Origin of the sequence: Egicoccus halophilus (genome assembly GCF_004300825.1) — a bacterium.
In the GTDB taxonomy this organism is placed as follows: Bacteria; Actinomycetota; Nitriliruptoria; order Nitriliruptorales; family Nitriliruptoraceae; genus Egicoccus; species Egicoccus halophilus.
The window spans coordinates 114,267-171,937 of sequence record NZ_CP036250.1 but is presented as its reverse complement, the minus strand read 5'-3'; the positions used below and the strand labels follow the sequence as shown (position 1 = coordinate 171,937).

The 57,671-nt window shown below is 73.7% G+C and carries 47 protein-coding genes and 1 pseudogene (2 of these 48 cut by a window edge); 20 read left to right on the top strand and 28 right to left on the bottom strand.

All coding sequences use genetic code 11. From position 1 onward, the window contains the following. Positions 1-536 carry the start of an adenylyl-sulfate kinase gene (cysC, locus tag ELR47_RS00805; protein WP_205745373.1) on the bottom strand. It extends 919 nt beyond the left edge of the window, so only the first 536 of its 1,455 coding nucleotides appear in the window; it begins with the start codon at positions 534-536; its stop codon lies beyond the left edge, outside the window. 122 nt (positions 537-658) lie between these two features. Between cysC and ELR47_RS00800 the strand changes: the two genes are divergently transcribed. Next, positions 659-1,615: a UDP-glucuronic acid decarboxylase family protein gene (locus tag ELR47_RS00800; RefSeq protein WP_130648160.1), complete on the top strand. Its 957-nt coding sequence runs from the start codon at positions 659-661 to the stop codon at positions 1,613-1,615. 9 nt (positions 1,616-1,624) lie between these two features. Here ELR47_RS00800 and ELR47_RS00795 read toward each other — a convergent pair whose 3' ends face one another. Both ELR47_RS00795 and ELR47_RS00790 read right to left on the bottom strand, forming a co-directional pair. After that, entirely contained in the window at positions 1,625-2,491 is an 867-nt protein-coding gene (locus tag ELR47_RS00795) for a methylenetetrahydrofolate reductase (RefSeq protein ID WP_229730424.1), read from the bottom strand. Between the two features lie 173 nt (positions 2,492-2,664). Then, positions 2,665-5,343 carry a bifunctional acetate--CoA ligase family protein/GNAT family N-acetyltransferase gene (locus tag ELR47_RS00790; protein ID WP_130648159.1) on the bottom strand — a complete coding sequence of 893 codons (2,679 nt, stop codon included), beginning with the start codon at positions 5,341-5,343 and terminating at the stop codon, positions 2,665-2,667. 358 nt (positions 5,344-5,701) lie between these two features. On the opposite strand from ELR47_RS00790, the gene ELR47_RS00785 reads away from it, so the two are divergent. Then, positions 5,702-6,310, top strand: coding sequence for a hypothetical protein (locus ELR47_RS00785; RefSeq protein ID WP_130648158.1), 609 nt, complete (start codon positions 5,702-5,704; stop codon positions 6,308-6,310). 22 nt (positions 6,311-6,332) lie between these two features. On the opposite strand, the gene ELR47_RS00780 is transcribed toward ELR47_RS00785, so the two are convergent. Next, positions 6,333-7,013, bottom strand: a complete 681-nt coding sequence (locus ELR47_RS00780; RefSeq protein WP_130648157.1) for a flavin reductase family protein — start codon at positions 7,011-7,013, stop codon at positions 6,333-6,335. 346 nt (positions 7,014-7,359) lie between these two features. Between ELR47_RS00780 and ELR47_RS00775 the strand changes: the two genes are divergently transcribed. After that, on the top strand, positions 7,360-7,572 hold the full coding sequence (locus ELR47_RS00775; RefSeq protein WP_130648156.1) for a CsbD family protein: 213 nt from the start codon (positions 7,360-7,362) through the stop codon (positions 7,570-7,572). A gap of 163 nt (positions 7,573-7,735) precedes the next feature. Here the strand turns inward: ELR47_RS00775 and ELR47_RS00770 are convergent, their stop codons facing one another. Then, positions 7,736-7,948, bottom strand: a complete 213-nt coding sequence (locus tag ELR47_RS00770) for a hypothetical protein (RefSeq protein ID WP_130648155.1) — start codon at positions 7,946-7,948, stop codon at positions 7,736-7,738. A gap of 245 nt (positions 7,949-8,193) precedes the next feature. After that, positions 8,194-12,075 carry a homocysteine S-methyltransferase family protein gene (locus tag ELR47_RS00765; protein ID WP_130648154.1) on the bottom strand — a complete coding sequence of 1,294 codons (3,882 nt, stop codon included), beginning with the start codon at positions 12,073-12,075 and terminating at the stop codon, positions 8,194-8,196. A gap of 164 nt (positions 12,076-12,239) precedes the next feature. Between ELR47_RS00765 and ELR47_RS00760 the strand changes: the two genes are divergently transcribed. Continuing rightward, positions 12,240-12,659, top strand: a complete 420-nt coding sequence (locus tag ELR47_RS00760) for a hypothetical protein (protein WP_130648153.1) — start codon at positions 12,240-12,242, stop codon at positions 12,657-12,659. Positions 12,660-12,832: 173 nt separating this feature from the next. Beyond that, positions 12,833-13,507: a DsbA family protein gene (locus ELR47_RS00755; protein ID WP_130648152.1), complete on the top strand. Its 675-nt coding sequence runs from the start codon at positions 12,833-12,835 to the stop codon at positions 13,505-13,507. 56 nt (positions 13,508-13,563) lie between these two features. Here ELR47_RS00755 and ELR47_RS00750 read toward each other — a convergent pair whose 3' ends face one another. Then, positions 13,564-14,511: an alpha/beta fold hydrolase gene (locus ELR47_RS00750; RefSeq protein ID WP_130648151.1), complete on the bottom strand. Its 948-nt coding sequence runs from the start codon at positions 14,509-14,511 to the stop codon at positions 13,564-13,566. Positions 14,512-14,726: 215 nt separating this feature from the next. On the opposite strand from ELR47_RS00750, the gene purM reads away from it, so the two are divergent. Continuing rightward, complete coding sequence (gene purM, locus ELR47_RS00745; RefSeq protein WP_130648150.1) at positions 14,727-15,770, top strand: phosphoribosylformylglycinamidine cyclo-ligase; 1,044 nt, start codon at positions 14,727-14,729, stop codon at positions 15,768-15,770. Positions 15,771-16,019: 249 nt separating this feature from the next. Further along, positions 16,020-18,878 (top strand): S8 family serine peptidase, encoded by a 2,859-nt coding sequence (locus ELR47_RS00740; protein ID WP_165403754.1) that lies wholly within the window; start codon positions 16,020-16,022, stop codon positions 18,876-18,878. Between the two features lie 83 nt (positions 18,879-18,961). On the opposite strand, the gene ELR47_RS00735 is transcribed toward ELR47_RS00740, so the two are convergent. Beyond that, positions 18,962-20,032 carry a Glu/Leu/Phe/Val family dehydrogenase gene (locus tag ELR47_RS00735; protein ID WP_229730422.1) on the bottom strand — a complete coding sequence of 357 codons (1,071 nt, stop codon included), beginning with the start codon at positions 20,030-20,032 and terminating at the stop codon, positions 18,962-18,964. 175 nt (positions 20,033-20,207) lie between these two features. Between ELR47_RS00735 and ELR47_RS00730 the strand changes: the two genes are divergently transcribed. From ELR47_RS00730 to ELR47_RS00720, 3 genes are all read left to right on the top strand, one after another. After that, positions 20,208-21,059 (top strand): DUF8083 family protein, encoded by an 852-nt coding sequence (locus tag ELR47_RS00730; protein WP_130648148.1) that lies wholly within the window; start codon positions 20,208-20,210, stop codon positions 21,057-21,059. Positions 21,060-21,158: 99 nt separating this feature from the next. Beyond that, positions 21,159-21,362: a BldC family transcriptional regulator gene (locus ELR47_RS00725; protein ID WP_130648147.1), complete on the top strand. Its 204-nt coding sequence runs from the start codon at positions 21,159-21,161 to the stop codon at positions 21,360-21,362. A gap of 224 nt (positions 21,363-21,586) precedes the next feature. Then, positions 21,587-23,830, top strand: coding sequence for an S-layer homology domain-containing protein (locus ELR47_RS00720; RefSeq protein ID WP_165403753.1), 2,244 nt, complete (start codon positions 21,587-21,589; stop codon positions 23,828-23,830). A gap of 423 nt (positions 23,831-24,253) precedes the next feature. Here ELR47_RS00720 and ELR47_RS00715 read toward each other — a convergent pair whose 3' ends face one another. The 4 genes from ELR47_RS00715 to ELR47_RS00700 form a co-directional block, all read right to left on the bottom strand. Continuing rightward, the gene (locus ELR47_RS00715) at positions 24,254-25,222 is read right to left on the bottom strand and encodes a pyridoxal-phosphate dependent enzyme (protein ID WP_130651145.1); all 969 of its coding nucleotides are present in this window, start codon (positions 25,220-25,222) and stop codon (positions 24,254-24,256) included. Between the two features lie 62 nt (positions 25,223-25,284). Continuing rightward, the gene (locus tag ELR47_RS00710; protein WP_130648145.1) at positions 25,285-25,752 is read right to left on the bottom strand and encodes a hypothetical protein; all 468 of its coding nucleotides are present in this window, start codon (positions 25,750-25,752) and stop codon (positions 25,285-25,287) included. Positions 25,753-25,871: 119 nt separating this feature from the next. Further along, on the bottom strand, positions 25,872-26,450 hold the full coding sequence (locus ELR47_RS00705; protein ID WP_205745370.1) for a DUF1990 family protein: 579 nt from the start codon (positions 26,448-26,450) through the stop codon (positions 25,872-25,874). A gap of 4 nt (positions 26,451-26,454) precedes the next feature. Then, a complete protein-coding gene (locus ELR47_RS00700) occupies positions 26,455-26,826 on the bottom strand; it encodes a hypothetical protein (protein WP_130648144.1) in 372 nt (123 codons plus the stop codon). A gap of 276 nt (positions 26,827-27,102) precedes the next feature. Between ELR47_RS00700 and aceE the strand changes: the two genes are divergently transcribed. After that, a complete protein-coding gene (aceE, locus tag ELR47_RS00695; protein WP_130651143.1) occupies positions 27,103-29,868 on the top strand; it encodes a pyruvate dehydrogenase (acetyl-transferring), homodimeric type in 2,766 nt (921 codons plus the stop codon). Positions 29,869-30,280: 412 nt separating this feature from the next. Here the strand turns inward: aceE and ELR47_RS00690 are convergent, their stop codons facing one another. From ELR47_RS00690 to ELR47_RS00675, 3 genes are all read right to left on the bottom strand, one after another. Continuing rightward, the gene (locus tag ELR47_RS00690) at positions 30,281-31,570 is read right to left on the bottom strand and encodes an MFS transporter (RefSeq protein ID WP_205745369.1); all 1,290 of its coding nucleotides are present in this window, start codon (positions 31,568-31,570) and stop codon (positions 30,281-30,283) included. Positions 31,571-32,107: 537 nt separating this feature from the next. Next, positions 32,108-32,527, bottom strand: coding sequence for a YciI family protein (locus ELR47_RS00680; RefSeq protein WP_130648142.1), 420 nt, complete (start codon positions 32,525-32,527; stop codon positions 32,108-32,110). A gap of 363 nt (positions 32,528-32,890) precedes the next feature. Next, positions 32,891-33,163 carry a GlsB/YeaQ/YmgE family stress response membrane protein gene (locus tag ELR47_RS00675; RefSeq protein ID WP_130648141.1) on the bottom strand — a complete coding sequence of 91 codons (273 nt, stop codon included), beginning with the start codon at positions 33,161-33,163 and terminating at the stop codon, positions 32,891-32,893. Between the two features lie 320 nt (positions 33,164-33,483). On the opposite strand from ELR47_RS00675, the gene ELR47_RS00670 reads away from it, so the two are divergent. After that, a complete protein-coding gene (locus tag ELR47_RS00670) occupies positions 33,484-34,341 on the top strand; it encodes an alpha/beta hydrolase (protein WP_205745368.1) in 858 nt (285 codons plus the stop codon). Between the two features lie 82 nt (positions 34,342-34,423). On the opposite strand, the gene ELR47_RS00665 is transcribed toward ELR47_RS00670, so the two are convergent. Continuing rightward, positions 34,424-35,185 carry a nucleotidyltransferase domain-containing protein gene (locus ELR47_RS00665; protein ID WP_130648139.1) on the bottom strand — a complete coding sequence of 254 codons (762 nt, stop codon included), beginning with the start codon at positions 35,183-35,185 and terminating at the stop codon, positions 34,424-34,426. A 205-nt stretch (positions 35,186-35,390) separates the two neighbouring features. Between ELR47_RS00665 and ELR47_RS00660 the strand changes: the two genes are divergently transcribed. Next, positions 35,391-35,831, top strand: coding sequence for an OsmC family protein (locus tag ELR47_RS00660; protein ID WP_130648138.1), 441 nt, complete (start codon positions 35,391-35,393; stop codon positions 35,829-35,831). A gap of 22 nt (positions 35,832-35,853) precedes the next feature. On the opposite strand, the gene larC is transcribed toward ELR47_RS00660, so the two are convergent. The 7 genes from larC to ELR47_RS00625 all read right to left on the bottom strand — a co-directional run bounded on the left by larC (position 35,854) and on the right by ELR47_RS00625 (position 44,463). After that, on the bottom strand, positions 35,854-36,624 hold the full coding sequence (gene larC / locus ELR47_RS00655; RefSeq protein ID WP_130648137.1) for a nickel pincer cofactor biosynthesis protein LarC: 771 nt from the start codon (positions 36,622-36,624) through the stop codon (positions 35,854-35,856). Beyond that, positions 36,621-37,406, bottom strand: coding sequence for a nickel pincer cofactor biosynthesis protein LarB (gene larB / locus ELR47_RS00650; protein ID WP_130648136.1), 786 nt, complete (start codon positions 37,404-37,406; stop codon positions 36,621-36,623). The genes larC and larB overlap by 4 nt, the downstream gene beginning before the upstream one ends. Next, positions 37,403-38,308, bottom strand: coding sequence for an ATP-dependent sacrificial sulfur transferase LarE (gene larE / locus ELR47_RS00645; protein ID WP_130648135.1), 906 nt, complete (start codon positions 38,306-38,308; stop codon positions 37,403-37,405). The genes larB and larE overlap by 4 nt, the downstream gene beginning before the upstream one ends. Continuing rightward, a complete protein-coding gene (locus ELR47_RS00640; protein WP_130648134.1) occupies positions 38,305-39,237 on the bottom strand; it encodes a lysophospholipid acyltransferase family protein in 933 nt (310 codons plus the stop codon). The genes larE and ELR47_RS00640 overlap by 4 nt, the downstream gene beginning before the upstream one ends. Further along, complete coding sequence (gene larAH, locus ELR47_RS00635; RefSeq protein WP_130648133.1) at positions 39,237-40,814, bottom strand: NPN-dependent hydroxyacid isomerase, LarAH14/15/16 family; 1,578 nt, start codon at positions 40,812-40,814, stop codon at positions 39,237-39,239. Before larAH ends, ELR47_RS00640 begins: the two co-directional genes overlap by 1 nt. A 65-nt stretch (positions 40,815-40,879) precedes the next feature. Next, positions 40,880-42,088, bottom strand: coding sequence for a zinc-dependent alcohol dehydrogenase (locus ELR47_RS00630; RefSeq protein WP_130648132.1), 1,209 nt, complete (start codon positions 42,086-42,088; stop codon positions 40,880-40,882). After that, positions 42,088-44,463 carry an HAD-IB family phosphatase gene (locus ELR47_RS00625; protein WP_130648131.1) on the bottom strand — a complete coding sequence of 792 codons (2,376 nt, stop codon included), beginning with the start codon at positions 44,461-44,463 and terminating at the stop codon, positions 42,088-42,090. Before ELR47_RS00625 ends, ELR47_RS00630 begins: the two co-directional genes overlap by 1 nt. A gap of 83 nt (positions 44,464-44,546) precedes the next feature. Between ELR47_RS00625 and ELR47_RS00620 the strand changes: the two genes are divergently transcribed. The 4 genes from ELR47_RS00620 (at position 44,547) to ELR47_RS00605 (ending at position 50,048) form a co-directional block, all read left to right on the top strand. Beyond that, a complete protein-coding gene (locus tag ELR47_RS00620; RefSeq protein ID WP_229730420.1) occupies positions 44,547-45,305 on the top strand; it encodes a thymidine kinase in 759 nt (252 codons plus the stop codon). A 108-nt stretch (positions 45,306-45,413) separates the two neighbouring features. Next, the gene (locus tag ELR47_RS00615) at positions 45,414-45,617 is read left to right on the top strand and encodes a cold-shock protein (RefSeq protein WP_130648130.1); all 204 of its coding nucleotides are present in this window, start codon (positions 45,414-45,416) and stop codon (positions 45,615-45,617) included. Positions 45,618-45,789: 172 nt separating this feature from the next. Beyond that, complete coding sequence (locus ELR47_RS00610; RefSeq protein ID WP_130648129.1) at positions 45,790-48,390, top strand: bifunctional FO biosynthesis protein CofGH; 2,601 nt, start codon at positions 45,790-45,792, stop codon at positions 48,388-48,390. A 122-nt stretch (positions 48,391-48,512) separates the two neighbouring features. Next, positions 48,513-50,048: a pyridoxal phosphate-dependent decarboxylase family protein gene (locus ELR47_RS00605; protein ID WP_130648128.1), complete on the top strand. Its 1,536-nt coding sequence runs from the start codon at positions 48,513-48,515 to the stop codon at positions 50,046-50,048. Positions 50,049-50,097: 49 nt separating this feature from the next. Here the strand turns inward: ELR47_RS00605 and ELR47_RS00600 are convergent, their stop codons facing one another. Continuing rightward, complete coding sequence (locus tag ELR47_RS00600; protein ID WP_165403752.1) at positions 50,098-51,720, bottom strand: S-layer homology domain-containing protein; 1,623 nt, start codon at positions 51,718-51,720, stop codon at positions 50,098-50,100. A 47-nt stretch (positions 51,721-51,767) separates the two neighbouring features. Between ELR47_RS00600 and ELR47_RS19045 the strand changes: the two genes are divergently transcribed. Both ELR47_RS19045 and ELR47_RS00595 read left to right on the top strand, forming a co-directional pair. Further along, entirely contained in the window at positions 51,768-51,893 is a 126-nt protein-coding gene (locus ELR47_RS19045; protein ID WP_268234428.1) for a hypothetical protein, read from the top strand. A gap of 169 nt (positions 51,894-52,062) precedes the next feature. Further along, positions 52,063-52,863 (top strand): NAD kinase, encoded by an 801-nt coding sequence (locus ELR47_RS00595; RefSeq protein WP_130648126.1) that lies wholly within the window; start codon positions 52,063-52,065, stop codon positions 52,861-52,863. Positions 52,864-52,891: 28 nt separating this feature from the next. Here the strand turns inward: ELR47_RS00595 and pgm are convergent, their stop codons facing one another. Then, a complete protein-coding gene (gene pgm, locus ELR47_RS00590; RefSeq protein ID WP_130648125.1) occupies positions 52,892-54,508 on the bottom strand; it encodes a phosphoglucomutase (alpha-D-glucose-1,6-bisphosphate-dependent) in 1,617 nt (538 codons plus the stop codon). Positions 54,509-54,599: 91 nt separating this feature from the next. Continuing rightward, positions 54,600-55,250 (bottom strand): sensor histidine kinase, encoded by a 651-nt coding sequence (locus ELR47_RS00585; protein ID WP_165403751.1) that lies wholly within the window; start codon positions 55,248-55,250, stop codon positions 54,600-54,602. Between the two features lie 296 nt (positions 55,251-55,546). Here ELR47_RS00585 and lhgO point away from each other — a divergent pair, with 296 nt between their 5' ends. Next, entirely contained in the window at positions 55,547-56,752 is a 1,206-nt protein-coding gene (gene lhgO / locus ELR47_RS00580; protein WP_205745367.1) for an L-2-hydroxyglutarate oxidase, read from the top strand. A 62-nt stretch (positions 56,753-56,814) separates the two neighbouring features. On the opposite strand, the gene ELR47_RS00575 is transcribed toward lhgO, so the two are convergent. After that, on the bottom strand, positions 56,815-57,357 hold the full coding sequence (locus tag ELR47_RS00575; protein ID WP_130648123.1) for a dihydrofolate reductase family protein: 543 nt from the start codon (positions 57,355-57,357) through the stop codon (positions 56,815-56,817). Next, a pseudogene (locus ELR47_RS19295) lies at positions 57,354-57,671 on the bottom strand (helix-turn-helix domain-containing protein); it runs 656 nt beyond the window's last position. The gene ELR47_RS00575 and the pseudogene ELR47_RS19295 overlap by 4 nt, the downstream one beginning before the upstream one ends.

Genomic DNA, 57,671 nt, shown 5'->3' with positions numbered 1-57,671 from the left:
TGCAGGGCGCGGTCGGTCAGGACCGCCACGACCTGGTCGTGCACCGCGAGCCGGGTCCGCAGCTCGCTCGGCGTCGCCCGCAACCGACTGAAGCTCCACCGCACGGGCCGGGTCACGCCGACCAGCTCGCCCGCGACGCGTACGGCGTCCGCGTCGCCTCCCGCGCCGTCGTCCCCCGCCCGGTCGCCTCCCGTTGCGTCGGAGGCGGGGACCGGGTCGAGGACCCGTGCCACGCGCAGGACGGCCACCATCGTGCCTTCCGGGTCACGCAGGGCGAGCGGCGTGCCCCGGTCGAGCGCCGTCGACGCCTCGCGGGGGACGGACAGCGGGTGCGGTTCGAGCAGCCCGTCGAGCACCAGTTCGAGGTCGTCGAGGTCGCGGTCGGTGAGGTCCGACGACGGCCAGTCGGTCGACGCGGCGCGCAGTGCCTCGGCCCGCTCCTCGTCGGCCCAGCCGGCGGTGGGACCGGGCGCGTCCGCCGCGTGGTGGTCACCGCCCGTGGGCGGCGGGGTGTCCCCGGGACGGACGTCGGACACGCGGCTTCCTGGTCGTCGACGGACGGGCCGGCGTGCGAGCCTACTGTTCGCCAGACGGTTGCCGGTCGGACGGGCGCGTCGGACCGATTAGCGTGTACGCCTCAGCCGGTGAGGGGAACCCCGTGGAGTTCACAAGCGTCGAGGGCCGCCACGTCGTGGTCACCGGAGGTGCCGGCTTCCTCGGCTCCCACCTGTGCACGGCGCTGCTCGAACGCGGCGCACGGGTGACGGCGGTCGACAACCTCGTCACCGGGCGCGTCGACAACCTCCACCACCTCATCGGCGACGACCGGTTCACGTTCCTGCGCTACGACGTGACCAACTTCCTGCACGTCTCCGGCCAGGTCGACGCGATCCTGCACTTCGCGTCGCCGGCCTCGCCGGTCGACTACCTGCAGTTGCCCATCCAGACGCTCAAGGTCGGCTCGCTCGGCACCCACAACGCGCTGGGCCTGGCCAAGGAGAAGGGCGCGCGGATCCTGCTCGCCTCCACCTCGGAGGTCTACGGCGACCCGCAGGTGCACCCGCAGCCGGAGACCTACTGGGGGCACGTCAACCCGGTCGGTCCGCGTGGCGTCTACGACGAGGCCAAGCGGTTCGCGGAGGCGATGACCTACGCCTACCACCGCACGCACGGGGTCGACGTCCGGGTCGTGCGAATCTTCAACACCTACGGCGAACGCATGCGGCTGGAGGACGGGCGGGCCGTGCCCACCTTCATCGGCCAGGCCTTCCGGGGCGAGCCGATCACGCTGCACGGTGGCGGTGACCAGACCCGTTCGCTCTGCTACGTCGACGACCTGGTCGAGGGCATCCTGCAACTGCTGGTGACCGACTACACCGAACCGGTCAACATCGGCAACCCGTACGAGGTCTCGATCCGCGAACTGGCCGAGCTGGTGCTCGAGATCGCCGGTGCCAGTGACGTCGAGCTGATCGACACCCCGCGCCCGGTCGACGACCCGCAGGTGCGCCGACCCGACATCACCGTCGCCCAGCGCGAGCTCGGTTGGGAGCCGAAGGTCGATCTGCGCGAGGGGCTCCAGCGCACGATCGCCTGGTTCCGCACGCAGGAGTGAGTCCGGTCCTCAGCCCGCGACGGGCAGGCCGAGGTTGGCGTAGATCTCGCGCGTGGCCGTGGAGCTGTTGAGCGTGTAGAAGTGCAGACCGGGCGCGCCGGCGTCCAACAGCCGCTGGCACAGCTCGGTCGCGACCTCGGTCCCGATGCGGGCGACCTCGTCGGGACGGTCCTCGACGGCGTGCAGGCGTCGGGCCAGGTCGGCGGGGAACACCGCGCCCGACAGCTCGGCGAAGCGTTCGATCTGCCGCAGGTTGGTGACCGGCATGACGCCGGGGACCACCGGGGTGTCGCAGCCGAGGCCGGCGAGCTGCTCGACCATGTCGAGGTAGTCCTCGACGGTGAAGAAGAACTGCGTCACGCCGAAGTCGGCTGCGGCGAGCTTGGTCGCCAGGTGCCGACGGTCGTCGGTCAGGTCGTGCGAGGCCGGATGCCCCTCGGGGTGGGCCGCGACCCCGACGGCGAACTGTCCACCGCCGACCTCACGGGCCAGTTCGACGAGGTCGACCGCCCGCTCGAGCTCCCAGAAGGGCGCGACGTCCCGCGGCGCGTCGCCGCGCAGGGCGAGGAGGTTCTGCACGCCGGCGTCGCGGTAGCGCGCCAGGATGGCCGCCAGCTCGTCACGGGTGTGGCAGACCGCGGTCAGGTGCGCCATCGGCGTCATCGTGGTCCGCTCGAGCATGTCGACCACGATCTGGTGGGTGCGCTCGCGGGTCGAGCCTCCCGCGCCGTAGGTGACCGACACGAACGACGGGCCGAGCGGTTCGAGCTCGTTGAGCGTGTCACGCAGTTTGCGTTCGCCCGCGTCGGTCTGCGGCGGGAAGAACTCGAACGAGAAGGTCGTGCCCGCGGCGAGCAGCTCGTCGATCCGTGGCACGCACGACCTCCAGCTCACCGGGCAGCGCCGAGCGGGCGAGCCTAGGGCGTCGCGCCGGCCGCACGGCCGGGCGGCCGGGCAAAGGGTGGCAACCGCAGGCGTACGCCCGCGTGGTGGTGGGACGCGGCGTCACGGCGTGCCGGCGCGGTGGCCGGCACGCCGTGGCGACGACGTCAGCTGCGGGCGAGCTTGAGCCGGACGTCGACCCCGACCACGCCCTGCCCGTCGGGACGGACGAAGATCGGGTTGAGGTCGAGCTCGGCCACCTCCGGCAGGTCCTCCACCATGGCGTTGATGCGGAACAGCAGGTCCTTGAGCGCGGTGACGTCAGCCGGCGGCGCGCCGCGGTAGCCGGTCAGCAGCGGCGCCATGCGCAGGTCGGCCAGCATGTCCTCGACGTCCTGGTCGGTCAGCGGGGTGATGCGGATGCTGACGTCGCGCAACAGCTCGACCAGCGTCCCGCCCATGCCGGCCATCACGATCGGGCCGAACGACGGGTCGTGGGTGACCCCGACGACCATCTCGAGCCCGTCGCCGACCATCTCCTGGATCAGGAAGGCGTCGGCGTGCTCGGCCAGGTCGGCCTCGATCAGCGCCGTGCGGATGCGCTCGATCGCCTCCGAGACCGCCTCCGGCGAGTCCAGGCCGAGCTCGATGCCGCCGACGTCGGTCTTGTGGATCGGCGCGGCGACCTTGACCGCGACCGGTGTGCCGAACTCCTCCTGGGTGCGGGCACCCGCCTCGGCGCCGGCGACCACGCGGGAGCGGGCCAGCGGTACGCCGTAGGTCCGCAGCAGCTCCTCGGCCGTCTCGGAGCTCATCCACAGGGTGCCGTCCTCGCCGGCGTCGGCGAGCGCGCGGTCGACGATCCGGCGCGCCCCGTCACGGTCCAGCCCGTCGGGCTCGACCACGTCGCCCAGCGGCCGGCGGCGCCACGACGAGTAGGTCGCGACCCGGCCCATCGCGCGGGCGGCCGCCTCGGGGAAGGCGAACGAGGGGATCTGCGCCTCGGCGAGGTCGGTCGGGATGCCGGTCGCCGACATGAACACGCTGACGACCGGGACCGACTCCGGCAGCTTCGCCTTCGCCTCGATCAGCGAGCTCGCGACGTCCTCGGTGGCGGTCGTGCCGGTCGGAATGAAGATGACGAAGACCATGTCGATCTCGTCGGCGTTGCCCAGCACCTCCATCGCCCGGGCGTAGGACGCCGGGGAGGCGGAGGCGATCATGTCGACCGGGTTGCCCACCCCGGCCTCCGCGGGCAGGAACTCGCGCAGCTGCTCGATGGTGCGGTCGGACAGCGGCGGCACCTCGAGCCCGTTCGCCTCCAGGGCGTCGGCCGCCAGGATGCCGGGTCCGCCGGCGTTGGTGAGGATCGCGACCTTGTTGCCGCTGGGCAGCCCCTGGCTGGACAGCAGCGTCGCGACGTCGAACATCTCCTCGAGCGTGTCCGTGCGGATCACGCCCGTCTGGCGGAACAGCGCCTCGACCGCGGTGTCACCCGACGAGATCGCCGCGGTGTGGCTCGATGCCGCCCGTACGCCGGCCGAGGTGCGGCCCGACTTCACCGCCACGATCGGCTTCTGCCGCGACACGCGGCGGGCCACCCGCGAGAACGTGCGCGGGTTGCCGAACGACTCCAGGTACATCAGGATCACGTCGGTGTCGGTGTCCTGCTCCCAGTACATGAGCAGGTCGTTGCCGGAGATGTCGGCCTTGTTGCCCACGGAGACGAACGTCGAGATGCCGAGGCCGAGGTTGTTGACGTGCTCGAGCACGGCCAGGCCCAGCGCGCCCGACTGCGACGACATCGACACCCGGCCGGGCTGCGGGAAGGTCTGGCTGAACGTGCCGTTCATGCGCACGTCGGCGTTGCCGTTGAGCAGCCCCATGCAGTTGGGGCCCACGATGCGCAGCCCGTGGCCGCGGGCGCGCTCCATCAGGTCGTCCTGGAGCGCCTCGCCCTCCTCGCCGACCTCGGAGAAGCCGGCCGAGATCACGCACACCGCCTTGACGCCCAGTTCGCCGGCCTCGTCGACCACGTCGTTGACGAACCGCGAGGGCACGCACACGTAGACCAGGTCGGGGACGTCGGGGCAGTCCGACAGCGACGGGTAGGCCGCCACGCCCTGCACGTAGGGGGCGTTGGGGTTGACCGGGTAGACCACGCCCGTGAAGCCGCCCTCGAGGATGTTGTCGAAGACGAGCCCGCCGATCGACAGCCGGTTGCGCGACGCGCCGACGACGGCGACCTTCTCGGGGCGGAAGAACCGCTTCAGGGCCGCCTCGGCCGCCGCCCGTTCCTGGGTGGCGACGACGTCGAGGAAGCGCTCGGTGATCGAGACCTCGAGGTCGCTGCGCACGACGCCGCCGAAGTCCCGGTCGGAGCGGTACTCCAGGCCGAGCTCACGCACGAGGTTGAGCATGCGGGTGTTGTCGGACAGGATGTCGCCCGACAGGTGGGTGATGCCGGCGTCCGCGGCGGCCTGCGCCAGTCCACGCACCAGCGCCGTCCCCACGCCGCGCCCCTGGTGTGCGTCCTCGACCAGCGCGGCGAACTCGGCGGAGGTCATGCGGTCCGGGTCGCGCTCGTAGCGGGCGACGGCGATCATCTGCTGGCCCTCGCCGCGGCCCCGCAGGGCGACGAGCGCGAACTGCATCGTCGGGTCGAGGTCGGTGAACCGGGCGACGTTGGACTCGTCGAGGTTGAACGGCCCGAGGAAGCGCGCGCGCCGGGACTCGGTCGACGTGCGGGCCCACATCGCGAGCAGCAGCGGCTTGTCGTCCGGGGTGATGGGGCGGATCCGGACGGTGGTGCCGTCGGGGAGGACGTGGTCGTGCTCGTGATCCATCGGGGAGCCTCGTTGGCAGGGCTGGCGTCGGTCGGGTCGGCGAGCGTTGTACGCGGCCGGACGGAGGGGCCGCCGGAGGCGTCGGTCACGCTGGGGGAGGCCGTTGGGCCCCTAGCCAAGCGGGCCAGGCGGCACCCGTCGAGTCGTCCACGGGATCGGTCGGGCACGGACGTCGGTCGGTGCCCGCGGCGCGTGCCTCGTCGCTGGCGCCGGGTGGCTGCGGCGCCGGGCGTCGAGTGGCCGCTTGTGGGATCGCCGCCCGACCGGCAGCATGGCGGCGGGAGTTCGAGCACCCGTCACCGCGACACCGACACCGACGGAGCGAGGCGGGACCACGCGAGTGGGAGGAGACGCGACCGTGTCCGACCTCGACCGCCACGCGGCCGGAGCCGAGGCCCGGCTCGACCGACTCGACGCCGAGGCGGCGGGCGCGCCTCCCGACGACGAGCGCGGCACCGTGGCGGAGGACGAGTTCGGGTTCCACGTCGACGACCCGGACGGGGAGCTGTTCGAGGACGAACTGCGGCCGGGCGTGCCCGACGACAGCGCCCTGGAGGCCCTCGAACAGCTCGCGGAGGCCTTCAACGCCCGCGACCTCGACGGGGTGCTCGAGGTGGTCGCCCGCGACGGGGAGGCCCCCGGCCTGTTGGGCTGGGACCGCGACAACCTGCCCGACGCCGTCGAGGACCTGTGGACGCGGCGGCCGAGCGCGCTGTTGACCCGCGGCAGCACCACCGAGGGCGACGTCGGGGTGCTGTGGGAGCACGACGGTGCGCAGTGGTGGCGGCTGGCCGTCGTGCACGTCGCCGACGTGCAGGAGGGCTGCGTCGGCGTGCTCGAGTTCAGCGAGGACACCGCCCTGCTCGAACAGGTCGAGTGCGAAGTGCCCGACGGCGAGTTCGAGGAGGGCGCCCGTTGGTCGGAGTGGTCCGAGGGCGCCGATGCCGACGACCCGACGTCGACGTGAGTCCGTACGGCCGCTCCGTCGCTCAGCGCCGGGGGACCGCCTCGTCGCGCGCGGTGTCGCGCACCTGCGACCAGCTCGGACGCGGCAGCTCGAACACCTCGCCCAGGGTGGCGTAGCGGCTGCCGGCCAGGCGGGCGACCGGGTGGAGCAGTTCCGCGTCGACCTGCCCGTCGCGCCACACCGACGCGTCGACGTGGACGTGCACCACCTCGCCGATCACCAGGTGGCCGTTGCCGGCCCGGACCTCCTCGACCAGGCGGCACTCGAGGTGCGCCCGCGCCTCGACGACCCGGGGCGCGTCGACCGCGACGGCCGGCCCCGCGGTCAGCTGCGCCCAGGTGAACTCGTCCTCGTCGGGGGGGAAGTCGGCCGCGGTGAGGTTCATGGCCTCGACGACGTCGGTGGTGACGAGGTTGACGACGAACGCGCCGTTGGCGCGGACGTTGCGCAGGGTGTCCTTCTCGCCGGACGAGCTGAACACCACGTGCGGCGGTTCGTGGGCGACCACGTTGAAGTAGCTGTGCGGCGCCACGTTCCGCACACCGTTCGGAGCGAAGGTCGACACCCAGGCGATCGGGCGCGGCACGACCAGTCCGGTCATCAGGGCGTACACCTGTCGCGGGTCCCAGTCGCCCGGCACGAGCTCCAGGTCCCGTTCGAGCTGGTCGGGCGGCGCGGGATGACTGCTGGACGCGGGGGACATGACGGCTCCGGTGTCGTCTCGTCAGGGCAGGTGTCGCGGTGCCGTGCCGGGTGGCTGAGCGGGTGCAGGCTGCCACGGCGCACCGGTCGTGACCGGCCGGACGGTCGGGTCCGACGCGCCGGACTCGCCCCCGCCCGTCGGGTCAGGACCGCCGTCCGTGGCGCACCAACGGCCGTGCAGCAGCCGTGCGAACCGTGGGCGGAGCCGGTTGTGTGGGGGACGTTCCACCTCACGGCCCGGCGGGGGGCGACCCGAACCGCCTCGAGGAAGACCGACGAGCGATTCGGGTCGGGCCGTGTCCGGTGACGCCCCCGCAGCAGCCGCTGCCGACCAAGGAGCCAGTCCGATGAGCGATAGCGATTCCCTCGGCGACAAGATCAAGGGCGTTGGCAAGGAAGCCGCCGGCCGCGCGACCGGTGACGAGGAGAAGGAACGCGAGGGCGAGGCGCAGCAGCAGAGCGCCCAGAAGCAGGACGAAGCCGAGCGCCTCGAGCAGGAGGCCGCCGACAAGCGCGCCGACGCGGCCGACGCCAAGTCCGAGCAGGTCAAGCGCGACTGACGTTCGTGCTCGACGGGGCCCGCTCCGTGACGGGGCGAGCCAGCCGACCGTCGGGTGCGCCGCGGGAGACTCCTCCGCGTACCCCGACACGACGAAGGGCCACCGGTGCGGTGGCCCTTCTCGTACGTCTCGTCGCGCCGGCCGTCCCGGGTGTCGGCGGTCGTCAGGCCGGCTGGTCGCGCTGGTCGATCGGGGCGCCGCCGAGGCCTTCGCGCGCCTCCTGGATGGCGTGCTTGAGCTCCTCGCGACCCGTGATCGCGTAGTAGATCCCACCGGCGGCGGCGAGGAGCATGACCGGCAGCCGCAGCGACGGCGGCAGCATCCGCCAGGCGCGCCGGATCCACGGGATGGCGGACATGAGCATGCGGGGGTCCATCGGGCCTCCTGACGGTGGGGTGTCGATGCCGTACCGATGCGGGACGGCGCCCACGCTCGCGGTCGACGATGTGCCTGCGACCGTAGCGTGCCCCCGTTCGCCCGAGGGCGGCCATCGGACCGGGACGTCGCCCACCCTGCGGCTCGGGTGGTGGGTGTTGTCAGCGGGCGTTGAAGTACTTCGCCTGCGGGTGGTGCACGATCCGATCGACGTCGCCCACCCTGCGGCTCGGGTGGTGGGCGTTGTCAGCGGGCGTTGAAGTACTTCGCCTGCGGGTGGTGCACGATGATCGCGGAGGTGGACTGCTCGGGGTGGAGCATGAACTCCTCGGTGAGCTCGACCTCGATCAGGCCCGGGTCGATCAGCTGGAACAGCTTGGCCTGGTCCTCGAGGTCCGGGCAGGCGGCGTAGCCGAACGAGTAGCGCGAGCCGCGGTAGCCCTGACGGAACCAGTCCTCCTTGGTCGCCCCGTCCTCGCCGGCGATGCCGAGCTCCTCGCGCACCCGCCGGTGCCACAGCTCCGCGAGCGCCTCGGCCATCTCGACCCCGAAGCCGTGGGCGAACAGGTAGTCCTGGTAGCGGTCGGCGGCGAACAGCTCCTGCGCCACCTCGCTGATCCGCCGGCCCATCGTCACGACCTGGACGCCGAGCACGTCCACCTCGCCCGAGTCCAGCGGCCGGAAGAAGTCGGCGATGTCGAGGAACCGCCCCCGGTCCTGGCGTGGGAAGGTGAAGCGGACCAGTTCCTTCTCCAGCGGCGCGGCCGGGTCCCACACGACCAGGTCGTCGCCGTCGCCGTTGGCCGGGTAGTAGCCGTAGACGACCTCGGGCGTGACGACCTTCTCCGCCTTGGCGCGGTCGAGCCACTCACGCACGACCGGCCGGGCCCTGGCGTCGAGCATCGCCTGGTACGCGTCGGGGGACAGCTCGCCCGGCGTGAACCCCCACTGGTTGCGGAACAGCGCGATCTCGTTGAGCAGCGGCCACACCTCGTCGACGCCGATGCCGCGCACGACCCGCTGCCCCCAGAACGGCGGGGTCGGGACCGCGACGTCGGTGGCCACCGCGGAACGCGGACGGCCGTGGGCGTCGACGACCGGCGGCTGCTCGACCTTGCGGGTGCGCGTCGGGGTGCGGCGCTCACGGCGGGCGGTGAGCTCCTCGGGTGCCTCGAGGCCCTGCCTGCGGGCGCTCAGCACCGCGTCGAGCACCCGCAGCCCCTCGAAGGCGTCCTTGCAGTAGAAGACGTCGCCCTCGTACAGCGCCCGCAGGTCGTCCTCGACGTAGCCACGGGTCAACGCCGCTCCGCCGAGCAGCACCGGCAGGTGCGCGACGCGACGGACGTTCATCTCCTCGAGGTTGTCGCGCATGACCACGGTCGACTTCACCAGCAAGCCGGACATGCCGACCGCGTCGACCCCGCGTTCCTCCGCGGCGGCGAGGATCGCGTCGATCGGCTGCTTGATGCCGAGGTTGTGGACCTCGTAGCCGTTGTTGCGCAGGATGATGTCGACGAGGTTCTTGCCGATGTCGTGCACGTCACCGCGCACGGTCGCCAGCACGATCGAGCCCTTCGACGACGACCCACCGCCGGCCGCCTCGATGTGCGGTTCGAGGTGGCCGACCGCCGCCTTCATCGCCTCGGCCGACTGCAGCACGAACGGCAGCTGCATCTGTCCGGACCCGAACAGCTCGCCGACGACCTTCATCCCGGCCAACAGGTGCTCGTTGATGATCGCCAGTGGGGCGTGCCCCGCGGCCAGCGCCTCGTCGAGGTCGGCCTCCATGCCGTCGCGGTCGCCGTCGACGATGCGTCGCTGCAGGCGCTCCTCGACCGGAAGCGCGGCCAGGTCCTCCGCGGAGGTCCTCGTCTCGGTGGCGCCCTCGAACATCGCCATGAAGCGGTGCAGCGGGTCGTAGTCGTCGGGGGCGGTGCCGTCCAGGCCGGCGCGGCCACGGCGGTCGTGGATCAGGTCGAGCGCGACCGTGACCTGCTCGTCGGGGATGCGGTGCAGCGGCAGGATCTTGCCCGGGTGCACGATCGCGGAGTCGAGACCGCGGTCCATGGCCGCCTTGAGGAACACCGAGTTCAACACCTGCCGGGCGGCCGGGGACAACCCGAAGGAGATGTTGGACACGCCCAACGTGGTGAAACAGCCCGGCACGGCCTGCTTGACGCGTTCGATGGCCTCGATGGTCGCCAGCGCGTCACCGCGCAGATCCTCCTGCCCGGACCCGAGCGGGAACGTCAGGCAGTCGAAGACCAGATCGTGGGCTTCGAGGCCGTACTCGTCGATGGCGATGCGGGCGACGCGTTCACACACCTCGACCTTCCAGTCGGCGGTGCGGGCCTGGCCCTCCTCGTCGATCGCGAGCACCACGACCGCCGCGCCGTAGCGCTTGGCCAGCGGCAACAGCCGGTCGGCCTTGTTGCGGCCGTCCTCGAGGTTCACCGAGTTGATGACGGCCCGGCCACCGAGCCGCACCAGCGCGGCCTCGATCACCTCGATCTCGGTCGAGTCGATGACCAGCGGCAGGGTCGACTGGGTCGCGTAGCGGTCGACGATCGCGACCACGTCCGGGACGCCGTCGCGGCCGACGTAGTCGACGCAGACGTCGAGCACGTGCGCGCCCTCGCGCGTCTGGGACTTGGCGAGCTGCACCGCGGCGTCCCAGTCCTGGGCCAACAGCAGCTGGCGGAACGCCTTGGAGCCGTTGGCGTTCGCGCGCTCGCCGATGGCCAGGAACGCGTTGTCCTGCTCGAGGGTCGCCGGCGCGTACAGCGACGCCAGCGCCGGTCGCCACTCCACGGTTATGGCGCCGTGCGTGCTCGGCTTCGCCTCCGCGCCACCGGCGACGATGGCGCCGTGCGTGCTCGGCTTCGCCTCCGCGCCACCGGCGACGATGGCGCCGTGCGTGCTCGGCTTCGCCTCCGCGCCACCGGCGACGATGGCGCCGTGCGTGCTCGGCTTCGCCTCCGCGCCACCGGCGACGATGGCGCCGTGCGTGCTCGGCTTCGCCTCCGCGCCACCGGCGACGATGGCGTCGGGCGGGGTGGTGTGGTCGTCCGGGGCGGTGAGGCGGCCGGCGGCGCCCGGTCGGGCGTAGGCCGGGCGGTCGAGACGACGAGGCCGCGGCGCGAGGTCACGGGTGGCCTCGACGACCGCGGCGAGATGCGCGGGCGTGGTGCCGCAACAGCCGCCGACGACGTTGACGCCGAACTCGGTGACGAACTCGCGCTGCGCCGCGGCCAGCCCGGCGGGGTCCAGCGGGTAGATCGTCTCGCCGTCCTCGAGGTAGGGGATGCCGGCGTTGGGGATGACGCTGATCGGCAGGCGCGAGTGGCGCGACAGCGTGCGCACGTGCTCGCGCATGTCCTCGGGGCCGGTGGCGCAGTTCATGCCCAGCACGTCGATCGACAGCGGGTCGAGCGCGGCGACGGCCGCCAGCGGCTCGGTCCCGAGCAGCATCGTGTTGATGTCCTTCTCGACGGTGAACTGCACCATCAGGGGGACACGCGCACCGCGCTCGGCGAACACGTCGTCACAGGCCGCGACGGCGGCCTTGATCGCCAGCAGGTCGAAGGCCGTCTCGATCAGCAGCACGTCGGCGCCGCCCTCGAGCAGGCCGCGGACCTGGCGCCGGTAGCCGTCCTCCATGGTGGGGACGTCGATGAAGTCCTTGGTGGTCGCGGGGTCCTTGCCCAGCGACAGGGTCGGCGCACGGGTGCCCGGGCCGATCGAGCCGACCACCCAGCGGGGCCGCTCGAGGGTGGCGTACTCGTCGGCCACCTCGCGGGCCACCAGTGCGGCGAGCCGGTTGAGCTCCTCGGTGTCGTCGCCGAGGTCGTACTCGTCGAGCACCCACGGTGCGCCACCGAACGTGTTGGTCTGCACGGCGTCGACGCCCACCTCGAGGAACGCACGGTGGACGTCGGCGACGACGTCGGGGCGCGTACGCACCAGGACCTCGTTGCAGCCGTCGAGCTCCTCGCCACCGAAGTCGTCGGCGTGCAGGTCGGCGTTCTGCAACGAGGTGCCCATCGCGCCGTCGAACACGACGACCCGCTCGCGCAGGGCGTCGAGGAAGGGATGCGCGGGCAGGGGCGGTAGCGGCAGGGCAGTCATGCGCACGAGATTACGCCCCGCCGTCGAACCACCCGGCCCGACCGGTGCCAAACGGTGCAGACCTGCACCGCCGGAGAGCGCAAGTGCCCGCTCGACCGCGGCGCCGGTGCCGGTGCCGGTGCCGGTGGGGAGCAGGTGCCCATGGGCGGGTAGCGTCCGCGCCCATGTTCAAGCGCAAACCCGACCTCCCCGAGTCCCACCTCGACGCCTGGTGGGCGTTCGTCGACTGCGCCGAGGTGATCGAGGGTGGTCGCCGGGTGCTGCTCGGCACGCTGCCGACCGGTCGCGTCGAGCCCGCCCCGATCGCGGTCGGCACCGACGCGGTCCGCCAGGCGGTCACCGACGCCCGCGCGTGGATGCCGCGCTGGCATCTCGACGAGATCGACCACGAGTGGCAGGACTGCGCCCGCGCCCTCGACGAGGCCACCGAGGGCGCCGACGAGATCGACCAGGTCGCCGCCTCGACCCGGGAGCTCGAGGAGCTGCTCGAGGCATGCCAGTCGGTGATCGACCCGCTCGACAGCTTCGCCGACGCCGAACGGGCTTTTCGCCGCCGTTGGCGCCTGCCCCGCGAACGCCGCTGACCGGGGTGGTCGCCGGCCCGCCCGGTACGACGCGGGACCGACGCACGTGCGTTCGGTTCCCGGGTTCGTCGGACCAGGACGCACGTGCGTCGCGGTCGGACGGCGGGGGCGGCGCGTCACGGGCACCGCAGCGCTGCACACACTGGTGACCCGTCGAACCTCCGGAGTCGCCCGTGGCCGCTGACGTCGAGTTCTTCTTCGATCCGGTCTGCCCGTTCTGCTGGCAGACCTCCCGCTGGATCGAGGAGGTGCGCCGTCACCGACCGATCGAGGTGCGTTGGCGTCCGATCTCGCTGTGGTTCCTCAACGAGGACTCCGAGGACCCGGACAGCCCGCTCGGACGGCTGCACCACACCGGCCTCGACCTGCTGCGGGTGATCGTGGCGGCCGAGCAGGACGCCGGCGCCCGCTTCGTCGGGCCGCTGTACACGGCGATCTCGTCGCGGATCTTCGAGGCCGACCCGCCCGACGAGGACGGCTTCGACGCCGTCTGCCACGCGGTCGCCGACCGTGGTGTGGACGTCGAGGCCGCCCTGCGCGAGGTTCGGCTGGCCGAGTCGCTCGCGGAGGTGTCCCCGGCCGACGCCGACCGGTTCGACACGGTGCTGCGGCAGAACACCGAGGAGGCGCTCGCGCGGGCGGGCGAGGACGTGGGTACGCCGGTGCTGTCGTTCTCGCCGCCCGACGGCCCGGCGTTCTTCGGCCCGGTGATCTCGCGCGTGCCCGAGGGCGAGCAGGCGGTCGAGCTCTACGACGCCGTGGTCACGCTCGCGCGCTACGAGTCCTTCGCCGAGCTCAAGCGGGAGTTGCGCCGCGTTCCCGAGCTCCCGTTGCTCGGCCGCGCCTGAACCCTCCGCCGGACCGACCGGAGTCGGCCTGGTGCGGACGCGGACCGGTGCCGGGCTCAGGGGCGCTCGTCGGACGGCGTGGTCCCGTCCGGAGCGAGGAAGCCGATCAGCGCGTCGTTGACCTGCTGCCACGCGTCGAGGTGCACCCAGTGGCCCGCCGACGGGTAGCGGACCACCTCGGCGTTCGGCACGAGGTCGGGCGGCGGGTCGGCCAGCGACGCGAGCAGGGCGTGGTCGCGCTCGCCCCACTGCACGAGCACCGGTTGCTCGACCCTGCCGCTGCCGCTGCCGCTGCCGCTGCCGCTGCCGCTGCCGCTGCCGGCCGCAGACCGCCGGGACCGGCGTAGGCCGGCGCGGGCTGCGGCCCGGTAGTAGTTGATCGGTCCCGACAGCTCGCCGCGCACCGTCAGCGCCTCGACGTAGCGGTCGAGGTCGTCGTCGGAGAACGAGGCCGGGTCCGTCGCCCCCGAACGCAGCGCCTGCCGCAACAGCCAGCCGTCGCGGACGGCCAGGGCGCGCTCCGGCAGGACCGGGAGCTGGAACAACAACGCGTACCAGCTGTGCAGTGCCTGCCGGCTGGAGGTGAGCGCGGCGCGGAACGTCTCCGGATGCGGGATGTTGCACACGGCGAGCCGCGGGAAGCGGTCCGGGTGGGCCATGGCGGCCGCCCAGGCGACCATCCCGCCCCAGTCGTGACCCACCAGGCTCGCCCGCTCCTCGCCGAGCGCGTCGAGCAGGCCGACGACGTCGCCGACGAGGTGGCGCATCCGGTAGGCGTCGACCCCGTCGGGCGCGGACGTGTCCGCGTAGCCGCGCAGGTCCGGGGCCACCACCCGGTGGCCGGCGTCCACCAGCGCCGGGATCTGTCGGCGCCACGAGTACCAGAAGTCCGGGAACCCGTGCAGCAGCAGCACGAGCGGCCCCTCGCCCGCCTCCACGACGTGCATGCGCAGCTCACCGACGTCGAGGTGGCGATGGGTCACGAGTGCGTCCACGTCGGTCATGCTCCCCCGGGTCTCGGTCCACGTCCGGCCGGCACCGTGCCGCGTCCGACCCGTCGGCCGAGGCGGTCCTCCAGCCGGACGGTCACCATCGCCGACCCGGCCCCGGCGGGCACGTCGCGCCCGAGGTGGGCTTGCGAGACACGCCGGCTCGCTGCCGGCACCGGGGCGTGCGAGGATTGCCGGCCACGACGCACGCCCGCCGCGAAGGCCGCACGATGACCCACCCCGAGCCCGTCTCCTACGCCGACGCCGGCGTGGACCTCGACGCCGCCGACCGCAGCGTCGAGCTCATCGGGGACGCGGTGCGACGCACCTACCGCCCCGAGGTGCTCGGCAGCATCGGCGGGTTCGGCGGCCTGTTCGCCTTCGACCCGACGCGCTACCGCCAGCCGGTGCTCGTGTCGGGCACGGACGGGGTCGGCACCAAGGTCGACTTCGCCCGGCGGATGGACCGGCTCGACACGGTCGGCATCGACCTGGTCGCGATGGTCGTCGACGACCTGGTCGTCCCCGGCGCGGAACCGTTGTTCTTCAACGACTACGTCTCGGTGGGCCGGCTGGTGCCCGAGCGGGTCGCCGCTCTCGTGCGCGGCATCGCCGAGGGCTGCACCCGGGCCGGTTGTGCGCTGGTCGGCGGGGAGACGGCCGAGCACCCGGGTCTGCTCGGCGAGGACGAGTTCGACCTCGCCGGGTTCGGCGTCGGCGTCGTCGAACGGGACGAGATCCTCGGTCCGGACCGGGTCCGCCCCGGTGACCTGCTGCTCGCGATGGCGTCGTCCGGCCTGCACAGCAACGGCTACAGCCTCGTGCGTCGGATCGTGGGGCAACTCGACCTGGCCGAGCCGCACGGCCTGTCACGTCCGCTGGGCGAGGAGCTGCTCGAGCCGACGCGGATCTACGCCGCGGACTGCCTGGCGCTCAAGGACGCGGTCGAGGTCCACGCCTTCTGCCACGTCACCGGCGGCGGGCTGCCCGGCAACCTGCCGCGCATCCTGCCTCCCGGACTGTCGGCGACGGTCGACACCTCGACGTGGACCCGGCCGGAGATCTTCCCCTGGCTCGCCGAGCACGGACCGGTGCGCACCGACGAGATGTGGCGCGCGTTCAACTGCGGCGTCGGCATGGTCGCGGTCGTGCCGCCCGACGTGGCCGACGCCGCGGTGACGCTGCTCGCCGACCGCGGCCTCGATGCGTGGATCTTCGGCGGCATCCAGGACGCGACCCCGGACGAGGACACCATCAGGCTCACCGGCATCTGACCGCCCGGCGTCCCGTCCGACCGGTCCACGGCTCCTGCCCGGGGCACGGGCGCGCGCCGCGCCCGAGGCCCGGCACCCACCCGTGCCGCGCGCCGTGGCATGGGCTTCGCCCGCCCAGCGCACGTCTCACCCGGCGACGCTTCAGCCGCACCGAGCTGCGGCCGACGACCTGGTCGGGGACCCGCCGTGTCCGGTCGCCGCCAGTCACCGTGCCGGTCGCCTCGTGCGCCCGCCCGTCCGGGGTCGTCCATGCGCCGATCGTTCGCCGCCCTGCTGGTCGCCGCCTGTCTGGCTCCGGCCGTCCCCGCCGCCGCCGCGCCGTCGACGCCGGCCCGACCGAGGACCACGAGCGCCGCCGCGTCGACGGTGCCCGACAGGGTCACCACCTCGACCGGACCGCTCGGCGAGGTGTCCGACGACGTCGAGCGCCTCGTGGTGGAGCTCGACGAGCTGCCGTCGCTGCCGGCCGGATCGGTCGTCCACCTCGACCCGGTGCTGGCCGAGGGTTTCGGGCGCGCCACCGTCGACGTGCCGGCCGAGGACGCCGACGAGGTCGAGGGCGAACCCGTCCGCATCTACCGCACCGCCGGTCGGGTGCGCCCGAACGACCCGGCCGTGACCGCACAGCAGCGACGGGTGCTGGACGACTCGCGACTGTTCGAGGCGTGGGCGCACACCACCGGGGCGGCCGACGTCGTCATCGCCGTGCTCGACACCGGTGTGGACGGAGGGCACCCCGACCTGGCCGAAAAGCTGCTGCCCGGCTACGACGCCGTCGCCCGCCGCCCGGGCGGCAACGTCGACGTCAACGGCCACGGCACCCACGTCGCCGGGATCGCGGCCGCCGCCGCCAACAACGCCACGGGGATCGCCGGCGCCTGCTGGCGGTGCCGGATCCTGCCGGTCCGGGTCCTCGACGACGCCGGCTACGGCACCGACGTCGACATCGCGGCCGGGATCAAGTGGGCCGTGGACCGCGGGGCACACGTCATCAACCTCTCGCTCGGTGGCCCCCACACGACCAGCACGCTGGAGGCGGGCGTCGCCTACGCCGTCAGCCGGGGGCGCATCGTGGTCGCGGCCGCCGGCAACGAGAGCATCGACGCGAGCCACTACCACCCCGCCAACTCCCCGGGGGTGCTGTCGGTCGCCGCGACGTCGGCCGACGACCCGACGAGGCGCGCCGTCTACAGCAACTTCGGCCCGACCATCGATCTCGCCGCTCCCGGCAGCCACTACAGCACCTACCCGACCGCGAAGATCGCGGCGGGCTACGCCACCCTCCAGGGCACCTCGATGGCGACCCCGCAGGTCGCCGGTGTCGCCGGGCTGGCCCGCGCCCTGGACCCCGGGCTGTCCGGCGCGGCGTTCACCGACGCGGCCGTGGCCACCGCCGTCCCGGTCGAGGTGCCCCTGCGGGCCGGTTCGGGCCGCCTCGACGCCGCCGCCCTGCTCACCCGGGTGGCCGGTGCCGCGCCGACGCCGAGCGACGCGCCGGTGGCCACCGCCGACCATGCCTACGCCTGGCTCGGGAACACCACCTCGATCCGCCTGCTGGACAACGACCGGGCGGGCGCCGGGGACACGTTGGACCGCAGGAGCGTCGACCTGCGCGGGACCTCCCACGGGCAGCGCCGCCTCGACGACGGGATCCTCGCCTACACGCCGCGCTCGTGGCAGGCGTTGGGTCGCTACCACCTCGACTACGAGGTCTGCGCGGTGACCTCCCGCCGCTGTGCGTCCGCGCCGGTCACCGTCGAGGTGATCACGCCGCCGACGTTCCAGGCCAACGCCGACACCGCCACGGTGGTCGGCGGCACGACGGTCACCCTCGACGTGCTGGCCAACGACACCCCGCACCCGACCCACCCCATCGACCCTTCGACGGTGACGATCGCCACGGCCCCCGCGCACGGGACGGTCTCGGTCGGCGGGGGGCGGGTGCGCTACACGGCCGGCTCGACCGCCGGCGAGGACCGCTTCGTGTACGAGGTGCGCAACACGGCCGGCTTCACGTCCAGCGCGGCCGTGACGATCACGACCACCGAGCCGCCGGCAACGACCGAGCCGGGGCCGGGCGACCCGACCGACCCGACGGACCCGACGGAGCCGGGGCCGATCGACCCGACCGACCCGACGGAGCCGGGGCCGACCGACCCGGACGGTCCGCCGGCCGCGGTGCCCGCCATCTCGAGCGTCGCCCCCGGGACCGCGCGCGCATCGATCGACGGCCAGCCCGCCGCGCTCGGGGTGACCGCCGTGGCCGGCGGGGTGCGGGCCACCGGCGCCGGCCTCGACCTGACGTTGACGTCCACGCTGCCGCCCGCCGGCAGCAGCCCGCTGCGGCTCGACGGCGCCGGCGCGCTGACCGTCGCGGGCCCCGGGTTCGCGCCCGGCTCGACGGTGGCGCTGTGGCTGTCGGGCGGACCGCAGCTGCTCGGACGGGGGACGGTGGGCGGCGACGGCCGGCTCGCGCTCACGGTCTCGCTGCGCGGCACGGGCGTGGGTGCCTGCGCCCGCACGCTGCACCTGGCCGGTTCGCGGGCGGACGGCCGTGAGGTGGCGGCCTCGCTGGGCGCGGACGTCGTGCCCGACCCGTACCCGTTCACCGACGTCGTGCGCGCCAACGTGCACGCCGCCGCGGTCGCCTGTGCGCAGGCCCGCGGGACGGTGCACGGGGTCTCGCCCGGCGTGTTCGCGCCGGCCCGGACCGTCACCCGCGGACAGGTCGCGGCGATCGTCGCGCGCAGCCACGGCCTGAGCGGTGAGGGCGACGGCGGGTTCACGGACACGGCGGGCAGCGTGCACGCCGGTCCGATCGCCGCGGTCACCCGGGCGGGGTGGATGCGGGGCCACACCGACGGCAGCTTCCGCCCGGGCATCCCCGTGACCCGGGGGCAGATCGCCGCGGTACTGGCCGCCAGCCTCGACCTGGACACCAGCGACCCGACCTCACGGTTCACCGACACGGCCGGCAGCGTCCATGCCGGCGCCATCGCCGCACTCGAGCGCCACGGCATCGTCTCGGGAGGGGCCGACGGCCGCTACCGCCCGGGCGACCCGGTCACCCGGGCGCAGGCCGCCTCGATGCTGACCCGGGCCGGCTGAGACCCGCCGACGTCGCCCGCTCCGACGACGGCCGGGTCCGCGCACGGCGCGGACCCGGACCCGTCGGACGTCGTGGGACGCGGTCAGGGCAGCCAGATGCGGCGCAGGCCACCGACCGAGGCCATACGACGTTCGGCGACGGTGATGGCGGCGCGTTCGGTCGACACACCCTGCGTCCGCGACTCCGCGATGATCTCGTGCAGCGTCGCCGGGATCGCATCGGCACGCTGGTGCGCGCGTGCGGCGGAGTAGCCGCCCGGCTCGAGCTCGTCGGAGACGTTGATCAGGCCGCCGGCGTTGACCACGAAGTCCGGGGCATAGAGCACGCCGCGATCGGCGAGGTGGTCGCCGTCCTCCTCGGTGGCCAGCTGGTTGTTGGCCCCACCGCACACGACGCGGGCCTGCAACTGCGGGATCGTCCCCGCGTCGAGGACGGCTCCCAGCGCGTTGGGGGAGACGATGTCGGCGTCGACGAGCAGGACGTCCTCGACGTCGACGATCTCGACCCCGGGCAGGGAGGCGACCTTCTCGCACGCGGCCGTGGAGACGTCGGCGGCGGTGACCTTGGCGCCCTCGTCCACGAGGTGGCCGACCAGACGCGCGCCGACCTTGCCCAACCCCTGCACGGCGACGTGCCGGCCGCCGAGGGCGTCGGTGCCGAACGCGGCCTGTGCCGCCGCCTTCATCCCGAGGTAGACGCCGTAGGCGGTCAGCACCCCGGAGTCGCCCGAGCCGCCGTGGACCTCCTCGGCGCCGGTGGCCCAACGCGTCTCCCGGCGCACGACGGCCATGTCGGCCGGCGTGGTGCCCACGTCGCAGGCGGTCACGTAGCGGCCGCCGAGGGACTCGATGACCCGCCCGTAGGCGCGCAGCAGCGCTTCGGTGCGCAGCTCGGCCGGGTCTCCGATGATCACGGCCTTGCCGCCGCCGAGGTCCAGACCGGCGCAGGCGGCCTTGTAGGACATCGCCCGCGACAGGCGCAGGACGTCGGTCAGTGCCTCGTCCTCGCTGTCGTAGGGGTAGAACCGGGTCCCGCCGAGGGCGGGGCCGAGCTTCGTGGAGTGCATCGCGACGATGCACCTGAGGCCGGTCTCCTCGTCGTTGCCGAAGACCACCTGCTCGTGGCCCTGAAAGCGGGCGAAGGGTCCCTCCACCGCGTGCTCCTGTTCGTCTCGTCCGTGCCCGGGCGGTCGCGGGACGGTCCGTCCCACCCGCACCGTCGACGGCACGCTCCCAGTGGTCGGCACGCCCGGGTCGCGGGCGTCGCCGTCCGAGCAGCGTAACGCCGGGGTGGCGCTCGGGACCTGCGGCGTTCGCTACCGTCGCCGCATGGTCCCGGTCGCACAGCTGCGCGTGTTCACCCCGCTCGAGGCGTTCCCTCCCCGCGAGCGCGAACGCTGGTCGAGCTACGTCGCCGCCGGGCGGGGCCTCAACCGCCGGCAGGTCGCCGAGGCCGAGGCGGGCGCGACCGCCGCCCGGCTGCTGACCGGCCGCTCGCCGCTGGCACGCCGCGCCGTGGACGGCGACGGGCTCGACGGGAGTTCCCTCGACGGTGACGCCGCGCTGGTGCGGCGGGCGGGGACCCGGATCCTGCTGTGCCCGTTGCAGCTCGACCTGCGGGCCGCGATGGCGATGGAGGCGTTCCGCCGGACCATCCCCGAACGGCTGGTCGGCGCCTTCGTGCCCGACCTGCGGGCGCTCGACCGCCTCGCGGAGGTGTCCTCGACCGGACGGGTCCCCCACATCCTCGACGAGCCGTGGGCCGTGCCGCTGCACTGGTTCCTCGCGTTCGACCCCGAGGAGCGGCGGTTCACCGACCCGCCGGAGGGCGCCGGCCCCCGGCTCGCCTACCTCACCACCATCGACAAGGCCGCCGAACGCCTGGAGCGGGCCATCGAGGTGGTGGAGGCCACGGTCGAGGACGGCGAGGACGTGCTGGCCGCGCTGGCCGGCCTCGCGGCCTGGGTGGACGCCTTCGACCCCTCGTCGCTGCTGGAGCTCGACTACGGCGGCGTGTCGCGGCTGCTCACCCGCGACGAGCTGGCGGGCGACCACACCGGTGCGGAGCTGTGGCAGGCGGTCGAGTCGTTGGCGTCCGGCGACCTGTTCGGCGCCGCGGCCCGCTACGGGGCGGCACGCTCACGCTGGACCCACCGGCGGGCGAAGCAGCACGCGAGCTGACGGCCGGCGAGCGCGCGTCCGCCGCGACGGCCGGACGGCCGTGGACTAGCGTGGTGTCGGGAGACGACCTCGGCACGACGGTGGGGAAGGACGAGCAAGGTGGAAGGGCTCGGCGCGCAACACCCGGAGGCTTGGCTGACCCCGGGGGAGGTCGCGCGGCTGTTCGGGGTCGACCCGAAGACGGTCACGCGGTGGGCCGCGGCCGGCAAGCTCTCGCCCCAGCGGACCCTCGGTGGACACCGTCGCTACAAGGCCGACGAGGTGCACGCCCTGCTGCGCCAGTTCGGTCCCCAGCCCGCCTGAGCGCCCGTCCTGCCGGTGGCCGGCGCCACCCACGCGCGGCGGCGACGCGGTCGCAGGCCGCACGGTGCGACGGCCGGGTCGCAACACCATGGCCAAAGGTGCCTAGCGTCACCTGTTCCGTCGTCCAGGGAGGACCGACGGTTTTTGCAGGGGAGCAGGAACAGGTGACACAACACGAGCACGTGCGGCCTCGCCGAGGCCGCCTCGCACGTCGGACCCGAGCGGTGGCGCTGTTGTCTGCCGCTGCGCTGGTCACGACCACCGTCGGAGCGGCCGCCGCACCGCCGACCTTCGACGATGTCCACCCGACGTCGCACCACGCCGAGGCGATCGCCGCTCTTGCCGAGCAGGGCATCGTCGTCGGCAAGCGCGACACCGTCTTCGACCCGGGCGGCACCCTGACCCGGGCCCAGTTCGCCACCATCGTGACGCGCGCCGCGGGCCTCACGCCGTCGAGCGAGCGCCCCTTCACCGACGTGACCGGTGGCAGCCACGCCGACGCCATCGCGGCGGCGACCGAGGCCGGCATCATCTTCGGCTACGGCGAGGGCGACAACCGCACCTTCCGGCCCAACGATCCGATCCGTCGTGACCACGTCGCGCTCATGCTGCACCGGTGGCTGCAGCCGCCGGCGGGCGGCCAGGCGACCTTCTCCGACCTGCACCAGACGCCGTACGCCCCGCAGATCAACGCGCTGCACGACGTCGAGGTCATCGCCGGTCGGACCGACCGCACCTTCAACCCGTTGAACAACATCCGGCGCGACCAGACCGCGACCCTGGTGCACCGGGGACTGCGGTACCTCGACTCGCTCGAGCCCGACGGCCCGAACCCGTGGGACGAGCTCGGGCGCGACGCGCTGAACACCGACATGCCCGAGGGCGACGTCTCCGGTGTCACCTACCACGGCCGCATCGTGCACCCCGATCACGGGACGCCGGCGCCGACCGAGGACGACCCCGAAGCCACGCTCAACCTCGCCGGCGGCACCTCCGGGGTCAACCCGGTCCGCTACGCCGAGGGCGAGGCGCTCGTCACCAGCGGCACGTTCGGTCTGCGCATCTACGACGTGCGTGACCCGTACGCGCCGAAGATGCTCGGCGAGCTGCCCCGCGAGGAGCTCGCGCTGCCGGGTGACAACCCGGAGCGCAACTACCACACCTCCGAGTCGATGAACATCGACAAGCAGCGGATGCTCGCGTTCCTCTCGCGTGACCCGCGCGCCTTCGCCAACCCGCAGGACTCCGGTCCGTCGGGCTTCTACATCATCGACATCGCCGACCCGACCAACCCCGAGGTGCTGCACTTCCAGCAGGTCGGGGCCGGTCACACCACCACCTGCGTCAACGGCTGCCAGCAGCTGTGGAGCGGCGGACCGTCCCGGGCCGCCACCGACCCGGCGGACTGGATCGCACGGCCGATCTTCGTCAGCGACGTCTCCAGCGTGGAGCGCAACGACGACGGCGAGGTCGTCGGCATCGACAGCGTGTTCACCTACAAGGACCCGGTCGACACCGGCCGCTTCCGCGGGATCACCGACTACGCCCACGACGTCCAGGTCGACCAGCAGGGCGTGGCCTGGGTCTCCGGACGCGGTGGCGTCCGCGGCTACTGGACCGAGGGCGTGCACCACGACCCGGTCCTCGGCCGCACCCGTACCGCCTACGCGCACAACCCGGTGCCCTTCGCGGGCGGCGAGGTCGGCGAGTACACCGGTCTGCCCGTGGACGACGGTCGCCGGCTCGCCGGTGCGATCCACAACATGGAACGACCGGTCGACGGTGTCGAGGGTGAGAAGGCGTGGCTCGACTCGGAGCGTCCGCGTCGTCCCGGTGCCGGTGACGGTGCGAGCATGGGTGGCGACTACGCCCCCGGTGAGCTCGTCTACGTGACCGACGAGAACTTCACCTCCCCGTGCGCCGACTCGGGCAAGTTCTACATCGCCTCCATCGAGGGCGCCGACCAGGGTCAGGCCTGGCGGACCGCCGCACAGGTGGAGGAGCTCGGTGCATACGAGCTCGAGGAGGTCGGCCGTTGGAGCGTCGCGGACAAGGAGGGGACCAGCAACCCCACCGCCAGCTGCTCCGCGCACTACTTCAACATGCAGGACGGCATCGTCGCCGGCGGTTGGTACGGCCAGGGCTTCCGCTTCCTGGACGTGACCGACCCGACCGACCCGATGCAGATCGCCTACTACCGCCCCAACGGTGGCAGCGGCTGGTCCACCCACTGGATCGGCGAGGTCATCTACGCCAACGACTCGCGTCACGGCATCCACATCCTGACCCTGGACGGGGAGGCGGCCACGGCTGCCGAGACCCGCACCGAGGTCCTGGCGCCGCCGATGACCGCGCAGCAGGTGGCGGGCTTCGAGGAGGACCTGGTCGCCGACCCGATCTTCGGTTGGTCCTGCGCGCTCCCCGCGAGCGAGCTGGCCCCCGAGGACGTGCCGGCCGGGGACCTGTGAGCTGAGGTCCTGACCGGCGGACGCGCCTGATGCGCCGACGCCGGTCACCGCAACACCACGACGTGGCCCCGACCGAACCCGGTCGGGGCCACGTCGCGTGCACCGGGCCACGTCGCGGCGCCGGACGCCCGTCATCGAACGCCGCGCGCCATCCGTGGAGCGAGGCGGGTGCTCAGGTCTTCCACGACTCCACGGTTGGGCGGGTGCGCGGGTCGGGTGCGCATCCGTGGAGCGAGGCGGGTGCTCAGGTCTTCCACGACTCCACGGTTGGGCGGGTGCGCGGGTCGGGTGCGCATCCGTGAAGTGAGGTGGGTGCGCAGGTCTTCCACGACGCCACGGTCGGTCGCGTCGGTGACCGTGACGTGGGTCGGTGACCATGGCCCGGGACGGAGCCGGGCGTGGGCGTGACCGAGCGGGGCCGAGTCAGGCGAGGGCGCGGGTGAGGACCTCGGGGGTGACGTTGCCGCCGGAGAGCACGATGCCGACCCGTGCGCCGCGCAGGTCGGGCAGCCGGCCGGCGAGCAGGGCGCCCAGGGCGCTGGCACCCGAGGGTTCGACGACCTGCTTGAGCCGGGTGGCCAACAGCTGCATCGCGGCCAGCGCGTCGGCGTCCTCGACGCCCTCGACACGGTCCACCAGCGCCTGGATCAGCGCCAGCGGGTGCGCGCCGATCTCCGGGGTCTGCTGCCCGTCGAGCAGCGTGCGCGGCACCTCGACGGTCACGACCTCGCCGCGGACGAGTGCCTCGCGGGCGGCGAACCGCCCGGCCGGCTCGACGCCGACGACCCGGGTTCCGGGGCTGCGGCCGTGCACGGCGACGGCGGTGCCGGCGAGCAGTCCGCCACCGCCGACGGGCGTCACCACCGCGTCGAGGTGGTCGACCTCCGCGAGCAGCTCGAGGGCGGCGGTGCCCTGCCCGGCGATCACGTCGACGTGGTCGTAGGGCGGGATCACCGTCGCGCCGCGTTCGGCGGCGATGGCCTCGCCGATGGCGCGCCGGTCCTGGGTGTAGCGGTCGTAGGTGACCACCTCGGCGCCGTAGCCGCGGGTGGCGTCGACCTTCACGGTCGGGGCGTCGAGCGGCATCACGATCGTCGCCGGGACGTCCAGCAGCCGGGCGGCCAGTGCCACGGCCTGGGCGTGGTTGCCCGACGAGAACGCGACCACGCCGTGTCCGCGCACCTCGGGATCGAGCGCGGCGACGGCGTTGTAGGCGCCACGGAACTTGAAGGCGCCGACGCGTTGCAGGTGCTCGGCCTTGAGGAACACCTCGGCGCCACAGGCCGCGTCCAGGACGCTCGAGCGCAGCACGGGGGTGCGGTGGGCCACGCCGGCGAGCCGTCCGGCCGCGCGCTCGACGTCGGCGAGGACGACGGGAAGCTCGGCGGCCACGTCGGAGCGGTCGGGGCCCGCGGAGCGGGCCGGCATCGCGGGCGTGCCGGGGGGAACGGCGGTCACGGGGTCGACCGCAACTCGTCACGGATGGCGTCGGCGACGGCCCGGCCCGCGGCGTTCTGCACGGTGCGCAGCCGGTGCCGGCGGTCGTGCTCCTCGCCGTCGCGGACCCAGGCCAGCGCCTCCTCGTGCATCCGCCGGTCGGCGAAGGCGACCAGGTCGGGCCGGTCGACGTAGCGCGCCAGGTCACGCAGGTCGCTGAGCGTGCGCAGGCACTCCTCCGGGTCGGTGTCGCCGGCGTAGGCGTCGATCAGCAGCGCCGGCGCGTCGGGGTCGTCGTCGAGGCACTGCGCGGCGGCGTGCATGGCGAGGTTGAGCTGTCGCTCGGTGTGGGCGCTGCGCACGAGCACGGCGAGGCGCTCGGCCCGCTCGGCGCCGGCCGGCTCGCGTTCGAGTGCCGTCAGTTCCTTGGCGAGGTCCCGGGCACGTCGGTCCGGTGCGACCGGCTTCAGGTTCGCGTTCACCATCGCTGCCGCCCTTCCTCCACCGGCCGCCACCGCTTCCGGTGGAGCCGCGCTGTCGTCGCCCCTGCCGCCGTGCGCGAACGTGGCCGGTGCCCGCTGCGCCCGGTGGGCATCTGTCGAGCCTAACCCCGGCGCGGCTCCACGACGCCCAGGGCCAACCGCTCGCAGGCCCACACGTAGCGGTCGAGCATCCGGTCCAGGGCCAGTTCGCCGAGCGGACCGACGATGCGCATGGCCGCGCCGGCCGGTCGCGAGAAGGCGGTCACGCGGAAGCGGACGTCACCGTCCACGTCGTGGCGGACCTCGAAGCACTCCTCGCCGGTCTCGACGTGCCCGGGAAGCGTGCCGTAGGCGAAACCGCGTCGACGCGGCTCGTCGGTGACGTCGACGACCCGGCAGGGCACCGTCAGGCCGCGGCCGGTGACCCCGACGGTGAGCAGCACGGTGGCGTCGGGGGTCACGTGCGGGGTGCTGGCGTCGACGGTCAGTCCGGCGCGCCGGTGCATCTCCCAGGACAGCAGGCCCTGCGACACGCGGGCGAAGGCGTCCTCGCCACGGCCGACCAGGGCGTCACGGGTGACGTGGCGGTAGCCGGCGGGGAGCTTGCCCCGGCTGGCACCGACCTCGGCGTAGCTGAGCTCCGCCTGCGCGAGCCGTCGCAGCAGCGCCCGGCGACGACGTGGCGAGGTGGTCAGGTGCACGCGCTCAACCGGTCGGGTCGCACAGAGCGCGGGTGTCGTCCTGGAGGCGCTCGGCGGCGGCGACCACGGTCGGGTCCTGCAGCACGCTGCGGTCGCCCTGACGGACGGTCTCGGCCGCCTCGGCGACGGTGCGCGCGTCGCCGCGCAGCTCCTCGGGTGCCTGTGCCAACGCCTCCTGGGCGGCGTCGGCCGCCGTGGTGTGGTCGCCGCCCTCGAGCGCGTTGGCGGCACGCACGACGCTGAGGCAGAAGCGGGCCCGGTCGGTCAACTCCTGCGAGCCGCTGCGGACGTCCTCAACACGCTCCTGCAGACCGGAGCAGGCCCCGCTCAACAGGAGCGGGGCCACCAGCAGCAAGGATGTCGAACGGGCGCGCACGACGGGACTCTACCCAGTTCGATGCGGCGGCCACGGGCCGCTCGATGGTCGGCCGGTGGTGTCCCCGGCGGGGTTCGCCGCTTGTCGCCGCCGCGGCAAGCGGCACCGGCGGCGCAGAACAGGCCGCGAGCCATTACCGTTGTCCACATCAGCGTCGGGTCGAGTCAGGAACCGGCCCTCCCGAGCTACACCGGCCGGTCCGACCGCGGTCCGCGGTCCGAATCCCTCGACGCCCCGTCCCGACCCCTCTTCGCGGGAGCGTACGTCGTGTCCGAGATGCGAGAGCAGCAGCAGTTCGCCTCCAGCCCGATCATCACCGACGGCCTGCCGGCGCAGTACCCCGACATCGACGAGACCGAGACCACCGAGTGGTTGCAGTCCTTCGACGCCGTGGTCGAGGCCACCGGGAAGGCGCGGGGTCGCTACCTGCTGCTGAAGGTCCTCGAGCGGGCCCGTCAGCGCAACATCGGCATCCCGTCGCTGACGACGACCGACTACCTCAACACGATCCCGCCGGAGCGCGAGCCGCGTTTCCCGGGTGACGAGGCGATCGAGCGTCGCATCCGCCACCACATCCGCTGGAACGCGGCGGTGATGGTGCACCGCACCAACGTCGAGCGCGGCACCGGCGGCCACATCGGCTCCTACGCCTCGGCCGCGTCGCTGTACGAGGTCGGGTTCAACCACTTCTTCCGCGGCAAGGACCACGCCGGCGGCGGCGACCAGGTGTTCTTCCAGGGGCACGCCTCGCCGGGCATCTACGCACGCGCCTACCTCGAGGGGCGCATGGACGAGGCGCGGCTCGACCGCTTTCGCCAGGAGGTCCAGCCGGGCGGGCTGTCGAGCTACCCGCACCCGCGCCTGATGCCGGACTTCTGGGAGTTCCCGACCGTCTCGATGGGGCTCGGCCCGCTCAACGCGATCTACCAGGCGCGCTACAACCGCTACCTGCACCACCGCGGGTTCAAGGACACCTCCGACCAGCGCGTGTGGTTCTTCGGCGGGGACGGCGAGACCGCCGAGCCCGAGACACTCGGGGCGCTGGCGGTCGCCAGCCGCGAGGCGCTCGACAACCTGACGTTCGTCGTCAACTGCAACCTGCAGCAGCTCGACGGGCCGGTGCGCGGCAACGGCAAGATCATCCAGGAGCTCGAGGGCGTCTTCCGCGGTGCCGGCTGGAACGTCATCAAGGTGGTCTGGGGCCGCGACTGGGACGAGCTGCTCGCCCGTGACGTCGACGGCGTGCTCGTCAACCGGATGAACGAGGTCCCGGACGGGCAGTTCCAGACCTACACCGCCAAGCCGGGTGACTACATTCGCGAGGACTTCTTCGGCACCGACGCGCGGCTGCGCAAGCTCGTCGAACACCTCTCCGACGACGACCTGACCAAGCTCTCGCGCGGTGGGCACGACTACCGCAAGGTCTACGCGGCGTTCAAGGCGGCGACCGAGACCACCGGCGCGCCGACCGTCATCCTGGCGCAGACCATCAAGGGCTGGACACTCGGGCCGGACTTCGAGGCCCGCAACGCCGTCCACCAGATGAAGAAGCTGTCCTCCGAGGCGCTCAAGTCGTTCCGCGACCGGCTCGGCCTGGACGTCTCCGACGACGAGCTCGAGGGCGACCTGCCGCCGTACTCGCACCCGGGCGAGGACTCCGAGGAAGTGCAGTACCTCTGCGAGCGGCGGTCGCAGCTGGGCGGGTTCGTGCCCGAGCGTCGGGTGCAGTTCACCGTGCCGGAGCTGCCGTCGCACGACGCGTACGGCTCCCTCAAGCAGGGCTCGGGCAAGCAGGAGGTCGCCACGACGATGGCGCTGGTGCGCCTGTTCAAGGACCTGCTGCGCGACAAGCAGTGGGGCAAGCGCATCGTCCCGATCATCCCCGACGAGGCCCGCACCTTCGGCATGGACTCGTGGTTCCCGACCGCGAAGATCTACGACCGCCTCGGCCAGACCTACGAGCCGGTGGACCGGGACCTGCTGCTGACCTACAAGCAGGCCAAGGACGGTCAGATCATCCACGAGGGCATCACCGAGGCCGGTTCGGTGGGCACCTTCCATGCGGCCGGGACCAGCTACGCCACCCACGGCGAGCCGATGATCCCGCTGTACATCTTCTACTCGATGTTCGGCTTCCAGCGCACCGCCGACTCGATCTGGTCCGCCAGCGACCAGCGGGCGCGCGGCTTCCTGATCGGCGCGACCGCCGGTGGGACGACGCTCAACGGCGAGGGGCTGCAGCACCAGGACCGCCACTCGCTGCTGATGGCGCAGTCCAACCCGGCGATCGAGGCCTACGACCCGTCGTTCGCCTACGAGATCGCCGTGCTGGTCGAGGACGGCCTGCAGCGGATGTACGGCTCCGGCGAGACCGGCGGTGACGGCTCGGTCGGCGAGGACGTCATCTACTACCTGACGGTCTACAACGAGCCGGTCGTGCAGCCCGCGATGCCCGAGCACGTCGACGACCAGCAGGTGATCGACGGGCTGTACCGCTTCGCGCAGGGCGAGAAGGGCGAGCACACCGCCCACGTGTTCGCGTCCGGCACGATCATGAACGAGGCGCTGAAGGCCCAGCAGCTGCTGGCCGACGACTGGGACGTGCGCGCCGACGTGTGGTCGGCGCCGGGCTGGAACCGGCTGCTGCGCGACGGGGCCGCGGTCGAGTCGTGGAACCGGACCAACCCGGAGTCCGAGCCGCGGGTGCCGCTGGTGACCCGGATCCTCGAGGACACCGAGGGGCCGTACGTGGCGGTGTCGGACTGGATGCGGGCGACCCCGTTCCAGATCGCCGACTGGATCCCCGGCCCGTTCGCGGTGCTCGGCACCGACGGGTTCGGGCGGTCGGACACGCGCGACGCGCTGCGCAAGTACCACCGCATCGACGCGCCGTCGATCGCCTACTGCGTGCTGGCGGAACTGGTGAAGCTCGGCAAGCTCGACAAGGCGGTGCTCACCAAGGCGATCGAGCAGTACGACCTGTCGTTCGACCGGGTGCCGTTCTTCGGCCAGCCCGGCGACAGCCAGGACATCACCCACTGAGCAACGTCTGAGCGGCCGACGTCGCGCCCCCGCGGAAGCGCTTCCGCGGGGGCGCTTCCGTGCCGCCGCATCCATGCCGGCGCATCCGCTGAAGCGAGTACACCGCTCCCGAGCGGGGGGGGGGGCGTGGTCAGCGGCGCGTTGCTACCAGCGCCGTGACCCCGGTGAGGAGCGCGGCCAGCGCCACCCGCGCGGTGCGAGTGAGAGGACCCGCGCCACGACGAATCGCACCGTCTGACCGGCGCGTTCCCGGCCGGCTGCCGAAACGCCGACGGAACCGCGCCGGGCCTCCCGGAGGCTGGTGCTCGACGGGAAACGCAGCACGTGGCGACACGCACACCGGTGGAGTGACACCGCGGGGCCCTTGGCCCACGATGGGTGAGGTCCCATCAGTCGGCGTCTTCGCCGACGGTCAACACGTGCCGGTGGGCGACGGTTCGGCAGAGGGTGGCCCGTCCTCGCCCTCCGCTTCCCGGGCCGAGCGCGGGGTCGTGCCGCCGGCCAGGACGCGGCCGAGCACGACCACGCCGAGCCCGGTGGCCACGACGGTCGACAGGGCCGCACGCAGGCTGGTGGCGTCGGCGAGCAGACCGATGGTCAACGGCGAGACGAGGAACCCGACCCGGAGCAGCCAGCTGACGACGGCCAGACCGACCCCGGGGGGCAGCCCGGGCAGCTCGTCGGCCGCGTGGACGACCGCCGGGATCAGTGTCGCGACGCCGAGGCCGGCGAGCGCGAACCCGACCAGGGTCGTTCCGACCGTCGGAACGGCCACGGCCAGCAGCATGCCCACGGCGATGACGGCGCCCCCGACGCGCGCGACACGTCGCTGACCGAACCGGTCCACCACCCGGTCGCCGGTCAGCCGACCGACGGTCATCGCCAACTGCAGCGACACGAACGCGAGCCCACCGACGGCAGCGGTCGCTCCGACCTGGCCCCGCAGGTACAGCGCGCCCCAGGTGAACCCGGCGTCCTCGACGAACACCCCGAACGCGGCCAGTGCGCCGAAGGCCGCCAGCAGCAGCACGGTACGGCGCGTGACCCCGGCGAGGCGCCCGACGACGCGTCCGGTGCTCGGCACGTGCCCGCCCGACCGGTGCCGCTCGGCGTCCTCGGGACCACGAAGCAGGAACCGGTGTGCCACCACGGCGGCGACACCGAACACGGCCGCGGACGCGACGAGGTGGACCTCGAGCGGGACGTCCAGCGCGACCGCCGCCGAGCCCACCAGGCCGCCGGTGACCGCCCCGACGCTCCACAGACCGTGGAAGGCGTTGACGATCGAGCGTCCGTAGCCGCGCTGGACCCGGAACCCGTGGGCGTTCTGGGCGACGTCGACGACCGCGTCGATCGCGCCGGCACCGAACAGCACCGCCGCGAGCGTGATCCACGCGCCTGCCCACGGCACCCCGGCGACGGCCACCGCGAGCGCGACCAGCCCCGTCACGGCCACCTTCGCCGAACCGAACCGCTGGATGAGCACCGGCGCGAACAGCCCGGCCACCAGGGCCCCGAGCGGCATGGCGGCCACCGCGCTGCCCAACGCGGCATTGCCGAGGTCGAGGCGGTCCTTCACCTCCGGCAGCCGCGGCACGAGGTTCGCGTACAGCACCGCGTTGAGGAAGAACAGCCCGGAGACGGCGGCGCGGGCGTGACGGAGGTGCGGGGCGGGAGCGGGCACCGCCGGGCGAGCAGGCACAGGTGGTTCCGATGCATCGGGGAGAGGCGACCGGGCCGGGACCCATCGGTGCCCGTGCGACCTCGGAGCCCGTTCCCTGGCGCGCGAACCCGCCGCCGTCGGCCGGGAGGGTACGCAGCGAGGCTGGGCGGCGTCCCCCGACGCACCGGGCGCGCTCGGCCGCGCGACGGAGCAGGGCTGCCGCGGCTTGCTCCAGGGTCGCACGTTCGGTGTGACGCACGTGCGTCGGAAGCCGGCCGTGTGCAGATGAGCACGCACGGATCGACGGTCGCGGCGGCGCTGCGCGCGATCCGTGCGTCCGCACGTCGGGCGGTGCGGACCAGGGCGCACGGATGGCTCCGGCCAGAGCCTGCCGGCCTCCATGGCGCTGACCCTGCGTACCGAGGACGAACTCGAGCGCGCGCTCACGGCCCTGGGGGCCGAGAGCGAGGGGCTGTCCCGCCGGGAGATCATCCCGGCGCGCGGTGCTCGAGCGCTACGAACCCGCGATCTGGGCTGCCCTGACGTCGCGCGCTGCCGCGCTTCCGGCCGGCGAGTTCAGCCGCGCACCTGTCGTTCGAGTTGCTGTTCGCGTTCGCGCAGCTCCGGCGTGAACGCGTCACCGAAGTCGTCCGCCTCGAACACCGGGCGGAGCTCGACGACGGTGTGCTCGCCGTCGGGGTTGGGGATGCGACGCACCCATGCGACCGCCTCGTCCATGGACGCCACCTGCCACAGCCAGTAGCCGGAGACCACCTCCTCGGTCGCGGCGAAGGGGCCGTCGACCACCCGACGCTCGTCCCCGTCGAACTCGACGCGCACCCCCTTCGAGCTCGGGTGCAGCCCGTCGCCGGCGAGCAGCATGCCCGAGGCGACCAGCTCCTCGTTGTAGGTCGTCATCTGCTCGAGCAGCTCCTGGCTCGGCATCTCGCCGGTCTCGGACTGCTCGGTCGCCTTCATCAGCACCATGACGCGCATCGTCACCCTCCTCGTGATCGGTTCCGCCTCCTGTCGGCTGCTGCCATCGTTCGAGCGGTGCCGTCTGCCGGCGTCCACGACGAGCCATCCGGCGGGTGTGGACGTCGGTGCCTCGAGGCACGGTCGATGGTGGCGGCGTCGTGGAGGGTCGGGCCTCCCACGAGCGATCCCGGGGGTCGGGCAGCCGATGTCCTGTTGACGACCAGCGCGCGGGAGACTCATCGCTGCCGCCCGGAGTGCGGCGACCTCCCGTGGTGACGCCGCCGGACGCCGCCGGGACGCCGCCGGACGCCGCCGGGACGCCGCTGCGCTTCGAGCCGACGCAGACCTCGCGCCGGCCGGGTGCCCGTGCCGGTCGACGCGCTACCGGCGAGCGCCCCGGTTGCCGGTCACGGCCCGGTAGATCAACAACAGGATGATCGAGCCGATGATGGCCGCCAGCCAGGTGGAGATGCTGAAGAACTCGTCCACCGGATTGACGTCGAACAGCAGCCCGGCGAGGAACCCGCCGAGCAACGCCCCCACGGCACCGATGACCATCGTCACGAGGATCCCACCCGGGTCGTCACCCGGCAGGATGGCCTTCGCGATGGCTCCGGCGAGCAGACCAAGGATGAGGAAGGCGATGATTCCCACGGACACTCCTGTCTCGGTGCGGTCAGAGAGACCCTACGCCGGTGCGAAGGAACCGGTCCCTGATCGGACGGACCAGCGCCGCCTCGCCTCGGCCGGAGCACGTACGGGAGCTGGCCACCGACGCCGGTGCTGCTCATCGCGGTGTGGGCCCAGGGGCAGCCCTGCTCCCGTGGGTCCAGGCCAGCCGTCGCCGCCCGCCCGCCTCCTGTCGTTCGACGATGAGCGGTCGGACGTCCGTGGCACGCCAGATCGCGAGGTGGGTTGACCGGACGGCGCTACCGTCCGGTGCAGACGGAGCTGGCGTGCCGAGGAGGCGAAACGTGCGGGAGTCGACGACGACGATCGCCACCGGTGACGGGCAGGAACTGCACGTCTACCGGTGGGCGCCGGACGACCAGCCGAAGGCGGTGGTGCAGCTCCAGCACGGGCTGGCCGAGCACGCCGGCCGCTACCGCCGCTTCGCCGAGGCGCTGACCGGCGCCGGCTACCTCGTGTACGCCCCCGACGCCCGCGGCTCCGGTCGCAGCGCGGGGAACGGGTACGGCGACTGGGGCGCCGACGGCTGGCCCGGCTGGGTCGACGACGTCGCCCGGCTGAACGCGCGGATCCGCCGGGACGAACCGGACCTGCCGCTCGGACTGTTCGGGCACAGCATGGGCTCGTTCGCCACCCAGCACTTCCTGCTCGACCACGCCGGCGACGTCGACGCGGTGGTGCTGTCGGGCAGCACCGAGGTGGGCTGGCTGGTCCCCGTGCTCGACAGCGACGAGCCGGCCGACCTCAGCACGTTCAACGCGCCCTTCGAGCACCGCACCGGCTACGAGTGGCTCAGCCGCGACGAGGCCGAGGTCGATGCGTACGTGGCCGACCCGGCCTGCGGTTGGGAGGCGCCACCGCTCCCGGGTATCGGCACCCTCGCCGCCGCCGCCGATCCCGACCGGGTCGCCGCCGTCCGGGACGACCTGCCGATGCTGATCGTTTCCGGCTCCGACGACCCGCTCGCGCAGGGTGGTGCCGCCATCGAGGTCCTGGCCGAGCGCTACCGCACCGCCGGGCTGACGCACGTCGAGACACAGGTGTACCCCGGCGGACGACACGAGCTGCTCAACGAGATCAACCGCGGCGAGGTCACCGCCGACGTCCTCGCCTTCCTCGACCGGACGCTCACCACCGGCTGAGCGCGCTCGCATGCGCCGCGAGGCGCCCGGCCTCCCGCTGCGTGTCGGTCGGCTGGCCGCAAGGGACGCGACGGTACGCCGGTCAGACGTCCCACCGTCCGATCTCGGCGGCGAAGGCCTCGGTGACGGCGGCGACCGGCCCGGCCAGGGCGGCCTGCACCGCCGCGGGATCGGTCGGCGGGAGATCGAGCCACGCGACCAGCGACTCGACCGACGTCTGCGGTTCGAGCTGGCCCCAGCGACCGGCGGCCGACCGACGGTCCGTCGTCCACGTCCCGTCGCGCACGGAGACCAGACCCGCCACGGCCAGCAGCGTCTTGCGCGCCACACGGGTCCCGAGCCGGGCAGGGTCCTCACCCTGTTCGAGCGCCGTCATCCACCGCCCGACGTGCCGGGCGAGGTCGCCGTTGAAGCCGCGGGCCGCTCGGACGTCGGCCGGGAACGCCGGCAGGGACGCCGCCGGGTCGGGGCCGTGCAGGTGGACGGCGTAGTGGCGCAGGAACACCCGCAGCCCGTAGGCCTCGTCGCCGTCCTCGTCGAGCTGGTCCCAGCCGGCCGGGCCGATGCTGAGCTCGCGGCAGACGTCGCGGAAACGCGCGGACAACGAGCCGGCGATCCGCCGGGCCTCCGCAGCCGTCAGCCCGATCGACAGCAGGTCGACGTCGGAGGTCGGGACCGACGCGGTGCCCGTCGCCACCGAGCCGTACAGGTACAGCGCACACCGTCCGGCGACCGCGTCGACCGCCGCGCGCAGCACCGGCTCGTGGACGGGCGAGACGGCCTGCCGCCGCGCACCCGTGCGAATCGTTCCCTGCGGCGTGACGCCTTCGCGCGGATCGTGCATGGGCGTCGACTCCCGGGCCCGGATCGTGTCCCTGTTGGCGGTCCGATGCGGCAAGTCTGCCGTCAGTGTCGAGCCGACGGCGGACGGGTGGCCGACGGGTCCGAACGGCCGCGCCGACGGGGGGCGCGGGCGGGCCGCCGCCGCTCTAGCTTCGAGAGCTGGGCACCTCGACAGGGGTGCCGAGCGACGACCAGGAGCAGGACACATGGCGACGACCCGGACCTCCAACGCCCACTGGAACGGCGACCTCAAGAGCGGCGGCGGTGAGGTGTCGCTCGGCAGCGGCGAGTACTCCGGCGCCTACACCTTCGTCTCGCGGTTCGAGTCCGGCGAGGGCGGCACCAACCCCGAGGAGCTGATCGCGGCCTCCCACGCCGCCTGCTACTCGATGGCGCTGTCCAACATGCTCGCCCAGGACGGCAACGCCCCCGACTCGATCAAGACCGACGCGACCGTCACCCTCGACACCGTCGACGGCGCCCCGACCGTCACCAAGATCGAACTGCGCACCGTCGGCAAGGTCCCCGGCCTCGACGAGGACGGCTTCCGCGCCAAGGCCGAGGAGGCCAAGGCCGGCTGCCCGATCAGCCGCCTGCTCGAGGGCGGCAGCGCCGAGATCACCCTGGACGTCACCTTCGAGTCCTGACCGACCTCGCGGGACGGGCAGCTCAGACGCTCGTCCCGATCAGCACCGTCAGCAGCCGGTCACCCTGGTGGCCGGCTGCCGTGCGTCCGCCGGCGGTCGTGCTGCACAGCGCGCCGCGGCCGGACGTCTCCAGCCGCATCGGCGGGATCGTCGGCGACGGGGAGGCCAGCGCGGTCAGCACCGCCGCTCCCGACGGGGTGGTCAGCTCGACCTCGCGCTCGTCGCCGCGTACCACGAACCCGCGCAGCAGTTGCAGCACCACCGGTGGCGGCACGGGGAAGCGGCCGTGAGCGATGTCGATCGTCCCGCCGCCGAGTGCCACCGCCCCGGCCGTGACCGTCCCGATGCCGAGCTGCTCGAGCGCGACGACGCCGGCCAGGATCCGCGCCACCGTGCGGGGCCGGCCGAGCTCGTGCAGGTGCACCTCGCCGGCCGGCAGGTCGTGGACGGCCGCCTCGGCGCGGATCAGCACGTCGGCGAGGTCGTGCGCCCGGGCGGCGGGACGCTCGGCGAGCCCGGCCGCCTCGATCGCCTCGTGCATGGCCGACGCGGTCGGCAGCCGGTCGTCGGGGTCGTGGCCGGCGTCGTCGACGAACACCTCGACCGCCGCGACCTCGCGGGCGGTGATGCGCTCGACCACCACCCGCGCGCCGATGCCGGCCTTGTCGACCACCGCCTGCAGGCCGGCGACGTCCGCCCCCGCGGCGACCAACGCGCCGAGCCACAGCTCGGCGGTGATGCCGTCGTCGCACAACAGGTGGGCGGTGCGGGTGCCGTTCACCGCGCCGCTCATCCGCCGGCCGTCCGGCGGTCGGTGGCGCGCACGATCCGGCGCGCCAGCAGCGCCGCGCCCAGGCCGTTGTCGACGTTGACGACCGCGATCCCGGGCGTGCAGGCGCTCAGCAGCCCGTGCAGCGCGGTCATGCCGTCCTGCGCGGCGCCGTAGCCGACGCTGGTCGGCACCGCGACGACCGGCGCGGACACCAGCCCGGCGACGACCGGGCCGAGCGCCGCCTCCATGCCGGCGACGACCACGACGACCTCGGCGGCCGCCAGCACGTCGCGCACCTCCAGCACCCGGTGCAGCCCGGCCACGCCGACGTCGGCGAGCAGCGTCGGCCGCTCCCCGAGCGCCTCGAGGGTCACGACGCACTCCCCGGCGACACCGAGGTCGCTGGTCCCGGCGGTGACGACCACGATCCGGCCGTCGGCCGCGTCGTCGCGCGGCGGCAGCGGCGCGAGCACCAGCATGCCGGCGTCGTCATGGACGACCGCGTCCGGGTGGGCGGCCACCACCGCGGTCGTGTGCGCCGGGTCGGCGCGGCTGACCAGCACCGGACGGACCCCGCCGTCGAGCAGCGCCGTGACCGCCGTCACCGTCTGCGCCGGGGTCTTGCCGGCGGCGTAGACCACCTCGGGTTCGCCGGTGCGGGCCCCGCGGCCGACGTCGGCGCGCACCTGTGGCCCGTCGACCCGCACGCCCGCCGCCGCGCCACCCGCGGCCGCGCCACCCGCCGCAGCGCCACCCGCGACGGACGTGGCCCCGCCCCCGGGACCGTTCGCCGCGCGCGTCACGCCGGGCTCCCGACCACCGGCAGCAGGCGGCCCGACTCGACCGGCGGGGACGCCTCCTCGCGCAGGCCGCCGAGGTCGAGCGTGACGTGGTCGTAGCCGGCCTCCTGCACGCCGGCGACGATCGCCTCGCGCTGGGCGACGGCACGGGCCAGGTCGGCGGCCGGCAGCTCGACCCGGGCGAGCTCGTCGTGGTGGCGGACCCGAAACGCGCGGAAGCCGAGCTCGTACAGGGCCTGCTCGGCCGCCTCGATGCGGGCGAGCTTCGCCGGCGTGACCGTCTCGCCGGTCGGGATCCGCGACGCCAGGCAGGCGAACGCCGGCTTGTCCCACACCGGCAGGTCGAGTTCGTGCGCGAGCGCCCGCACGGCCGTCTTGTCCAGTCCGGCTTCGCGCAGCGGCGCCCGCATGCCCCACTCGGCGGCGGCGGCCCGGCCCGGGCGGTGGTCGTCGAGGTCGTCGAGCACCTCGCCGTGCGCCAGCGAGTGCAGCCCCCGCCGGTCGGCGACCTCGCGCAGGGCGGCGAACTGGTGGTCCTTGCAGAACCGGCACCGGTTGCGCGGGTTGGCGGCGTAGCGGGCGTCGGCGACCTCGGCCGTGTCGACCACCTCGACGTCGATGCCGATGCGACCCGCCACGGCCAGCGCGCCGTCGAGCTCGCGGGCCGGCAGCGACGGCGAACGGGCCACGACCGCCACGGCGGCGCCGCCGAGCACCCGGGAGCACACGGCGGCGAGCAGGCTCGAGTCGACCCCGCCGGACAGTCCGACCGCGACGCTGTCGAGCTCGGCGACGACCGCCTCGAGCCGCGCCAGCGACGCCCGCGCCTCCAGCGACGCCGGCGCCGGCGGCTTCGACGTGCGGACGCCCGTGCGGCCATCCGTGCGGTCCCCGGGGTCGCTCATCGGCGCGCCCCCGAGCGGGCCGGCGTGGGCCAGACCCGTCGGCGGGTGGTGCGCTGGTCGGGTTCCAGCAGCTCCCAGCGGCGGCGCCAGTCCGCGGCTGGCGGACCGCTCGAGGGCGGCGTGGTGCCTTCGTGGCGGTGGCGCATGGCGGTCCACCAGTCGGTGCGGTGCTCGTCGAGCAGCGTGGCGATGCTGGCCTCCAGGCGGCGGGTCAGGGCGGCGGCCGGCTCGTCGTCGCGGGCCCGCAGCGGCGCGCCGAACCGCACCCGCACGACCGGCCGGCCGGAGCTCGGCCAGGCCGCGCCGCGGGGCATCGCCCGCCACGAGCCCTCGATCGCGACCGGCACGATCGGCACGTCACAGGTCTTGGCGAGGTGCGCGGCGCCGTGACGGAAGCGTCCGGTCCAGCCGTCCTTGGAGCGGGTCCCCTCGGGGAACAGCAGCACGTGGTGGCCGGCCGCGAGCAGGTCGCTGGGCAGTTCGCTGCGGCGGCTGCGCCGGCGGTCGATCGGGACGGCGTTGAACACCAGGGCGGTCGCCGCCGCCCGCCACCAGGCGTCGAAGAAGTAGTCGGACGCGGCGACGGTCACGGTGTCGCGGCGCACCGCCTGCGGCAGCGCGGTCAGCACCAGCGGCGCGTCGAGGTGGCTCGAGTGGTTGGGGGCGAGCACGACCGGGGACGCGGCGGCCTCCAGCACCCGTTCGCGGTCCTCGACGGTGATGCGCAACTGGCTGGCGAGCAGCGGTGCGAGCACCCCGGCCTGCAGCCCGGTGCGGGCCACCTTCGCCGGCCGGGTCCGCGACCAGGCGGTCGGGAACTCGCGCGGCTGCGGCGCCTGGACGGTGTCGACGACCGTGCCGGGCGGCAGCGGCCGGCGCCCCCAGCGCCAGTCGCGGGCCGTGTCGCGCAGCGCGCCACCGAGCCCCATCAGCGCACCTCCGCGAGCGTGAGCGGCGGTGCGTGCAGGTAGGTGATCGACGGGTCGCGTCCGACGGTGTCGCTGGCCATCTCCAGCGCGTCGGTCAGCGTGCCGGCGGCCCGGAAGCCCATGCGGCGGGCCACCCCCGGGTCGGCGCCGACCCAGATGACGTCACCGACGTGGTCCATGCCGTGGGCGCCCCAGTACCACATGTAGAACGGGTGCACGCCGTGGTAGGCGTTGCCGTTGCGGTACAGGTGCACGTACCACGGGTCGGTCGCGTAGGCCTGCTCGTACTTGTCCTCGATCAGCGCCGGGTTCGTGGTGTCGGCCAGGACCTGGTCGAAGAAGTCGATGTAGGACGGGTGGTGGACCGGGTCGAACTCGCGGCGCAGCGGGTGGAACAGGATCATCACGCCGCCGTGGCGGACCAGCGGCCGGCCCCGGTACATGTTGAAGAAGTACCCGAGTCCCATGCACATGGCCAGGATCGGGTTCATGATCGAGTTGACGTTGTAGGGCCCGACGTAGGGGATGCCCGTCACCAGCACGTCGCTCTGCCCGTCGACCTCGACCAGCTGCTGGCGGTGGACGTGCTCGAGGGTGCGCGGGTGCACCGCCTCGGTCTCGCCGGCCTGGACGCTGGTGAGCTGGAAGGGCGCCAGCGAGTTGTGCAGGACCTTGCGCCGCGCCTTGGGCGGCAGCCGGTCGAGGGTGTTCTTCACCGCGAACGCGGTGGCCTGGTCCTTGACCGACCACTCCCACTCGCGCTTGGTGAAGAACGCGGTCTGGTCGGGGAACGCGGCGTTGTTGACCGTCGTCTCGATGGTGAAGATCGTCAGGTGCTCGGCGAGCAGCCGTCCCATCCGCACGGTCGAGCCGTGCAGCGCCGAGTGGCGCGGGTCCATGTAGCTCTTCGAGTGCAGCATGGTCTGGACGTTGTGGTGCGGCCGCAGGCTGCGGTAGCCGGCCAGGCCGACCGGTACCGACTTGTGCCCGCCGCCCATCGTGACGAGGTTGATGTTGACGTAGACGAGCAGGTCGGACTCGGCGGCCCGGCGGTTGATCTCGACGTGCTCGCCGTGGTCGGTGACGCCGACGAGCTTCATCCCGGCGGTGTCCTCGGCGTCGTGGTTGCGCAGCCGCTCGGGCCAGAACGAGCGGAACACCCGGTCGCCGACGACGTGGCGCAGCTCGTCGGCGGTCATGCGCCGGTGCAGGGCGTTGGCGGCGATCAGTTCGACGTCGTCGACGCCGGCCTCGGCGGCCAGGGTGAGCACCTGTTCGATGACGCGCTGGCGGATGTCGGGCGGGCGCATCGAGGGCAGCGGCAGCGACAGGTCGTCGAACGCGATGGTGAGCTTCATGCCGGCGAACAGCAGCTCGCGCAACGGCGGCCGGCCGAGCGGGTGTTCCAGTGCGTGCGCGATGGCGGCGTCCGGGTCGGGCAGCCCGGGCAGCACGTCGGGCGGGTAGACCGCCCGGGTGCCCAGTGGGAAGCGTTCGAAGCGCAGCTGCTCACCCGCGTGCACCAGCAGCGGTGGCGTGCGCTCGTCCACCTCGACGACCACTCCGGGGCGGGGCATGCGGACTCCTCGTGCTGCGTCGGTCGGTTGCGGGCGTCGGTCTCGTGGGTGCCGGTCGGCCGCGGTCAGTTGCGGGCGGCGGTCAGGTCGAAGGCGACCTTGGCGGTGCCGAGGCGGCCGGCGTCCATCGCGTGGTCGACGGCCTGGCGCCAGTGCTGGAGCGGGTAGGTCGCCAGCGCCAGCTCGTCGAGCGGAGCGGTCGCGGCCAGCTCGAGGGCGAGCTCGAAGCTGGAGCGGCCGCCGTGGGTCGGCTCGCGGCCGGTGGCGTAGGCGCCCAGCACGGACAGCTCGCGGAACCACGCCGGGGACAGGTCGACGCCCTGCGGTGGCATCCCGGTCAGCACGACCCGACCGCCGGCGCGGGTGGCGCGCAGGGCCAGGTCGAGCGAGCTGCGCGAGCCGGCGCAGTCGAGCGCGACGTCCACCCCGCCGAGCAGGAAGTCGGCGCCGAGGTCGGGCCGCAGTCGCAGCGCCCGGGTGTCGCGACGCACCGCGCCGGTCGCCTGACCGACGGGGGTGACGCTCGAGGCGCCCATGGCGCGGGCCAGCGCCTGCTGGCGGGGATGCTTGGCCGTGGCGACGATGCGCCCGGCGTCGGTGAGCGCGCGCAGCGCCAGGATCGTGAGCAGGCCGACCGTGCCGCTGCCGGCGACCAGCACCTGCTCGTCGCTGCGGACCTCGGCCCGCAGGGCGGCGTGGATGGCGCAGGCGAGCGGTTCGACCAGCACGGCGCGGGCGTCGTCGAGCGTGTCGGGTACCGGGTACAGCTGCGAGCGGTGGGCGACGAGCTGCTGCGACCAGCCACCGCCGACGTCGGCGCAGTAGCCGGTCTGCAGCCCGGGGGCGAGGTGGCCGACCGTGACGTGGGTGCAGCGGCCGGTGTGGCCGGCGGTGCACGCCTCGCACGGTGCGAGCCCGCGCGGCGCGCAGCTGAGCACCGGGTCGATCACGACGCGGGTGCCGCGCGGCAGGTCCTCGACGTCGTCGAGCAGGTCACCGACCAGTTCGTGGCCGGGCGTGATCGGGAAGGTCACCAGCGCCGAGAAGTACGGCGAGGTGCCGCCCGAGAGCATCGACAGGTCCGAGCCGCAGATGCCCGACAGCCGTGGCCGCACCCGGCCCCAGCCGTCGGCGGCGACGCGCGGCGCGCCGGTCGACACCAGCCGCAGCGGCGCGAGCCCACCCGACACCACGCCGGGCAGCCGCGGGGCGAGCACCCGCGAGGCGAGGTGGCGGGACAGCGACTTGTGGACCTGCAGGGCGAGGACGTCCATCAGCCGACCTCCGCGGGGGACTGCTCGTCGCGGACCGGGCCGGGTGCGGACGCGCGCAGGTGCGCCGGGGCCCGTTCGGCGTCGCGCCAGTCGGCGATCGCCCACCGTTCACGGCGCGCGAGGCGGTACAGCGGCCCGTCGGGGTCGACGGCGACCGGGTGGCCGACCACCCGCAGCATCGGTGCGTCCGAACGGCTGTCGGCGTAGGCGTAGCTGGCGCCGAGGTCGGCGCCGACCCGCCGGGCGTGCTCGCGCAGCCAGGCGGCGCGGGCGGGACCGACCAGCGGCGGGCTGGCGAGGTGCCCGGTGGCGCGGCCGGTCGCGTCCACCTCGAGCTCGGCGGCGGCGATGTCGTCGAACAGCTGCTCGAGCGGGGTGCAGAAGCTGCGCAGCGCGCCGGTGAGCAGCACCGTGCGGTGGCCCTGGTCGCGGTGGGCGCGGATGCGTCGCACGGCCGCCGGCGAGAGGTCGGCGAGGATGCGCCGGCCGAGTTCGTCGGCGACGAGCTGGTCGAGCGCGGCCACGTCCGCGCCGGCGAAGCGCTGGTAGAACGCGCGCAGGAACCGGTCGCGCCCGGCGGCGTCCAGGGCGAGGTAGCGCGGCAGCCCGCGCAGCACGTCGGCGGCCTCGCGCAGCCCGGCGACCCGGTCGTCGTGCCAGCGGGCCCGCAGGTAGGCGGTGAGCACGTTGGTACTCGCGACCGTGCCGTCGAGGTCGAACACCGCCAGCACCGTCGGCGCCTCGACCTCGGTGTCGGCCTCGGCCTGCGCGCCGTCGGCCTTCGCGCCGTCGGCGGCCGTCCGCGGCGAGCGGCTGGCGCTGGTCGCGGGGCCGAGCGCCGGCGGCGGCTTGTGGGGTTTGGGGCCCGACGGTTGGCGGCCCCGGAACCACGCGGCGACGCTCGGGACGTGGATCTCGGTGAGGTAGACCCGCCAGTCGATGTCGGTCGGGTCGAACCCGAAGTGCTCGCGGTCGGCGCCCTCGAGGCCGTCGCGCAACGCCTGCGCGGTGTCGTCGAGGAAGGTGGCCTCGGTCTGCGCGTAGATGCCGTACAGCTCGAGGAAGCGGGTCAGGTTCTCGTAGCGCTGCTCGTGGCGGTCGAGCTCGCGTCCCCAGCGCCGCAGGCGCGTCCCGGTCACCGGCACGCGCCGCAGCAGCCCGGCGGCGGTGCGGCTGAGCGTGGTCGCCGCCTTGAGCTGCCGCTCGACCTGGTCCACCCCGGGGAAGCGCCAGGTCGGCAGCGTCGGCGAGCCGTCGACCCCGGGCAGCGGGTGCTGGTCGAAGTAGCCGCGCACCAGCGCGTACATGCGGGTCAGGTGCAGCGGGTTGCGCGCGCCGGTGCCCACGACCACGCGGGCCGGCCGGCCCGTCGGCGGGGGCGAGGCGGCCGCGACCAGCACCGCGTTGGCGACGAAGTCCACCGGCACGACGTCGACCACGCTGTCGGGGAAGCCGGGGAACTCCGGGATGTCGCCGCGTCCGAGACCGATCATCAGCGGGTCGGCGACCTTGAAGCCCTCGATCCAGCCCGGATGTGGGTGGCGCAGCGACGACTCGACGATGCTGGGGCGCACGATCGACAGCCGTGCGGCGCCGAAGCGTTCCTCGGCGACCCGCTCGCCCAACGCCTTGGTGAGCGTGTAGACGTCGGCGAACCCGAGGCTGCGCGCCCGTTCGCGGCCGGCGTCGACGAGCTGGCGCTCGACCCAGTCGGTGCGCAGACGTTCGGTCTCGTGGCCGAGGGCCTCGTCACCGTGGGCGCCGACCTCGCGGCGGGCGCGCTCGCGCCACCTCGCCAGGCGGGCGGGCTGTCGCGAGGCGAGCTCGACCCGTTCGGCCAGCGCCTCGGCGGCAGCGGCCTCGACCCGCCAGTCGACGTCGTCGCGCACCGGGTCCTCGGGCACCGGCCCGGGACGGCGTGCGGCGACGTAGGCGGTGGAGACGTGCACGACGTGGTCACAGCCGGCCGCGGCCGCGGCGGCGTACAGGCGGTCGACCCCGGTGGTGTGGGTGCGGAACGCCTCGTCGATGCGGGTGTCGAACGAGACCGTGCCAGCGACGTGCAGCAGCACGTCCACCGCGGGCAGCACCAGGGACTGGTCGGCGGGGGCGTCGAGGTCGACGTCGACCACCTCGGTGCGCGCGAGGGCGGCCTCGACGAGCCCACGCTCACGGGCGGTGGCGAACGCCGAGCCGCTGGCGAACAACCGCTCGACACGTTGGCGGGCGGAACGGCGACCCCGTCCGCGCACGAACAGCACCAGCGGCGTGTCGGGCAGGTCCTCGAGCATCCGTGCGAGCAGCGCCTGTCCGACGAAGCCCGTGCCGCCGGTGACGCCCACCCGCGTGCCGGCCAACTGCTGCGCGATTCCCACTGCTGCGGCTCTCCCCGTCCCCGTGCGGTGCGCGGTGACGCTAGCCACGTCGGGCGTCGCTGGGAAGCGGCGGGTCGAGGTGGATGACCGGGCCCCGTCGTCTGCGCTACAACGTCGCCCGCCCTCCGACCACCCGCGGCACGAGGCACCCCGACGTGGCCGAGCTGACCTACTTCTACGGCACGATGAACTGCGGCAAGTCGACCCTCGCGCTGCAGATCCACCACAACGCGGTGACCGCCGGCAAGCACTGCCTGCTGTTCACCAAGCACGACCGTGGTGGCGGCCGGATCACCTCGCGCATCGGGCTCTCCCAGGACGCCGTGGTGGTCACCGACTCGTTCGACATCGCGACCCACGTGCAGGCGGTGACCGCCGCGGGCACGCCGGTCGACGTCGTCATCTGCGACGAGACCCAGTTCTACACCGCCCAGCAGGTCGAGCAGCTGGCGTGGCTGGTCGACGAGCTCGACGTCGAGGTGCAGGCGTTCGGCCTGTTGACCGACTTCACCACCCACCTGTTCGCCGGCTCCAAGCGCCTGCTCGAGCTCGCCGACCGGCGCCAGGAGCTGCAGGTCGAAGCGCGCTGCTGGTGCGGGGAGCGGGGCACGTCCAACGCCCGCACGGTCGACGGCGCCATCCAGCGGCAGGGCCAGCAGGTGGTCGTCGGCGACCTCCCACAGGCCTCGCTGGAGACCGGCGAGGTGCCCACCGTGGCCTACGAGGTGCTGTGCCGACGGCACCATCGGCAGGGCATCACGCGGGTCCTGGCGGACCGTCAACCCGACCGTGCCCGCGAACGGACGATGTTTCCGGTCGCCGGATCGGCCGCGACGCGGTAGCGTTGTCTTCGTCAGACCGGTTCGCGGGCGACCGCGGACTACTACCACCAAGGTCGGATAGGGCTGCGACGCGATGTCGCGGCACGACCTTTCAGAACGGAACAACGCATGCCGCAGGGCACTGTCAAGTGGTTCAACGCCGACAAGGGCTTTGGTTTCATCCAGCCCGACGACGGGGGCGAAGACCTCTTCGTCCACTTCTCGGCGATCAACTCGCAGGGTTACAAGTCCCTCGACGACGGCCAGCGAGTCAGCTTCGAGGTCACGCAGGGGCAGAAGGGCCCGCAGGCTTCGGACGTCACGCCGCAGTGAGGCGCTGAGCGTCTGCTCGCTTCGAAGGCGACGCCCCGGGTGCATGCACCCGGGGCGTCGCCCTTTTCGTGTGTGAACCGTCGGTTTGTCGCGGTGTTCTACGGTGTCCGGCGGCGTCGCCCGGGTCCCGTGCCCGCGGCAGACGCCGGCGACGGGCCACAAGGAGCGGCGAATGCAGGATCCCGATGCCCAGGTGCTCGCGCGGCTGCGGCCGCGGGCGCTGCACCGCGCGGAACAGGGCCGCTCGCTGGCACGAAACGAGGTCGCGGCCCTGCTCACGGCCCGCGACGACGACCTCGACCGCCTGCTCACGGTGGCCGCCCGCACCCGCGACGCCGCCCCGTGGTTCGCCGAGGGTGCCTGGGGGCGCACCGCCGAGGGCACCCGGCGCGTCACCTACTCCCGCAAGGTGTTCGTGCCGCTGACCCACCTGTGCCGGGACACCTGTGGCTACTGCACGTTCGCCTGGCCGCCGAAGAAGGACGTGCCGGCCTACCTCGCGCCCGAGCAGGTGGTCGACATCGCCCGCCGCGGCCAGCAGGCGGGGTGCAAGGAGGTGCTGTTCACCCTCGGTGACAAGCCCGAACTGCGCTATCCGGCGGCGGCCTCCTGGCTCGACGCGCGCGGCTACGCGACCACCCTCGAGTACCTGCGCGCGGTCGCGATCGCCGTGATCGAGGAGACCGGCCTGCTCCCGCACCTCAATCCCGGCGTGCTGTCGTGGGCGGAGCTCGCGACCCTCAAGCAGGTGTCGGCCTCCATGGGGATCATGCTGGAGACCACCTCGACGCGGCTGCTGGCCAAGGGCAACGCCCACTTCGGCGCGCCCGACAAGGACCCCGAGGTCCGGTTGCGCACGCTCGAGGACGCCGGTCGGCTCAGCGTGCCGTTCACCTCCGGGCTGCTGGTCGGCATCGGCGAGACCGAGGCGGAGCGGGCCGACACGCTGCTGGCGCTCAAGGACCAGCACCGGCGCTACGGGCACCTGCAGGAGGTCATCGTCCAGAACTTCCGGGCCAAGCCCGACACGGCGATGCGCTCCTTCCCCGAGCCCCCGTTCGACGAGCTGCTGTCGGCCGTCGCCACCGCCCGGATCGTGCTCGGCCCGACCGTGCACGTGCAGGCCCCACCCAACCTGTCGCCGGCCACCTACGGCGACCTGCTGCGGGCCGGCATCGACGACTGGGGCGGGGTGTCGCCGGTCACCCCCGACCACGTCAACCCCGAGGCGCCCTGGCCCCACCTCGACGAGCTCGCCGCCCGCAGTGCCGAGCACGGCTTCGCGCTGACCGAGCGGCTGTGCACCTACCCCGAGTGGGTGACCCGCCCCGACCCGTGGCTGGCCGGGCGCATGCGCGCGCCGGTCGCCGCGCTGGCCGACGAGGCCGGGCTCGCCCGCGCGGGCGTGCGTCCGCAGCCGCAACCGTGGCAGGACCCGGAGGTGACGGTCACCACCACCTCGGCGGCGATGGAGGCCGTGATCGCCGGCGACGAGGCCGGTGGGTCGGCCGCCGACGGTCGCAACGCCCGCTCGGCCGCGGCCGACGACGCGCTGCACCGGGCCGTCTACGGCGACCTGCACCAGATCGCTGCGGGCGTGCTGGCCGCCAACGCCCCGCGCGTCGAAGGACCGGCGCGGCGCAGCATCCGGCGCGAGGTCGCGGCCGCGCTCGCCCGCGCGCAGGCCGGCACGGTCCTCGACGACGCCGAGGCGCTGCTGTTGTTCGACACCACCGGTGCGGAGCTCGAGGCGCTGGCGGCCGCCGCGGACGAGCTGCGCCGCGACGCGGTCGGCGACACCGTCACCTACGTCGTCAACCGCAACCTCAACTTCACCAACATCTGTTACACCGGCTGTCGGTTCTGTGCGTTCGCGCAGCGCCGCGACGACCCCGACGCCTACAACCTCTCGCTCACCCAGATCGCCGACCGGGTCCAGGAGGCGTGGGACGAGGGCGCCACCGAGGTGTGCATGCAGGGCGGGATCCATCCTGACCTCCCCGGCGACCACTACTTCGCGATCCTCGACGCGGTCACGGCGCGGGTGCCCGGCATCCACGTGCACGCGTTCTCGCCGATGGAGGTCGTCAACGGCGCGACCCGGCTGGGCATCTCCGTGCGCGAGTGGCTGGCCGAGGCGAAGCGGCGCGGGCTCGGGTCGGTCCCCGGCACCGCCGCGGAGATCCTCGACGACGAGGTCCGCTGGGTGCTGACCAAGGGCAAGCTGCCCGCCGCCCAGTGGATCGAGGTCATCACGACGGCGCACGAGCTGGGCATCCCGACCACCTCGACGATGATGTTCGGGCACGTCGACGAGCCGCGGCACTGGGTCGCCCACCTCAAGCTGCTGCGCGCGATCCAGGAGGACACCGGCGGGTTCACCGAGTTCGTGCCGTTGCCGTTCGTGCACCAGCTCGCGCCGATCTACCTCGCCGGGGTGGCCCGTCCCGGCGCGTCGTTCGAGGATTCCCGGCGGGTCCACGCCGTCGCGCGGCTGCTGTTGCACGGCGCGATCGACCACGTGCAGTGCTCGTGGGTGAAGCTCGGTCTCGAGGGCGCGGTCGCGCTGTTGCAGGGCGGCTGCGACGACCTCGGCGGCACCCTGATGGAGGAGACGATCTCGCGCATGGCGGGCTCGACCCACGGGGTGCGCCAGGACCCGCAGTCACTCGTCGCGACCGCCGCCGCGGCCGGGCGCCCCGCCGCCGAACGCGACACGCTCTACCAGCCGGTGGACCGCCGACGCCTCGGCCTGCCCGCCCTGCCGGTCTGACCCCGGCCTTGGCGGCGCGGGTCTGGCGCGGGTCTGGGCGCGGCACCGGGCTCGTCTTGCCGTCGCACGCGCGAGCCGACGACAATGGGCGTTCGTCCCGCCGACGCCGGACGACGCCGGGCGTGGAGGTCGAGGCGATGCAGACGTTCGAGGTGGGCGACGCCGTGGTTCCCGAGGAAGGTGGTGATATCGCCGGGACCGGGGACGCGGCGGTGACCGGCCGGGTCACCGCGGCGCTCACGCGGCTGTTGCCGGCGCTCGAGCGCTACCACGCCACCGCCGACGCGCCGCACTTCCCCGCCTACGTGCCGGGCACGGTGCCCTCCGAGCCGCTGGCGCTGCCCGACGACGGCGTCGGCCTCGACGCGACCCTCGACGAGCTGGCCGTCGCGGTCGAGCACGGCTGCCGGATCAGCGCCCCCGGCTTCGTGGGCTTCATCACGACCGGCGCGACGACCAGTGGGGTCGCCGCCGCCACGGCCACGGCGTTGGCCGGCGGGCAGCGCTACCTGGTGCACGCGTTCAACGCGCTCGAGCGCACCGGGATCCGGTGGCTCGCCGAGCTGTGCGGACTGCCGGCCGACACCTACGGCGTGCTGTCCAGCGGCGGCTCGACGGCCCAGCTGCTGGCCCTCGGAGCGGCCCGCCAGGCGGCGTTCGAGCGCCTCGGCGTCGACGTCGCCGCCGACGGGCTGGCCGGCGGTGTGCGCGGCCGGATCTACGTCTCCGACCGTGGGCACCGCACGATCCACCGTGCAGCCGCGGTGCTGGGGCTCGGCCGTGACGCGGTGCGCGGCATCCCTTCGCTGCCCGGCGGGCAGGTCGACCCCGACGCGCTCGAGGCCGCCCTCGCACAGGACCGCGCCGCCGGACTGGTGCCGATCGCGATCGTGGCGGTGGCGGGCTCCACCGACACCGGCTCGGTCGACCCGATCGCCCGGCTGGTCGAGATCGCCCGCCGCCACGACACCTGGCTCCACGTCGACGGGGCGTACGGGCTGCTCGCCAACGCCTCACCCACCCAGGCGCCGGCCTTCGACGGGGTGCGCGACGCCGACTCGTGGATCGTCGACCCGCACAAGTGGCTCGCCACCGGCGTCGGGGTGGGGGCGACCTTCGTCCGCGACGCCGACGTGCTGACGCGCGCGTTCGCCGAGGGGGAGGCTGCCTACCTCGAGGGCTCGTTCTCGACCGTGCCCGAGGACGGCGCCTCCCAGTTCGACCTGATGGCGGGGGCGTGGGCCGACCAGAGCCTGGAGCTGTCCGCGCCGCCCCGTGGCGTGCTGGTGTGGGCCGTGCTGCGCGAGATCGGCCGCGCCGGTCTCGCGGCCCGGATCGACCGGCACGTGGGCTTCGCCCGCCACCTGGCCGCGCGGGTCGCCGCCGAACCTCGCCTCGAGCTGCTGTGCGACGCGCAACTGTCGATCGTGTGCTTCCGCTACGCCCCGCCACCGGGGGTCGACGGTGACGTCCTCACCGCCCGCGTCCTCGAACGGCTGCGCCGCGAGACCCCGTTCGTGCCGAGCAGCACCGTGGTCCGGGGCGTTTACGCGCTGCGGCCGTGCTTCATCAACCCGCGCACGACCCGTCGCGAGGTCGACGGGCTGGTCGACGCCGTGCTGCGGTTCGGCGACGAGGCGACGTCGACCCCGCGGTGACGTCCGTCCCGCGGGGACGGTCAAGGCCGGCGGGCGCCGTCTCGGAAGGTCACAACCGGCGGGTCGAGCGGAAGGTGCGGGCGTACAGGCCGGTGCCGTCGAGCAGGGACGCGCCACGGAAGTCGCCCAGCGTCGGCCCGTCGATCGAGCGGCGCGAGGACACGAACCGGTGGCGGCCGGCGTCGTCGCGTCCGAGGTAGACCCCGACGTGGTCGATCGTGTTCGCCGGGTCGACGGTGGCGTCGAAGAACACCAGGTCACCCGGCTGGAGCGACTCGAACGCGGTCACCTGGGTCCCGAGGTTCGCGATCGGCACGACGCCGGGCGCGTCGGTGGCCTGCTGCTGCGACGAACGCGGCAGCGACGCCCCGCCGTCGGGCTGGCGGCCCAGGGGCAGCCCGAACCGGACGCCGAACAGCAGCCGCACGAAGCCGGAGCAGTCGACGCTGCGGTCGCGCTCGGGACGCGGGGACACCCGGCTGGTGCCGTAGGTCGCCACCACCTGCTGGTAGTCGTGCCAGTCCGAGCCCGGCGACCGGTCGCCGTTGGCCAGCAGCGGCCCGTAGGCCGCGTCACCGGCCACCAGCACCCCGGCGGCGTTGCGGACGTCCGGGGCGCCGGCGAGGTACTGCAGCGAGGTGGCCAGCACGTCGGCGGACCGGTCGGTCCGGGCCTGACGGAGCCAGCGTTCGTCGACGCGGCCGTCGAACGGCGCCGGCAGCAGCCGCACCCAGGTCGTCGACGTCACCCCGTGGGTGGCGGTGGCCTCCTCGAACCGCCGCGCGGGGCCGGCGAGAGTGACCGTGCGGGCCCCGTCGGTGAAGGTCGCGACCCAGCGGCCCTCGGCGTCCTCGACGACCGAGCGGGCGGGAGCGTCCAGCCGGCGCATCCGCAGGCGGTCGACGTCACCCAGCGGCGCGGGCGCCGAGGCCTCGACGACCAGCAGGTCGAGCCACCGGACGAGGAAGGTGGCGAGCTGGCCACGCGTCATCGACGCGCCAGGCCGGTAGCTGCCGTCGGCGTACCCCTGGGTGACACCGGTGCCGACCAGGCGACGCACCGCGTCCTCGTGGGTCGAGCCGCGCGTGTCGGGGAAGGTCGGCCCGAGCGGGCGTTGACGCCCGAACACGCGCCCGTCGGCCCGCACCAGCAGGGTCGCGAGCTGCCCACGGGTGACGGCTCCGTCGGGGACGAACGTGGTGGCGGTGGTGCCGGCGACGATGCCGGCGCCGGCGAGGGCACCGATCGCGGCCCGGTCCGGGTGGTCCGTGGGGACGTCGAGGAACGCCGGCGTGGCCGGGGTGGGTGCGCGACCGACGGCGACGAGGGTGGCGTGCAGCGCCGCGGCGAACTCGGCGCGGGTCGCGGTCGCGTCGGGTCGGTACGGCCCGTCGCCGGGGGAGACGACCCCCCAGGACGCCAGGCAGGTCACGCTCGCCGCGTGCGTGTGCGCCGTGGACACGTCGGCGAAGGCGGCGGTCGCGGTGTAGGTGGCGGGACAGGCCCGGGTCGGGGCGGGGGCCGACGCCGCTGCCGGGGAGATCCCCGGACCGACGAGGCTCGCGACGAGGGCGACGGCGAGCGCGAGGACCAGGGCGGCTGGGTACGGCGCACGGTCGGTGCGGGGCAGCAGGTGCGGCGCACGCCGGCCGGGGGTCGTGTCGAAGGTCACCGCTGCTCCTTGGTCGCCCGACACCATCGGCCGGTCGCGCAGGGGTCTTGAGCACCCCGTGCTCCGCCGCGCGTTCCGGCGGTGGTTTCAAGGAATCGGGCTGGGGCCGCGAGCTGGGCGCGTTCGGGCTCGACGACTTCACCGAGCTCAAGACGATCATCGCCGAACTCTGACCCGGACGTGCACCACGACGGCCCCGCGGAGGTTCGCGGGGCCGTCTCGCGTGCAGGGCCGTCCTGCCTGCGCGTGGCGGTCCGGTCGTGACGGCGTGCCGGTAGGGTCGCCGCCGGCGGTTCCCGTGCGCGACCGGTGCCGTCGCTCGTGGCGAGGGGAGGGCGAGGGATGGCCGGCGCAGGGACGCAGCGTCCGGACCCGGCGCGGGTGACGTTGCTGTGGGACGGGACGAACCCGGCGGCCGCCACGGCGGCCGGCGAGCTGCGTCGCCAGGTGCCGTTCGTCGCGGCGGACGAGGCGACCGTCGCCGTGGTGCTCGGCGGTGACGGGTTCATGCTGCGCACCATGCACCGTCTGCTCGACGCGGGCTCCACCATCGCGCTGTACGGGCTCAACCTCGGCACGGTCGGCTTCCTGCTCAACGGCTACCGCGCCTCCGGACTGCAGGAGCGCCTCGCCTCGGCGCAGCCCGCGGTGCTGCACCCGCTGCGGGTGGACGCCGTCGGGCCCGACGGCAGCGTCCTGCGGGCGCTGGCGATCAACGAGATGTCGCTGCTGCGGGCGTCGGCCCAGTCCGCCCACGTGCGGCTGCGGATCGACGACGGCGCGGTCGAGGTGGACGAGCTGCAGGGGGACGGCGTGCTGGTCGCGACCGCGGCCGGTTCCACGGCCTACAACCGCTCGGCGGGCGGGCCGATCGTGCCGCTGTCGGCCGAACTGGTCGCGTTGACGCCGATCGCCGGGTTCCGTCCGCGGCACTGGCGCGGCGCCCTGCTGGACGCGGCCACGCGGATCGCCATCGAGGCGGTCGACCCGGGCAAGCGTCCGGTGCAGGCCGCGGCCGACCACCACGAGCTCGGCCGGGTCGTCTCCGTCACGGTCCAGCGGGCGGTCGACCGCCAGCTGACCCTGCTGTTCGACCCGCAGCACACCCTCGAGCGCCGGATCCTGCAGGAACAGTTCCGCTGACGCGCTCGCGACCGCCGCTCCTCGGTCGTCAGGCCCGGCGGTCGAGCGTGTCGGTCACCAGCTGCTGCGCCTCGTCGAGGATGGCCCGCAGGTGGTCGTCGTCACGCAGGCTCTCGGCGTAGATCTTGTAGACGTCCTCGGTCCCGGACGGGCGCGCGGCGAACCAGCCGTTGTCGGTCAGGACCTTCAGCCCGCCGATCGGCTCGTCGTTGCCGGGCGCGCGGGTCAGCACGGTGGTGATCGGTTCGCCCGCGAGCGTGTCCACCGTGACGTCCGAGGGGCTCAGTGTCTTGAGCGCGGCCTTCTGCTCGACCGTGGCGGGTGCGTCGACGCGTCGGTAGGAGGGGCGACCGAACCGTTGCGCCAGGGCGTCGAACCGCTGCCCCGGGTCGGTGCCGTCGCGGGCCGTCATCTCGGCCGCCAGCAGGCACAGGACGATGCCGTCCTTGTCGGTGGTCCAGGGCGAACCGTCCCGGCGCAGGAACGACGCGCCGGCGCTCTCCTCGCCGCCGAAGCCGATCGAGCCGTCGAGCAAGCCGGGCACGAACCACTTGAACCCGACGGGGACCTCGAGCAGCCGGCGGCCGAGGGCCTGCACGACCCGGTCGATCAGGCTGCTGCTGACCAGCGTCTTGCCGACGCCGATCGCGGCGTCCCAACCGCGCTGGCCGAACAGGTAGTCGATCGCGACCGCGAGGTAGTGGTTGGGGTCGAGCAGGCCGGCGGTGGGCGTGACGATGCCGTGCCGGTCGCCGTCCGGGTCGTTGCCGAAGGCGACGTCGAAGCGCTCCCGGAGCTCGACCAGGTTGGCCATCGCCGCCGCCGAGGAGCAGTCCATGCGGGTCTTGCCGTCGCGGTCGGGCGGCATGAACGCGAAGGTGGGATCGACCCGGTCGTTGACCACCTCGAGGTCCAGGCCGAAGCGCTCGCCGATCGCGCCCCAGTAGTCGACGGTGGCGCCGCCGAGCGGGTCCGCGCCCAGCGAGAGACCCGAGGCCCGGATCACGTCGAGGTCGACGATCTCCGGCAGGTCGTCGAGGTAGGCGCCCCGGTAGTCGTGGCGGCGCACCTGCCCGCGGGCCGTCTCCCACGGCACCCGCTGCAGCTGCGACGGGTCCCCGAGCAGCCGGTTGGCCTCCTGCTCGATCTGGTCGGTCACCGTGGCGTCGGCCGGGCCGCCGTGCGGCGGGTTGTACTTGAACCCACCGTCCTCGGGAGGGTTGTGCGACGGGGTGACGACGATGCCGTCCGCGACCCGGTCGCGACGGTCGCGGTTGTGGCGCAGGATGGCGTGCGACACGACCGGGGTGGGCGTGTGCAGGTCGCCGTCGTCGATGCGCACGTCCACGCCGTTGGCGACCAGCACCTCGAGCGCGCTGCGGAAGGCCGGCTCGGACAGGGCGTGGGTGTCGCGGCCGAGGAACAGCGGACCGTCGATGCCCTCTGCGGCCCGGTGGCGGCAGATGGCCTGCGTGGTGGCGTGGATGTGGCGTTCGTTGAACGACCGGCTGGCCGAGGAGCCGCGATGGCCGGAGGTGCCGAACGCCACCCGCTGGGTGGGCTCGTCGGGGTCGGGGACCTCGTCGTAGTAGCGACCGACGAGGCGGTCGACGTCGATCGTTGGCTCGTCCTCGCGGCGACTCATGTCCGCTCCTGTGACGGGCGGCGCTCGCGCAGCCGCGGGTCGGCTCCGCGTCGTACGAGGTGTCGGAGGACGTCCGCTCCACCCGCGACGCTCACCCCGGGCCTCCGGTCTGGGGCAGCTCGACGTGTACGCGTGCGCCCGGTCCGGTGATCCACATCCGGCCCCCGTGGGCGCGGGCGAAACGGGCCACGACCCCGAGTCCACGGGGGACCTCGACGGTGTCCTGGCTGCCGTCCTCGAGCCCCCCGCCCTCGAGCCGGGCGACCACCTCGTGGGGGATGCCCGGCCCGTCGTCGACGACCCGGAGGATCGCCGCGCCGCCGTCGACCGAGACCCGCAGGCGGACCTGGGCGTCGGGCGGGGTGTGGTGCAGGGCGTTGGCCAGCAGGTTGTCGACGATCCGTTCGACCTTCACCGGATCGACGTTCATCAGCAACGAGGGCACCTGCGCCGACACGCGTTCGCCCGCGGGGTCGTGCGCCCGCACGAGGCGTTCGACCAGTTCTCCGACCCGCGTCGGCCGGCGGTCCGCCACGTCGGCATCGCCGCCGAGCAGCCCGGCGACGGAGTGCTCCATGCGGCGCAGCAGGTCCTCGAGGGAGCTCGCCGTCCGCTGGCGGGCGAGCTCACCCTCGGAACGGACGACCTGGTCGAGCAACGCCCGGGCGCGCGCCAGGTCGTGCTGCAACTCGTGGACGGCGACGCCGGCCACCTGGGCGGTCGCCGGATCGGCCGCATCCACGGGAGCTCCGTCGTCGGCGGACAGGGAACGCCCCCGCAGCCTAGCCCGGCGCCACCTCCCGGCCCACGGCCCACCCCCGGCCCCCGGCCTCTCGGATCGCGGCCCATGGCCTCTCGGATCGCGGCCCATGGCCGACGGCGAGTCGGTCGCGACGTGCGCCGGTGACCGTCGTCGCTAGGGTGGCCGACGATCGCGATCGGCGCGCGGAGAAACGGAACCGGGAGCCGTCCGTCCGGCAGCGCGGTCCCGTCGGCCGCGGCCCACGTCGGGTCCGATGCGCCTTTCCGAGGTGAGCAGTGAGCAACGAACTTCCCATGGGCGTCGTCGGCGGTGGCATCGTCGGCCTCGCCGTCGCCCGGGAACTGACGCGGCGGTTCCCGGGCCGACCGGTGGTCGTGTTCGAGAAGGAGACCGAGCTCGCCACGCACCAGACCGGCCACAACTCCGGCGTGGTCCATGCCGGCATCTACTACCGGCCCGGGTCCTTGAAGGCGGCGTTGTGCACCCGGGGGCGCTCGCTGCTGCAGGACTTCTGCGACCAGCGCGACCTGCCCTACGAGGCGTGCGGCAAGCTCGTGGTCGCCGTCGACCGCGCCGAGCTGGGCCGGCTCGACGCGTTGGAGGCAACGGCCCGGGAGAACGGGGTGCCCGGGCTGCGACGCGTCGATGCCCGGGAGATCGTCGAGATCGAACCCCACGCCGTCGGTCTCGCCGCCCTGCACTCGCCGGCGACCGCGATCACCGACTTCGTCGCGGTGGCCCGGGCGTTCGCCGACGACATCGAGGCCGCCGGCGGCCGCATCCTGCGCTCGAGCCCCGTCACCGGCGTGCGACGGCGCAACGGCGCCCTCGAGGTCCGGACCCCCGACGGGGTACGGCGGGTCGGTGCGCTGGTGCTGTGCGCCGGCTTGCAGTCCGACCGCGTCGACGAACTGTTCGCCGCCCCCCGGGGCCCGCGCATCGTGCCGTTCAAGGGGGAGTACCTCACCGTCTCGGCCGCGAAGCGGGAACTCGTGCGCGGCATGGTCTACCCGGTGCCCGATCCCCGCTACCCGTTCCTCGGCGTCCACTTCACCCGGCGGGTGCACGGCGATCTCGAGGTCGGACCCAACGCGGTCCTGTCCCTCGCTCGCGAGGGCTACGGGCGAACCGACGTGCGACCGGCCGACGTCGCGGACATCGTGCGGTGGCCCGGGTTCTGGCACCTGGCGCGGACCCATTGGCGCACCGGAGCCGAGGAGGTCTGGGGCTCGCTCTCCAAGCAGGCCTACATGCGCAAGGCATCACGCTACGTCCCAGCGATCGGGCCCGAGGACGTCGTCCGCAGCCGCGCCGGCATCCGTGCCCAGGCGGTGGAACCCGACGGTGCACTGGTCGACGACTTCCGCATCTTCGCCGAGGACGGCATCGTCAGCGTGCGCAACGCCCCCTCGCCCGCGGCCACGTCGAGTCTCGCGATCGCCGAGCACGTGGTGTCACACCTCACGGCGGCGTCGAGCTGACCGTCGACGCTGCGCAGGTCGCGATCGAGCTGACGCCTCGCGCCTGCACGGTCCCGTCTCGCCTACCGGGCGGCTGACCCGCCGTCGAGGACGGTGTAGCGCGCACAGGCGAAGGCCCCGTTGCGCGCCAGTTCCTCGAGCCGGAGGTCGAGCGCGCGTGGCAACAGCGGTGCGCCGGCACCGAGCGTCACCGGCGCGAGGGACACGACGAGCTCGTCGAGCAGGCCGGCGTCGGCGAACTGTCCGGCCAGGTCACCACCGCCGACGACCCAGAGGTCCCTGCCGTCCGCCGCGGCGAGCATCCCGGCGTGGACGCCGCGGACGTCACCGCGGGCGAAGCGCACGTCCCCCGAGATCGTCGGCAGGTCCCGGGTGGTCATCACCCAGGCCGGCAGCGGGTAGGGCCACCTGCCGCGCTCGTGGCGCAGGATCCACTCGTAGGTGGTCGAGCCCATCACCATGGCGCCGACACGGGCGAGGAACGCGGCGTGGTTGAGCGGACCCGACGCGTCGTGCTCCTGACGCAGCAGCCACGCCAGCGAGTGCTCTGCGTCGGCGATGTACCCGTCGAGGCTGCTCGCGGTGTAGTACGTCGTGCGGCTCACGTGATCGCTCCTCGCGGGGTCTCCCGGCGTTCGGTCTCGCCTCGCCGGGCCCGCAGCCACAGGATCGGGTCACCGTCGTCCACCTCGTGGCCGGCGGCGGTCAGCATCGCGCGGACCGACTGGCGCCGGTGGGCGGCGTAGGTCAGGACGTGGGCCACGACGCTGCTCAGCACGAAGCTCTCGGGGGGATCGCACAACGCGTCGACGAGCCGGTCGTTCCAGGTCCGGCGGCGTTCGATGTCGCGCACCGCTGCCAGCCAGCGGGGTGCGACCGCGTCGTGGCGCTGCCGCAGGCGGGCGGCGTCGGGTGCGTC

Excerpts from the sequence above, each read along its gene's own strand:
- ELR47_RS00790 (WP_130648159.1), bottom strand. The coding sequence starts at position 5,343 with ATGGATCACGAGCACGACCACGTCCTCCCCGACGGCACCACCGTCCGG.
- ELR47_RS00780 (WP_130648157.1), bottom strand. The coding sequence starts at position 7,013 with ATGTCCCCCGCGTCCAGCAGTCATCCCGCGCCGCCCGACCAGCTCGAA.
- ELR47_RS00775 (WP_130648156.1), top strand. The coding sequence starts at position 7,360 with ATGAGCGATAGCGATTCCCTCGGCGACAAGATCAAGGGCGTTGGCAAG.
- ELR47_RS00770 (WP_130648155.1), bottom strand. The coding sequence starts at position 7,948 with ATGGACCCCCGCATGCTCATGTCCGCCATCCCGTGGATCCGGCGCGCC.
- ELR47_RS00765 (WP_130648154.1), bottom strand. The coding sequence starts at position 12,075 with ATGACTGCCCTGCCGCTACCGCCCCTGCCCGCGCATCCCTTCCTCGAC.
- ELR47_RS00760 (WP_130648153.1), top strand. The coding sequence starts at position 12,240 with ATGTTCAAGCGCAAACCCGACCTCCCCGAGTCCCACCTCGACGCCTGG.
- ELR47_RS00750 (WP_130648151.1), bottom strand. The coding sequence starts at position 14,511 with ATGACCGACGTGGACGCACTCGTGACCCATCGCCACCTCGACGTCGGT.
- purM (WP_130648150.1), top strand. The coding sequence starts at position 14,727 with ATGACCCACCCCGAGCCCGTCTCCTACGCCGACGCCGGCGTGGACCTC.
- ELR47_RS00740 (WP_165403754.1), top strand. The coding sequence starts at position 16,020 with ATGCGCCGATCGTTCGCCGCCCTGCTGGTCGCCGCCTGTCTGGCTCCG.
- ELR47_RS00730 (WP_130648148.1), top strand. The coding sequence starts at position 20,208 with ATGGTCCCGGTCGCACAGCTGCGCGTGTTCACCCCGCTCGAGGCGTTC.
- ELR47_RS00710 (WP_130648145.1), bottom strand. The coding sequence starts at position 25,752 with ATGGTGAACGCGAACCTGAAGCCGGTCGCACCGGACCGACGTGCCCGG.
- aceE (WP_130651143.1), top strand. The coding sequence starts at position 27,103 with ATGCGAGAGCAGCAGCAGTTCGCCTCCAGCCCGATCATCACCGACGGC.
- ELR47_RS00680 (WP_130648142.1), bottom strand. The coding sequence starts at position 32,527 with ATGCGCGTCATGGTGCTGATGAAGGCGACCGAGCAGTCCGAGACCGGC.
- ELR47_RS00665 (WP_130648139.1), bottom strand. The coding sequence starts at position 35,185 with ATGCACGATCCGCGCGAAGGCGTCACGCCGCAGGGAACGATTCGCACG.
- ELR47_RS00660 (WP_130648138.1), top strand. The coding sequence starts at position 35,391 with ATGGCGACGACCCGGACCTCCAACGCCCACTGGAACGGCGACCTCAAG.
- larC (WP_130648137.1), bottom strand. The coding sequence starts at position 36,624 with ATGAGCGGCGCGGTGAACGGCACCCGCACCGCCCACCTGTTGTGCGAC.
- larE (WP_130648135.1), bottom strand. The coding sequence starts at position 38,308 with ATGAGCGACCCCGGGGACCGCACGGATGGCCGCACGGGCGTCCGCACG.
- ELR47_RS00640 (WP_130648134.1), bottom strand. The coding sequence starts at position 39,237 with ATGGGGCTCGGTGGCGCGCTGCGCGACACGGCCCGCGACTGGCGCTGG.
- larAH (WP_130648133.1), bottom strand. The coding sequence starts at position 40,814 with ATGCCCCGCCCCGGAGTGGTCGTCGAGGTGGACGAGCGCACGCCACCG.
- ELR47_RS00630 (WP_130648132.1), bottom strand. The coding sequence starts at position 42,088 with ATGGACGTCCTCGCCCTGCAGGTCCACAAGTCGCTGTCCCGCCACCTC.
- ELR47_RS00620 (WP_229730420.1), top strand. The coding sequence starts at position 44,547 with ATGACCGGGCCCCGTCGTCTGCGCTACAACGTCGCCCGCCCTCCGACC.
- ELR47_RS00615 (WP_130648130.1), top strand. The coding sequence starts at position 45,414 with ATGCCGCAGGGCACTGTCAAGTGGTTCAACGCCGACAAGGGCTTTGGT.
- ELR47_RS00610 (WP_130648129.1), top strand. The coding sequence starts at position 45,790 with ATGCAGGATCCCGATGCCCAGGTGCTCGCGCGGCTGCGGCCGCGGGCG.
- ELR47_RS00595 (WP_130648126.1), top strand. The coding sequence starts at position 52,063 with ATGGCCGGCGCAGGGACGCAGCGTCCGGACCCGGCGCGGGTGACGTTG.
- pgm (WP_130648125.1), bottom strand. The coding sequence starts at position 54,508 with ATGAGTCGCCGCGAGGACGAGCCAACGATCGACGTCGACCGCCTCGTC.